Below are 55761 nucleotides of genomic sequence, written 5' to 3' on the forward strand. Positions count from 1 at the left end.
CCGAAGTCCGAGCGCTGTGGAGTGATACGGATTGTCGTCGCCCTTTTTCCGCCAACAAGGGTAAAGCGGGGAAGGAAGGGAAAGGGAAAAGAGGAGTGACCCCCACACCGTGTGCGAGATGAAATTGGCAAAGAGAAAGAGCCCCCTCCAGTCAGAGTCGGCGATGGATACCGTCGGAACAGCCGAAAATCCGTGGTTGAGATGCAGAGAAGTGTATATAGCGGTAATTGACGATCGATAGATTGTATCTAGATCGTCTAAACTATCTGCCCAAGTTACCTAATAATAACAATTTATTTACTATATTTCTGTCTTCGACTTACAGTACGGCTATGGTTGCATACACTTATTAATAAGTCTTTCTCATATAATAGCTTATCTTCTATTTTGTCTTATTAGACCTTCTCTCTGCTGAAAACGCTAATATCTGGTGTTTTCCGTCTCAACTCGCCCGCTCTCGCTAACACCCCACCCCACTCTCTCACCGATTTCATATCGCACACGGGGTGAGGGGGTCACTCACCCTTACCCACTCATCCACTCACTCGCGCTTCTCCTCATACTGCCGGCTGTCACTTCGTGAGGATCTTCGCCACCCGGGGTGGCGAAATCGATCACAGATGTACAGCCGGTAGTATCACCACAGCACCGACCGAACAACTCGCCCTCTGTATTTTGTTGTCTCTTTCCTCTCGCTACCCTCTCTCGTTCTCCTGTTACGCTCTCTCCCGACGTTCTTTTGTCTTCTTTTCGTGTTGCTCTCTCCCATGTCTTCCTTTCGTGCCGTTACCGTCCATTCCCTTCCACTTCGAGTGGTCCAAATGATCGACGGCTACGGAAACGGTCGACGGCTACAGGTCTTCACACGCTTCCTGTAGAGCGTCCCGAAGGTAGAGAATGTCGTCGTACCGCTGGGTCTTCGATTTGGACAGTGCCGTCAACAGGATCGTCGACGCGCGGTGGGACCGCTGCGATCTCGCTGGGCGGCGTCGGCTCACTCTCCAGGATCTGGTACATCGCCTTCGATGGATTCCCGTCGAACGGTGGCTGTCCAGTGAACAGCTCGTAGAAGACCGCCGAAGCGATAGATGTCCGTGCTGTGATCGCTGGTCCCGTAGTCGTCGTCGAACTGCTCCGGTGCGGCGTACTGCGGCGTGAGTCCCTGGACGCTCTGGGAGTGTTCGAGCAACTGCTTCGAGAGTCCCCAGTCCGCTACTTTCGGCACGTCCCAGGCGTCTTCGACCGTCCGAAAGAGGACGTTCTCGGGCTTGAGATCGAGGTGAGCGACGCCGTGTTTGTGGGCGTGGCGAACGCCTTTCGTGACTACGAGCGCGGTCCAGAGCTTCTGGGCCAGACTCATCTCCCCGGCCCGTTCGCCGAGGTGTCCGCCGTCCATGAACTCCATTCCGATCCACGGGACCGGGCTCGCCCCAGTCGACGACGCCGACGATGTGGTCGTGTCCGTCCAGCCTCTCCCACCGCTCGGCTTCGTCGAGCATCCGCTCGATCGTCTCGCCGTGAATCGTCCCCGACATCCGCGGTCTCTTGATCGCGATCGACGTGTCTACCGTCCCCGGAACCGACGCTTCCACCACGTCGGCGTTGCCTCCCTGTCCGATCGTCCGTTCCTCTTCGATCTCGTCGAGGGCGATCTCCGCTTCTGGCGCACCTGGGATGTCTGCCGGTCGCCGTTTGTCGACGTGTCCGTCGACGTGGCTCGACTCTGCGATGTCGTCTTCGCCGTCTTGTGTCGACTCTGCGATGTCGTCCTCGTCGTCTTGTGACGTGTTTGCAGCCAGAATTGCTGCTACTCGCTCGACCGCCGCCTCTCCGAACTGCTTCGACTCGGAAGAGCGGATCAGGTCTCGCAACGGTTCGGGATCGTGTCTGGCGACCTGGGCGAAGCAGGATCCTGCGTAGTCCTCGACGGTGTCGTTCCCGTCTGCCAGCAGTGGGACGATCGACGGGAGGTAGTCGACGACCTGTGACGGATCTTCTTCGGATACGGTTGCGAACGTGGAGGCGGCGAATTCTCGTGTCGATCGCTTCGGATCGTCGAGTCGCGGTTCGATCGCGTCCAGATAGTCGATCACCTGCCGGGGCTCTTCTTTGGCCACTTCGGTGAACACGTAGGTCGCGAGATTCCGCGTGTTCTCACTCTCGTCGTCGAGCCGTGGTTCGAGCGCGTCCAGATAGTCACTCACTCGCTGGGGGGCGACCTCGACGCCCTCACTGAATGGCGTGGTCGCGAAGTTACGCGTCGGTCGTTTGGGGTCGTCGAGCCGTGGTACGAGTGCGTCTAAGTAGACGATTGTCTGCCGGGGCTCTTCCTTGGAGACCTCTCCGAAGACGTAGGCCGCGAGGTTTCGCGTATTCTCGCTCTCGTCGTCGAGCCGTGGTTCGAGTGCGTCTATATGACCACTCACTCGCTGGGGCAACCTCGACGGCTTCGCCGAATGCGGTGGTCGCGAAGTTCCGCGTATTCCCACTCGCATCGTCGAGGCGGTCCTCGAGCGCGTCGAGATAGTCGAGAACCCGGTTCGGTTTCTCGTCGGCGACTTGCTTGAAGACGTAGGTTGCGAAGTTTCTCGTTCCTTGGCTTTCGTCATCGAGGCGGTCTTCGAGCGCGTCGAGATAGTCGATCGTCAGTCGTGGATCTTCCTTGGAGACTTCCTTGAAGACGTAGGCTGCGAAGTTTCTCGTCTCTTGGCCCTGATCGTCGAGACGGTCTTCGAGGGCGTCGAGATAGTCATACGCGAGGCGTGGCTCCTTTTTGACGACTTGCTTGAAGACGTACGTTGCGAAGTTCCTCGTCTTCTCTTCCCGGTCGTCGAGGCAGTCTTCGAGCGCGTCGAGATAGCCGCTCATGTGCCGCGGCTTCTCCTTGGCGACCTCCTTGAAGACGTAGGCCGCGAGGTGTCTCGTGTTCTCGCTCTCGTCGTCGAGTCGTGGTTCGAGCGCGCCCAGATAACGACTCACTGGTCGGGGGGCGACTTCGACGACTTCGCTGAACGCGGTGGTCGCGAAGTTCCGGGTGGATCGTTTGGCATCGTCGAGTCGTGGTTCGACTGCGCCAAGCGAGTCGATCACCTGCCGGGGTCCTCCTGGGCGACCTCCTTGAAGACGTAGGTCGCGAGATTTCGCGTATTCTCGCTCTCGTCGCCGAGCCGTGGCTCGATCGCGTCCAGATAGTCGTTCACCCGCTGGGGGCGACTTCGACGACCTCGCTGAACGCGAACAGCGTGAAGTTTCGCGTCTTGCCGTTCGAATCGTCGAGACGCGGTTCGAGACTGTCGAGATAGCCGCTCACTCGCCGTGTGTCCGATTTGGCGACCTGCTTGAAGACGTAGGTCGCTGTCTGGCGGTTCTCGGGCTGGTTGCTATCGAGAAACCGACCGGCCGCGTCGAGATCTACCGGGCCGGAGCGGCATCGGCGTCACGCCGCAGACTGTCGATCTCGCGAGTCGAATCCTCGTCGGTGTCCATCACTCCTCTCGGCGTAGGACTTCCAGTTCAAATTATCTTCCCATAGACACGTCTCGAATCGGAGCGAATACGGACACTCATCGGTCACGTTCCGCTCGGTCAGTACGTTGAAGCCACTCCCAGTCCAACGACCTGCAGATGCGTGACTCACGGGAACCGGACCCCTCGACCGTCGAGAGTCCGAGTCGGCGGTCGCTGTCGCCCGACTCGTTCGATCACGAGGCGGTGATCGGCCGAACTCCACGACGGTCGTCCACCGAATCGGGGTCGGATCGGACGATCCGATCGCAGTCAAACACCCGGCGACCCACGGGACCCTGGGCGGGGACGTGTTCGATTCGTTTCGACGGGAGGGCAAGCGATGGGCCCGGCTCGCCGACCACCCTCACATCGTCGGCGTCGTCGACTGGGGCGAGAGCCCGCTGCCGTGGCTCCACCACGACGCCGACGTGCCGTGGGTCGCGATGGAGTACATGGACGGCGGGGACCTCGGAGAGTACGGAGGGGCTCTCCGTCGAGGGCAAGCTCTGGGTCGCCCAGCGACTCGCCGACGCCGTCTGGTACGCACACCACGACGGCGGCGGCCTGATCCACCACGATCTGAAGCCCGAGAACATCCTCTTCCGGGAGACGGACGGCCGGCAGTGGGACGTGCCCAAGATCGCCGACTGGGAGGCTCGCCCGGACGCTCCTGAACCACTCCGACAGCGTCGGCGTCACCACTCCACAGTACGTCGCGCCCGAACAGGCCCACAACGAGTCGACCGACCAGCTCACCGAGCCAGTTCCGGCTGGGAGTCGTCCTGTACGAACTGTTCACGGGGACCCATCCGTTCGTCGACGGTCCCGAGTCGGCACCCGAAGCGGCACTGATCACGGGCGTCCTGCAGAACGATCCCGTCCCGCCCAGCGAGCGTCGACCCGCGCTGCCGTCGGCGCTGGACGACGTTCTCCTGACGATGCTGGCAAAGGACCCCGACGATCGCTACGAGGCGATGCTCCAGGTCCGGAACGACCTGCGTTCGATCGGGCGAGGCGACGACCCGGAGCCGAACCCGACCGCCAAGACCCGTCCTGACTCCCCTTCGGAGACGACGCAGACGGCCGACTGGAACGGCGTCGGCGTCGGCACCGGCGTGGTCCTCGATACTACTGCCCGCGGGGCGGCGGCGATCAGGACCGAACTGGCTGACGACGGGACCTTCTACCTGAGCGATCTGGACCACGATCTCGAACCCACCCAACGGGTCTCGCTCTACTACGAGGGGGACGATCCGGGAGCGAGCGACATTATCGAGGTCCAGCCCGTCGGGAGCGACGCGGACCCGCCCGCCGTGGGCGACAGCGAGACGTTCGGCGAGGGCGTCGTCGTCGACACGACCGGTGACAGCAAGGCGGCCGTCGAGACCGACCTCGCCAACGACGGCGTGTTCTACCTCAGCGGTATCGAGGCGACCCTCCAGACCGGTGACGCGGTCGCACTTCGCTACGAGGGATCCGATCCGACGGCGAGTGATATCTCGCAGGTAGTGCCGGTCGACGAACTCGACCAGGCCGACGCGGCAGAGGCTGGCGAGTCCGACGCCACCCGACGCTCCGACGCCCAGGCTGCGTCCGAATCGTCGTCGGCGACCGCCAGCGACCGATCGATACGCGGCAGCTGGCCGCGATTTGGCTACGATCGAGGACGGACGTTCCACACGCCGGACCAGCAGGGCCCGACGACTCGCCGGACGTGGTCTGGGAGTCGGAGATCGGGAGCGGGCTCGAAGCGTCGCCGGTCGTCGCGAGCGGTGTCGTCTACGCCGGCACCACGAACGGGCTGGTGTTCGCACTCGACGCGCGAACCGGGGAGAAACGGTGGCACTTCGAGACGGAGAACGCCGTCGTCGCCGCGCCAGCGGTGGCTGGAGACACGCTCTACGTGGCCAGCAAGGACGCGCACGTGTACGCGATCGACCGCGAAGACGGCACCGAGCGCTGGGCCTCCGACACCGAGAGCGGGATCTACGCGCCGCCCCTGGTGACGAACGACCGCGTCGTCGTCACGTCTCGCTCTGGCGCTGTCAGAGCGATCCACACCGAGACCGGCAACGAGATGTGGACCGTGGAGACGACGCCGGGCATCCGCGTGCCGGTGACCCAGTACGGCCGGCGGCGCTTGCTGGTGGGCGACGACAACGGCGTCGTCCACGTCCTCACCAAAGGGGGCTCCGAGCAAGCCACCGTCGACCTGAGCGGACGAGGACGCATCCGAACGCCGATCGTCGCACCACAACTCCGGGACGGTCCTGATCGGCGACACGCTGGTCGATCTCCGGCGGGAGACGGTCTCGGACACGCTCGCCCGTGGGGTCCGGTCGCTGCCAGCCGTCGTCGAGGGGACGGCCTACTACGTGACGGACGCCGAGGTCAGAGGCATCGAGATCTACAGCCGCGAACAGGTCGTTTCCTACGGGTTCGACGGATCGACGAGCCGCCTCGGAACCGACACGACCCCGGCGATCGCGGACGGGACCGTGTACACGGGCCTCGGTGACGGTACGGTCGTCGCGTTCGACGGCGCGACTTGTGGCCGAGAACGGTGGCGACAGTCCGTCGACGCGCCGGTCGCCTGTTCGCCCGTCCTCGTCGACGGGCACCTCTTCGCCGCGACGCGTGAGGGGACTCTCTACGCACTCGCCGAACAGTCTTGACTTCGCGTCGGGACCGCACGGTCCCTCCCGGATAGTGTCACGATCACACCCCCGGAACCAAAGCATTTAGTAGTCGAACCGGAACGTGGCACCCAACGTGGTCTTTTCAGCAACGCCGTCCGTCCCGTCGCACGCTCGCAACACGACCGCCGCGTCCGAGAGGGGAGTCGCTCGGCGTCTATGAGCCCGGAGACGACGGCCGGGTCGGACGCCGACGGTCGTACCGTCGGCTCCCGGACGGACGAGACCTTCAGCGAACTCTCGGTGCTCGAAGACGTCGGCCACGAGAAGGTGCCGGGCGTTGGGCGAGACGACTACCACCACCGCCAGATCGAGGGCGATCGGACCGACGTCGAGATCGTCACGCGGGCGCTGGAACTGGGGATGAACGTCGTCCTCAAGGGCCCGCCCGGCGTCGGCAAGAGCTTTCTCACGCGGTACGTCTGTGCGATGACCAACCGCCCGCTGTACCGCGTGACGCTGTCGGAGACGACGTACCGAGAGGACCTGCTTGGCCACCTCCACCTCGTGAGCGGCGACGGCGGCGAGACGGTCACGGAGTGGATCGACGGGCCACTCACTCGCGCGGTCAGGGAGGGCGCGGTCCTCTTGCTCGACGAGATCAACGCCGCCGACGCCAACACCGTCGCCGCTCTCAACGCCGTGATGGAACAGCGCGCGACCCGGTCGCTGACGATCCCACAGACCGGCGAGCAGATCGTCCCACACGAGGAGTTTCGCGTCGTCGCGACCTCGAACCCCGGCTATCAGGGGACCTACGAGCTGAACGACGCCTTCGAGGACCGGTTTCGCCACGTCAAACTCTCGTATCTCCCGGAATCGGTCGAGGTCGAACTCGTCTTCGACCGGACGGACCTCGACAGGGGGAAAGCCCCACAGATCCGGGACCTGGTGTCGTTCGCGAGCCGACTCCGGGAGGCGTACGTCGACGGCGAGCTGTCGACGCCGGTCACGACCGGGAACTCGTTCCGGATCGCCGGTTCGTCGAAGACGACTTCATGACCGTCGGGGAGGCGGCCAGGAGCGAACTCGTCGCGCGCGTCGACGAGTACGACGAGTCGCTGGTCCGGACGCTCATCGACAAACGACTGTAGATGCGACTGACAGCACAGACCGAGGCGGCGGATCTGGCCGCGCTCTCGACGCCCGAGCGAGCGTCCAGCGAGCGCCGCCGAGAAAGCTCGAACGGCTCGCGTCGCTGTGTACGGACAGGGAGACGACGATCTCGATCGCCTTCGACGAGGAGCGAGCGTTCGCTCGGCCGGCCGAGGGCAGTCCGGACGCCTACGAGATCGTGCTGCCGACGGAGAAATACGAGCAGCCCGGCACGGCGCTGCCGCCGGGGCTGTGGGATCGCTCGATCCAGGTCGCCTTCCTCTTTCACGAACTGGGCCACGTCTACTACTCCGATTTCGACCGGTTCGGCGACTGTTTAGAGCGTGTCGACGGGCGCTGGCGCGACCTGTTTCGGATGGTGTACAACACCGCCGAGGACGGCGTCGTCGAGACCCAGATCGCCAACGAGTTCACCGTCAGCGACGACTTTCTCGTCCTCAACGACGTGCTCGTCTCGCGGGCCGACGAGCGACACCGTGCGTACGTCGAGCTGTTCGACCTCGCGACCGCCGACGGCGAGCCGGTCCAGTCCTACACCGTCTTCGAAGCCCTGGCTGTGGGACTGCTGGACCGTGGCTTCGTCGATAGCGGTCGCTTCGCCGCCATCGTCGACCCGGACGACGACCGGCGTGTCGTCTACGACGGCCAGCGGGAGGCGGTCCGCGAGCTCGTCCCGGCGATGGACGAGTTCGTCGCGGACGTGCTTTCCGAGCCCGACGGCACCCGACGGGTCGAGCGGACCTCCGAGTTCTTCGAGACCGCCAGAGACACCCTCGCGGGGCTCCCGCCGCGACAGAACGGCCGGCTTCAGACCGCGCCGGTCCGGCCCAGCGACGCGCGGGCCCGCGCCGGGTGGACCGCCGACGCGGCCGACCAGCTGCCAGACGACGGTGCAGCCAGCGCCCACGTCGCCGGAGACAGCTCTGCCGACGGGCGTGCTGCCTCTGGGGCCAACGATGCGGGACGCGTCGCTGATCGAGACGGGGACCGTCGGCCGCCGGGCCGCGTCGAGGCCGACACAGTCAGACGGATCCGACGACAGCGCGTGCGCGCCCAGTCGAACCGGGCGGGCTCGGGCCGGTCGCCCCCCTCGAACGCGAGGCTCGCGAACTGCTCGCCGTCGTCGACGACGAGTCGACGGCCCTCGAAGAAGTGATCGTCGTCGACCCCGCCGAGGACGGTGGCGACCGCGACCGCTGGGACGACGCTGTCGGGCGTTCGAAGCAACTCCAGCGAGACCTCTCGACGCAGCTGCGTCGAGAGCGCCATCAAGAACGCGCCCGGCCATCGCACCGGTCGACTCGACGGGCGGCGACTCGTCGACGCGAGCCACGGGACCCAGCGGGTCTTCACTCGCCGTGAGTCCGGGACTGCCAAAGACTACTCCTGTCTGGTCGTGCTGGACCGGTCGGGATCGATGGACGGCGAACCGATCCGGACGGCCGAGACCGCGACGGCCCAGCTCGTCCACGCGCTGTTCGCAGTCGGGGTCGACGTGTCCGTGCTGTCGATCTGGGAGGGGTACCCGTGCCTGGAACTCCCTTCGGGGTCGCCCGTCCGAGCACGTCGACCGCCTGATGACCGAACGCGCAGACTGGGGACGCCGCTCTCGACAGCCGTCGCCGTCGCCCGTGAGCGCCTCGACGACGGGCTGGGGTCTCACCCGTTCGTCGTCGTCGTGACCGACGGCGAGCCCGACCACCCCGACCGCTACCGGTCCCAACTGGCGGCCTGTACCGTCCCGGTGTTCGGCGTCTACATCGGGTCGGAACCGGGAACCCACACGGAGTACTTCGACCGCATCGTCCACGCGGAGACGGACACCCTCGCACGAACGATCCAGCGCCTCGTCAGGGCGCTGTTCTCGACGGAGGCCTGACCGTGTTCGACCGGACGCCGCGGGCGCTCCGCGTCGGGTTCGAGACCGGGCGCGTCTCTGGCGAGACCGTGATCGACCGCGCACTCCCGGCGCTGGACGCGGCGACGATCGGGCGGCGACGCGCCACACTCGCGGCACTCACGGCGGCCGCCGACTCGCAGCCCGAGCGGGCGACCGAGATCTTCGACGCGGTCGAGTCCTCGATCGGGCCGGGAGCGATCCCGACGCGGGCCGAACTGGCGGCGCTTGGCGACCTCGGCTGTGACCGACCGCGCGCGTTCACGCCGCTGGTCGAGACGTTCCGGCGACCGCTCGCACACCCCGACGACTCCGCTATCGACCACGCCGCGCTCGCGGCGCTGCTGGGCGACATCGGGACGGCGGCTCCCGGCGTGGTGAAGCCACTGCTGGGGCCGCTGGCCGAGCTGACCGCCAACGACTACTCGGAACACCGGGTCGAGGCCGCCTGGGCGGTCGTGCGGATCGCGGCGAGCGAACCGGCCATGCTCCGCCCGCTCGTCGCCGGCCTCGTCTGGGATCTGGACAGCGAGGACCCGGCCACCGTCTGTGAGGCCCTCGCGACGCTCGGCCGGATCGGGCAGTTCCTGCCCGACCACCTCGCGGGACTGGACACGGTCGCGTCGCTGCTCGATCACCCGTCTCCCGAGGTTCGGGCCGCCGCCGTCGAGACGCTCGGCGACACCGCGGGCCGCGGGGCGAAGTTCGACACCGGCGTCGCAGCGCCGGCCCGCGTCGAGCCGTTGCTGGACCGCGTCGCCGCCCGTGGGACCGACTCGGACCCGGCGGTCCGAGCGGCGGCCGTCGAGACGCTGGGGCAGGTGGCGCGACACGAGCCTCGCTTCGCGGAGACGTACTCGGCACTGTTCCTGACCGCGACGGCGGACGACGACCGGCGGGTCCGGATCGCGGCCCTCGACGCGATCGCGGACACGTTCGAGCCGTCGGCGTTCGACCGCGACCGGTTCCTGCGCTACGCCGTGGGGCGATTGACTGACGGGGACGACGACGTCGCCGGGGCCGCCGTCGACGCGCTCCTGGCGGCCGCCCGCGCACTGCGTTCGGACCACCCGGAGACGGCGCGGTATCTCGTCGACGTGCTCGTGTGGTTCCAGCTCTCGCCCCACGGCGGGCTGGGCGTTCCCGACCCGATCGAGGAACTGGGATCCGCACTCGTCGGCGTCGTCGACCGCGACCGGTACCTCCAGGTCGCACGCACTCTGCGGGACGCCGAGGACAGCGGGCTCCGACACGCCGGCCTCTCGATCTGCGAGACGATCGTCTGTCGCGCCGACGGCCATCGACTCCCCGGCCGTCGGCATCCTGCAGTCGATGCTCGCCGACGAGGACGAGCACGTCCGGCGGCGCGTGCTGTCGGTGTTCGAGCGACTCGCCGAGGACACCCCGGCTCTGTCTCCGGTCCTCGGCCAAATTGCCTGGCCCGTCGCCGCCTACGATCCCGCGGTGCGGCCGCGGGCCGTGGCGGTGCTCGTCGCGACCGGGCAGACGGACGCTCGGGATCGTCTGGGACCGGTCGCCGTGCAGTGTCGCGTCCTCCGCGAGCGTCGTGACGCCGAGGACGACGGCGACGGCCTCGACATCGTCGACTCGGAGCCCGAGTCCAGCCCGCTCCAGCGACTGGCCGAGGCCACGCCACGGGCCGTCACCGACGCCGCCCCCACGCTAGTCGAGTTCCTCTCCGAGGAGGGTGACGTGAGCGTCGCGACCGCGCTCGCGACCGCCGTCGCCGAGGGCGGGCGACTCGCCCCGGAGACGGTTCGCCGTATCGAGGCTGTCGTTCGATCGGCGTCGGTCTCCCGCCGCTGCTCGCGTGGCTCTCGACGGCGCTCTTTCTCGGCGGCGACGAAGCGGTGCAGCGACGGGCGCGCGACCGCCTGCACTCGCTGGCCGAGCGTCGCGAGGAGACGCCGCTGCTCGCGTGTCTCTCCTGCTGGTCGATCACGACCCGGTCGTCGTCGCCGAGATCCTCTGCTCGTATCCGCCCGCAGAGTCCCTCTCGACTCCGCGGGCCGAACGGCTGGCGGCTCTCGTCACGGCTCACCCGCGGCTCTCGCTTCGGTGTCGAACCGGGTGGTCGCCGTTCCCCGACGGCGCTCGCTCTCGTGAACGGGCCAGCCGGACGGCGTGGCCGGCGGCGCTGGCCGAGCACGCTCCCCAGACCGTCCCGGCCCGGGACTGGCTCGCCGACCGCTTCTGGACCGACGACGGCGAGCTGACGGCGTCGCTGCTGGACACGATGGGTCGCGCCGACACACTCCTGGCACCGACGCCTGGCGTCGCCATCCCCACCCGCGGTCAGGGACGCCGCTCGTGGGCTGCTGGACGGCGAGGCGGCCGCCGCACGACCGGACCCAATCGATCCGGGCGCGGCGACGACGGACACGGTCGCCGAGGTCGCGTCCCGTCTCGCCTCGACAGATCCCACCCGCTGTCGGCGCGCGTGTGAGCGGCTGGTCTCGATCGCCGCACGCGACCCGTCGCTGCGCCCGGCCGTCCGACAGCACCTCCTCGCGAGCACCGTCGCCCTCTCCGAGACGGCCGCGCCGACCGCCGTTCTGGGCGCGCTGTCGACGCTCGCGCCCCGTCCAGACCAGCCGGGCGGGCGAGCCGCTCGTCGGTACCGCCGGCCGAGCGCGTCGCCCCGCTGCTCTGTCAGTACGCCGCCGCGCCGTCGCCGGGCGTCCGAGACGTTGCGCTGTCCGCGTTGCGTGTCCGCGACGGGGACGAGCCGGCAGCGCTCGCGGCCGTGGTGATCGAGCGACTGCGAGATCCGTCCGGTGCCGTTCGCGCCCAGGCCGCCCACACGGCCGCCGCGCTGGTCGGGGACGCTCTCGCCGTCACGCCGTCGCTCGTCGACGCCCTCGTCGACGCGGTCGACGGACCGCGGTACGTCGCGGTCGCGGCCTGTCACGCGCTGGGCCGCTGTGGCGCGACCGAGCCGTCGGTCACCGATCGCGTGGTCGCGGAACTGACGACCCACCTGCGGGCACGCGAACGCGGCGTCAGGCGCTCCGCGGCCGGCGGACTCGCCCGCATCGGACACGCCGATCCCGAGGCTCTCGCTCCCGTCGCCGACACGCTGTGTGATCGCATCGGGGCCGATCGCGTGACCTGGCCCGCACTCTTCCCCGTGGTGTCGATGCTCCGGACCCACGACGCGGTGACGCTCGACTCCCTCGCGCGCGCTCGCGAAGACGAACCGGACGGGTCGCGGTGCTTGCCACTCACCGCGCTCGTCGCCGAGACGCCGCCGTGTGTCACCCGGGCGGCCGGTCGCCTGCTCGTCGCCGCCGCCGAGGACACGCCCGGCACCGTCCACGGACAGCTAAACGCCGTCGGCGAGCGCCTCCACGAGGAGTACGACGACGAGATCGTCACCAACTTCCAGGATATCACGACCAGCCCGCTGTCGACGTACTGGCTCTTTCGCGTCGTCGCCACCTGTGCGCGGGCCAACCACACGGTGACAGCGCCGTTCGGGTGGGCGCTGGCCGAGACCGTCGACTTTCTCACCTCGCCCGCGGCGGCGTCACCGCACTACGATCTCCCGCGGGACAGCCTCACCACGGACGGACTGGCGACGGTGACCGCGCGAGCGGCGGGGCTCGGCGGCGACTCGTCCTTCGAGACGATCCTCGAATCGTGGCCGGACGAGCCGACGAAACCGGCCCTCGACCCGACGGTGATCGCCACGTTTCTCGTCCTCGCCGACGAGCCTACCCGGACGCGTTCGTTCGAGCACGTCGCGACGACTCTCTCGCCCGCCGACCGCGACGACGTTCTGGCGGCACTGCTCTCCCAGTCGGTGAACCTCCACCGCTACGAGACCGTCTTCGCGTCGCTCACCCGGCTCCTCCCGCTGAGCGACGACGAGCGACTGCACCGCCGCGGCGTCGCGACGCTGCTCGACGCCTGCGAGGCCCACAACTGGGAGGTGCGGGTCAACGCGATCGAGGCGCTCGCGACGCTGGGAACCACCGCGGTGCTCCCGGCCGACGAGGCGATCGGTCACCTGCTGGGACAGCCCGGGCGGGAACCGAAAACGCAGGCGGCGATCGCCGACGCAGTCCTCGACCTGCTGGGCCACGCCGAACGCACGCCCGAGACGGTAGCCACCGCGATGGCCGTCCGGTACGAACGCGGCGGCCCAGCGCGTCGTCGACTCGCCGTCTGGCTGCTCGGGCGACTGGCGACGCGGCACGCGACGGTCCGCTCGCGAGCGGTGGCGACCCTGCTCGCGGCGCTGTCGGACTCGGACCGCTGGGCGAGAGAACGGGCCGGCGAGGACCTCGCCGCGCTCGCGGCGATCGATCCAGAGCCACTCACTGCCCACCGCGAGCGACTCGAGCGTCGGGCAGCGCGGGCCGACGGCGAGGTGGCCGACGACCTCCGGACGTGTCTCTCCGAGGCTCGGACGACCGGGGAGTAATCTCCCGTCCTGGAATCTCACCGCTGCGTACCGGTCACAGCAGGAACGCGAAGACCGGATACGAGGCGGCGATCGCCAGCGACGGCGTCAACAGCCACATCGTCACGATCCGCTTCGCCGCCCCCGGATCGAAGAGGCTCCGCTCGTCGAGATCCGCCGGCCCCTCCGCGCCCACGTCCGGCACGTCCGGCATGTCTGTGGGCTTCTCCCCGGGCTTTTCCTCGCGGGCGATATCTCCGATGGTCGGACCGGCGGGTGCCTCCTCGACGCGTGAGGTGACCAGCGCGCCCGTCGCGACATCCAGATCCGGACGCTCGGGGGTCGGCGTCGCCAACTCCGTCAGCGTCGCGGCTCGACTCGCCCGGCCCCAGCCCAGTCCGATGATCGTCGAGGTCGTGCTGACCGCGAGACTCGCGGGAATCCCGAAGTAAGACAGCACCGTGATCACCGAGGCACCGACCACGGAGACGATCAGCGACGCGAGAATCGGCAGCTCCGTGATGTCGTCGCCGACCGTCTCCAGGGTCCGCCGAGCGATGGTGAAACTGCCCAGCCCGAAGGCCGCCACCGCGAGCAAGACGCCCTGGTTGACGGTGAGCGAGCCACCTTCCCCGACCAGCGGGGCCACGGCGTTGGCCGCGTTCGACGCCCCCGCCGAGAACGCCATGTAGCAGGCGATCACGATCACCAGCAGCGAGCCGACGATGTCCTGTAGCGACGCGTTCACGTTCAGATACGGACGCGGGATCGTCCCCGATCGGTCGAGCTGGACGAAGTGGAGGTCGAACTTCGTGAACGCGATGTAGCGGTCGAGATACGGGTAGACGTACCGTCCGACGACGACGCCGATGACGAAGCACAAAAGCGGCGCGACGATCCATGCCGAGACGATCACGAACATGAGCGCCTGGTTGAGGGTGCCAGAGGCCAGCCCCAGCCCGACGATCGCGCCGACGGCCGTCATCGAGGTCGAGGCCGGGACGCCGTAGAGATTCGAGATCAACAGCGACGCGCCCGTGAAGAACAGCACTGCGACGCTCGCGACGGGCGTGAACTGGGCTGCCGGGACGATACTGCTGCTCATCGTCGCGATGACGTTTCGCCCGACCGTCCAGGCACCCAGGAAGCCAAACGCGACGAACAGGGCTCCCGCTGTCGTCTTCCGGACGAGGCGTGAGCCGACCGCCGGGCCGAACGCCACCCCGGTCGACGAGCCGCCGATGTTGAACCCCACGAACACGGCGACGCCGATACCGACGACGGTCAGGATTCCGAGCATCGTGTTCCTCCCGATACTGGCGTCTGTCCACCTGTAAAGCGATTCGATATCACGAGAGTCGTCCCGCTCGAAACGAGTATAGCCAACGGTATGGATCACCGTCGCCCGGAACGCATATAACTCCTGCCGACCGCTCCGAGTCGATGCCGCCCGAGCGTCGCCGCTCTCAGATCACTCTGTTCTGGAGCCGGTCTCTGTGCTTGACGTTGTACAGGAGCTTGACGTGGTCCGACGCGGGCGTCCCGATGCAGGTCAGGACCATGTCCTCCTGTTCGACCTCCTCGTCGGCGAGGATCTGCTGCATCTCCATGTCGATCTCGCCTTCGACGACGACGGCCGCGCAGTTCGTACACGCCCCGGCACGACAGGAGAAGGGCCAATCGAGCCCCGCCGCCTCGGCGGCTTCGAGGACGTACTCGTCACGCTCGACCTCGATCGTCCCGTAGTCCTCCGGCGGGAGGTCGCTCGCGGCCGCCCGCGTGAACGCCCGTTCACTCTGTGGGTCCCACCCCCGATCTGCGACGACTTCGTCGTTCAGGTACTCGACGGTCGCCGTCCGCGAGGACGACACCGTCGAACCCCGGTCGCTCGATCGCTCCACCGAACTCCGCGAGCCCGTGCGGTGGTAGCCGCCGTTAGGGTCCGAACGATACGCCACACGGCCGTCGTCTTTCAGATCGTCGAGCGCGTCGAGGACGGCCCCGCGGCTCGCGTCGAGATCCCGGCTCAAGCTCGACGCTCGAAACTGGCGTGGTTCCACGCCGCGATCGCTCCTGATTGCCTCGTAGACGGCTTCGACACCGACGCTCGACGCTCTGTGCTGAGACCCGCCGGTCTCACGACCGTCGCTCTCGCCACTCTGGTCCGTCCTCGACACGTCGACTTCGATCGTCTTCGCGCGCTCGACCCCGCGCCGCGTCGGCCGGTAGCCGGAGGGGCCGTCGGAGGTGTACTCGACCAGGTTCGCCTGCTTGAGTTCGTCGAGCCGATCCAGCACCGACTGTCGTCCGCCCTCGACGTGCTCTGCTACCGTCTCGCTGGACACCGTCCGCTCCCCGCTGTCGGTGAGTTCGTCGACGATTGCGAGCACCGTCGTCGTGTACCGCTGTGCCGTCGTGTCTGATTCCTCGTGGTGGTCACGATCCGATTCGCTCGTCTGTTCGTCCCGGTCGTTCTCGGAGTCGCCGGACTGATCTGCCCGTCTCCTTTCCCTATCGGGGGCTCTACCAGAGTCCTCGACCCGTTCTGCGATGATCGTCGGCAGCCGCCCACCGCTCCGGACGGCGTGTAGCGCCCGCTCGAACAACTGGACGCTCTCGTATCGCGACCGCTTCTCGGTCTCCAGCGCCGTCAGCACGACCGCGTCGATGGCCTCGGTCACGTCGTCACGGTACTCGCTGGGCGGCGTCGGCGGATCTCCGTAGACGATGTCGTGCATGATCCCGGTCTGACTCCCGGTGTAAGGCGGTTCGCCGGTGAGCAGCGCGTAGACGATCGCACCGGCCTGATACACGTCCGTCAGCGTGTCGGGATCGCCGAACTCGTCGGACTCGAACTGTTCGGGCGCGGCGTAGGCCACCGACAGTCCGTCCATCGTTCCGGTCTGCTCTGAGAGGACCCGAGACAGCCCCCAGTCGCCGATCTTGGGGAGGTCCCACGTCCCGGCGGCCGTCTCGCGAAAGAGGACGTTCGCCGGTTTGAGATCGAGGTGGACGATCCCGTAGGCGTGGGCGACGGCCAGGCCCCGGCAGAGACATTCGCCGATCCAGAGCGCGTGGGGCAGTCCCAGTCCGCCGTCGCTCGCGTCGAGGCGATCGGCGAGCGTGCCACCGCCCATGTACTCGATGGCGATCCACGGCAGCCGGTCGCCGGTGTCGACGACGCCGACGATGTGTTCCGACTCCGTCCAGCGCTGCTTGTTCCGTTCCCGACCGTCGACCGTCTCCCAGCGCTGGGCTTCGCTGAGAAACCGTTCGATCGCGTCGCCGGTGAGCGTCCCGGCTCGGGGTGGCTCCTTGAGTGCGATTTTGTCCGGTGGCTCCTCGTCGGTGACTCGTCCCTCGTACACGACGGCCTGTCCCCCTCGCCCGATCGGCTCGTCGCTGGTCTCGATGTGCTCGTATCGCAACGACCGACGCGGCGGACTGGTGACCGCTTCGACATCGGGTGGCTTCCGATCGCTCATCGTCTCTGCTGTCTGGCTGGCTCTCATTAATCTTTTTCTGGTGTCTTCGGGGCTGATTCGTCGGTCAGCGATCGACTCGTAAGATTGAATTGACCGGTTGCTAACTACCTGGTATGCGTGCAACGATCCGTGCGGCCGATCCCGAGTCGACGGCGTCTCTCTCCGTCACCGACGAGTCGGCTGTACGCGTCTACCGCGTTCCCGAGCGCGGGGAAGCGGTCGTCGCCGACAAGGACGGGTCCGTCACCTCGCTGGGCGTCCACGACATCTCCGTGTCCCGCGAGTTCGACGACGACGGCGAGCCCGGATACATCGAGTTCTACAAGGAAGACAGCCAGCTGTACGTCCGGGACGCGGGGTCGAGCAGCGAGACGGTACAGCAAAACGCCTTCGGCGAGATCGACCTCTCCGACGGCGACCCCTCGCTGATCACCGGCGACTGCACGGTACAGATCGGCTACAGTACGGCACTCGAAGTCGAGGTCGAGCAGGCCCGTGGTGACGATCGTCCGATCCCGTACAAGGCCGACCTCGTGCTCAAGATCTGCGACGTTCGGTCGACCAACGAGGTCAAGAGCGAACTGCGCGAACTGAAAGCGATGATGCACGAGGCCTCGATCTCCGACGAGCGGTACCGCAACATCCTCGCCGACGTGGAGACGGCCTTCGAAAACGTCGAGAACACGAGAAGCGACGAGCTACCGACCGAGGCCGTCCAGAAAGTCTCCAGTGCAACCAAACGGGCTCGCAACTACTTCCTCAGCTCGTAACGCCCATCTCGGTGTCGTCGCCCTCCCGCTTCCGGACCGCTCTCGATAGCGGGCGGCGTCCGCGGATCACGCCACTGTCCTCTCACGCGCCGGAGCCAAACTCTCGGTCCCACTCGTCGAAGCGCCGCACGCTCTCCTCGGAGAGCGAGGCCGAGAATGCGTTCGAACGCCTCTCGCACGTCCTGTGGCCGGACGGCGTCGACCGAGAGGTCGTACTCCCCTGACGGCGTCGAAGCCGCGGTCGGCGACGGACGCCAGCCCCGTGTTCGACCGGTTGATCATGGCGTTGACGGCGGCCCGACACACCGCCTCCACGTCACTGCCGGTGAAATCGCGGTGGATACACTCGCTGGCGATCGCCTCGACTGGTGTGTCGACGCGTCGCCCGGTGTCTGACAGCTGGAACGCAGAGGGATCTCCCTCGAAGGTAATCCCGCCCTCGACGGTGTTGATCGCGACGATCTCCTCGGCCGCGCCCACGTCGGGCAGCGGGATCAGCACCCGCCGCGGGAAGCGACGACGGATCGCCTGATCGAGGTCCCAAGGGGTGTTTGTTGAGCCCAAAACCATCACGAAACTATCGTCGTTCTTGTCGATCCCGTCCAGCTCCGACAGCAGCGTGTTCAACACGCGCCGAGACGTTTCGTCCAGGTCGGACTCGCGGGACTGTGTCAGCGCGTCGATCTCGTCGAGGAAGACGATGCTCGGACTCATCTCCTCGGCGAGATCGAACAGTGCGGTGATCTGCTTGCTCGTCTCGCCGAAGTACTTCGAGAGCAGCCCGCCGAGCTTGACGTCGAAGAACGTCGCGTCGAGCGAGCCAGCGACCGCAGACGCCAGCAGCGTCTTCCCGGTTCCCGGCGGGCCGAACAGGAGGACGCGGTCGGTCGCGGCGACGGCGTCGGGCTTGTCGTCGATGCCCCCCAGCGTGATCGTCCGCTTCAACTCGCCTTTGACCTCGTCGAGGCCCCCGATGTCGTCCCACGTGACCTCCGTCTGGGAGATGAACGATTCGACTTGCTCACGAAAGTCCGACTCCGGCTGTTCGGCGTCCTCGGCCTCGCCGCCGTGGTCCTCGCCGATGTCCTCTTCGGAGAGGGACTCGCCGCTCTTTAGCTTCGAGATCGACGACTCCAGTTGCTCTTTGCGATCCGGATACGTCGTCTCCCGGATCGTTTCGAGCTCTTCCAACCGATCGAGAGACTGTGAGAACGCTTTCGCGGCCTTCTCGTGGTTCTCCTGATCGAGGTGTGACTTCCCCTTCTTGAGGTACTCCTCGTACTGTTCCTGTAGGATGTCCTCTTTGTACTGTCCGAGATCCATAGTTACAAAATTAGTGTGACGGGAACGCGGCGAGCGCGTTAGCGACCCAGCTCCTCGTTGAAGATGTCCTCACTCTCGTCTTCTTCCTTCGTGAGCTCGCTCAGCGAGACCGGGTCTTCGTTGGTGTCCTGGAACAGCGTGTCGATCTCCGACTCCTCCATCGTCGCCCCGAAGTCCTGCGAGACGCTGGTGAGGGTCCGGTTGAGCTGGTCTCCCTTGCGCTGGATCCACTCCGTGTCCTTGTTGCGCTTCTCGATCTCGCGGACGATGTCCTTCATGAACGCCTGTACGTCCTCCTCGCTCATATCTCGGAGCGACGACTGGGGCTGCTCTTCGAGCCGTTCTTTGGCGTTTTTGGCAGCCAGCAGGGTGGTGTACTCTTCCAGCATCTCCTGCCACGCGGCTTCCTTGTTCTCGTAGTCCCGCTTGAGCTGCTTGGCCTTTCGCTTCAGTCGCTCTTTTTTAGGTCCGGCGACCTTCCGCCCCTTCTCGACCAGTTGCTCGAACTGGTGATCCAGCCGTTCGAGCTCCTGTTCTTTCAGCTCGATCTGAGTTTCGAAGGTCCGCGCTTCGAGATCGAGTTCGTCGGCGTCTTTCTCCATGAGCTCGTTCGAACTTCCGCCCCAGCTACCTGGTATCCAGTCTCTGAACTGAACCATATACGAGTACATGGTAGGCACCATAATAAAACTTTGGCACTAAACCCACTCTACTGGATCTCCATATCGGAGAAAACCGCTACGAAAACTCGACGGTCTCGTCGTCGCCGTCTTCGCTCAGTGTGTCCGATTCCGTTTCGATGTCCCCCACTGCTGTGGGCTCTTCGCTCACTTCTTCGTCGGTCTCGGGGGTGTCGTCGCTCCACTCTTCTTCGAGTTCAGAGCCAGTGTGGAGCTGGCTCGCGCCCTCACTGAACGAGTCCAGGGTGTTCGAAGAGAGCGTATCTGTCTGACCGAGCACGTCGTGTAGCTCCTCGTTTTTCATCTCCTCTCGCTGGAACAGCCGGACCAGTTCGCTCTGTTCCATCTCCCGGAGCTGGCTCCAGTAGTCGTCGCCCCGGCTCTCGCCGATCTCCTTGATGTTCGCCAGGTTCGAGGCCAGATTCCGCTGTTTGCTCGTCTCGTCGATACGCCCTCTTACGGTTTCGAGCTCCTCTTTGATCTCTTCTGCGTCGCGAAGGAAGTCCTGTGCTTGCTCTTCGTTACCGGCTTCCTTCGCCGACTCGTACTTCGAGCGCTTGTCCTCGAGCGCTTCTTTCAGCTCTTCTCGGCGACTCTTGAGCTCGTCGAGCTTCCGTTCGGCCTCCTGACGTTTGACCTGATGGTCCTCTTTCGGACGATCGAGCAGGTGGCCGTCGTCACTGTCGCCAAACAGTGAGCCGAACCACGACTTCACGGTAGCAAACATAGTTGCTATCTTTGGTCACAGATGCATAAATATGCGTGCAAGTGGCTATCACACGAGAACGGTCGTATCAGCGACGGCGGCCCGGAGTTCTTTGCACGGCGCGCGAACTGGTCGACTCGTGGACCGACCCTGCGAGGGACGCCGTCGTCCGTCGCGGAGGGTGACATCGACGGTGCGCTACTGGCGGATCACCGTGTGAGGACTTCGATCGTTCGCTCGATCACCGCCCGGTAGAACGGCCCCGGATCGTTCTCCCGGAGTCGCGCTGCGAACGGTTCGATCCACGTGCGCGGGTGTTCGTCGAGGAACTGCTCCAGCGTGTCGTCGTCCTCGGTGGCGGCGAGGTAGGCGGCGAATTCGAGTTCCGTCGCGATGTGGTCTGGGGGTTCCGATCTCGAGTCCCGCAACTCCAGTCCGTACTCGGCGTACCAGCGCGCAACCGCCTGTGTCGCCGGCCCGTACACCGGACCGACGTTCTGTTCGTCGCCGTCGTGGTCGCCGTCCCGATAGACGCTCTCGTAGGGCGGACACTGTTCGGGACCGGGACCGATGAACAGTCGCGTGTACTCGACACGCAGGTCGTCCAGATCGACGGCCGCCTCGCTCTCGTCGAGCCACGCGATCGCATCCGACTCGACGGCGGTACGCAGTTCCTCTGACGGCTCGCGCCAGCACACCGCCAGGGTGCCCAGCGTGTCGGCCGTCGGCAGTCTCGTCTCTCCCGTCGGGTCGTCGACCGCCGTCGCGGTGTCGTCAGTCACACCCGCCACCTCCGCCGTCTGGGGCGTATCTCTCCTGCTCGGTCTGTCGCTGGAGCGGGACGTATCGGAGCCCGACGGTGACGATCAGTGCGCCGAATGCGACGATACCTGCGGTCACCACCAGCTCGATCACCGTCGGCGTGTACGCCCCCGTCGTGGCCCAGATATCCGTCGTGACACCCGCGTACTCACCGCCCAGCGAGATGCCCGGCGCGGCGTCGATGTTCACGCTCTCGTAGCCGGTGAACACCAGCCGAACCCCTTCGAACAGGGTGCCGAACACGGCGAGTACGCCCGCGACGAATATCACGGACAGTCGCTTCCTGAGTTGCGGTGTCGCCAACAGCACCAGCGGTAGCGCCCCGCCGACGCCGGTCCAGAGCCAGAAGTAGACCGAGTCTCCGATGAGGAACTCGCTGGTGATCGCCCAGAAGCCGAAGTGGTCTGCCCACGCGTGTGGCAGGCGCTCGGCAGCCAGGAGGTAGACGACGTGAAACGCCAGGAAGATACCCAGCATCTTCCCCAGACTCGTCAGCTCGTCCCGATCGGCGTCGAAGCCCGTGTAGCGGTCTGCCAGTATCGAGACCACGAGCAGGAGCCCCAGTCCGGAGACGAGCGCCTTGGCGATGAACACCGGTGCGACCAGCGGGCTGAACCAATCACCGCGGCCGACCTGCGTCGCGAAGATCCAGCCGGTCACGGAGTGGAGCATCACTGCCGTCGGCAACGCGACCGCGGCGGTCCAGAACAGCAGCTTCCGGTCCCGATCCCGGCCGGCCTGCGTGTCCTCGGCCCCGAAGGCCAGTCGCGATCCGCGGGCGGCGAGGTCTCGCCGGGTGAGCAACCAGAGGTACCAGACGTTCAACACGCCGTACAGGACGACGATCCCGAAGTCCCAGACCATCGGCGAACGAAAGTCCGGCGACGTGAAGAACTGATACAGCCGCTCTGGGCGGCCGATGTCGGGCAGGATGAGCAGTCCCGCGACGATGATACAGGCCAGACTCACGAGCACACCGAGCCGCGCGAACCCCTCGTATCGGTCCGAGTGGAAGAACTTCGGCGCGCTCGAGATGATGAGCCCGCCCGCCGACAGCCCGACGAACATCACGAACAGCATGATGTACAGCCCCCAAGAGAACACGTTCCGCATCCCGGTCACGACCAGCCCCTGCTGAGGCTGGTACGCCCACGCTCCGAGTCCGGCGACCAGGAGCACGCCCAGGAGGCCGAGCCAGACCTTCGAAACGACCCCGAACGAGGACAACACGGGGCTGCGGGCCGTCGACGTCGCCGATCTCTCGGTCACTTCACCACTCATCAGTCGTCACCCCACACTGGGTCGGCAGTGGCTCCTTGCATCGACTGCTCGCTGTCGGGGTCGCCGGCCTCCTCGGGCGTCGGCTGTTCGTCGAGTTCCGATTCGAGTTTGTCGCTCGTCCACGTCCGACCCGGCGTCATCTCGCCTTGCACGTAGTAGGTGTTGGGATCGGTCCCCTTCTCGTCGAGCAACTGCTCGGTGTTGTACTCGTTCACGTACTTCGATACCGTGCTGGTTTCGTCGTCGAGATCGCCGAAGATCCGGGCGTCTGCGGGACAGTTCACCGCGCACGCGGGATCGAGCCCTCCCTCGACGCGGTGGCTACAGAAGGTGCACTTTTCGACGACGCCCTGGGGCCGTTCTTCCACGTCCCCAGTTCCCTCTTCTGGGAGGTGCTGTGGCTCGTCCCAGTTGAATACCGAGCGTTGTAGGGACACGCAGCCATGCAGTACCGGCACCCGATGCACTTGTCGTAGTCGATCTCCACGATCCCGTCGTCGCGCTTGTACGTCGCGTTGACCGGACAGACCTTCACGCAAGGTGCGTTCTCGCAGTGCTGACAGGCCGTTGGCTGGTACTGCATGTCGAGGTCCCCGCTCTCGCCGTCCTCGGGGTACGACCCCTCTGGCGTGTCGATGTGGTCGCCGCCGACAGTCAACACTCTGTTCCAGAACTGTCCCATCGGGACGTTGTTCTCTTGCTTACACGTCACGGCGCACGTCTGGCACCCGATACACCGCTCTTGATCGATGACGAGTCCGTAGTTGGTCATGGTCAGTCACCCCCTGCGGCGTCGGCGTTCGAGCCGCGGGGATTGTTTGCAGTGTACTTGCTCGTGTCGAGGTCCTCCGGAGCCGGTTCGACCTCCACGCGCGTGTCGTAGAACGCGAAGTTCCCCGTCGCGTCGCTGATGTCCATGTGGGTCAGGTCGTTGTGGTGGCCCCGCACGAAGTCCCGGACCCACCACCCCTGATCGGTGTTGACCATCTCCGGGCGAATCCCGTTGTTGTACTTTGCCTTGACGACCATCTCGCCACGGTCGTTGTACACTCGAACGTAGTCCCCGTCCTCGATGCCGCGTTGCTTCGCGGTCTTCGGGTTGATGTCGAGCTGGGGCTGGTCGTTGATCTCCCGCACCCAGGGCTGATACTCGTACTGCGAGTGAATCCGCCACTTGGAGTGTTTTTGCATGAACGTGAGCGGATACTCGTCGGCGTTCTCCCAGTCGTCGTCGGTGCGGCTCTCGAGTGGGACGGGGACTTCCAGCGAGACCGGTTCTCCTACATCTGCTCCACTCTCGGTCGGTGCGTCCTCGTCGTATATTTCGAGCCGACCGGACGGCGTGTTGAACGCTCCCTTGTAGAGGACGGGGTCGTCGTCGATGTGTACGGAACCCTGTTCGACGAGCCTGTCGTAGTCGATTCGGTCGTCGTTGGCGATAATCTGCTCGATCGCCTCGCTCTTGTCCGAGACGAACTCGTCACCGTAGCCGAGCCGATCGGCCAACTGGTTGATGATCCACCAGTCGTCTTTCGCCTCCCACAGCGGATCGTGGGCCGGTTCGCGGTAGTTCACGTGGGGGTGAGTCCCGGCACTAATTATGTCCTCGCGGGTAAACCAGTGTGAGGCCGGGAGGACGATGTCGGCGTGCTGTACCGACGGCGTGTGGTGCATGTCGGCAACCGCGATGAGGTCGAGGTTCTCTGCGGCGTCGAGCCACCGCTGGCGGTTGGGCAGCTGGTTCGCGAGGAAGTTCGACGCCTGGCTGTACATCATCTTGATCTGGTACGGGTCACCGCTCTCCATCGCGGTAATGATCTTCGACTGAGGGAGCGGCGACGTTCCCGGGGCGTCCTCACCCGCAGCAAAGAAGCCACCGCTGTCGTAGCCACTGCCGCTGGGATGTGAGGCGTGAATGTTCCCGTGGCGGCCGAAATCACCCGTCAGGCTCAGGAGGGTGGCGTAGGCCTGCCCGAAGACGTGTCCGTACTTGTAGCGGTCGACGCCGTAGCCAGAGGCGATACCACCGGGACCGCGAGTTGCGAGCCAGCGCACTGCCGTTCTGATGTCCTCGGCCTGCAGGCCCGCCGTATCGGCTACCACTTCGGGCTCGTACTTCGACGCTTCGCGTTCGAGCGCCGTCAGGCCGGTGTGTGTCTCGACGCCGTCGACGGTGTACTCTCCGAACAGCTTGTACTCGCCGTAGGTCTCCGGTTCGAGGGCCACCGGTTCGTCGGTCGCTGCATCGAGTGCGACCGGCGTCTCTTCGTCACCGTCTTCGAAGACGTCTGCCGTCTTCAGCAGCTTCCCGTCGTCTTCGCGGACCAACGCCGGTGCGAGCGTCCGCTTCCGGAGGAACTCGGCGTCGTACAGTTCCTCGTCGAGGACCGTCTGGATCATCGCCATCGCGACGTGTGGATCTTTCCCCGGCCGGACCGGTAGCCAGAGATCAGCTTTCGACGCCGTGCCGGTGTACACTGGATCGACGACGACGAGCTTGGCTCCGCTCTCGATGGCGTCCAAGAGGATCGAGGCGTCTTGTTGGAGGTTACTAGCGAAGATGTCGGAGCCCCAGACGATCACGGTGTTGGCGTTCTCCCAGTCCTCCCCGAAGTTCGTATTCGCGTTGAACCAGCCAGCCCCGGTTACCCGCCTGAAACCTCGCCCGGTGTTGATGTCGATCGACCAGGACATCTGGGTGCCGCCAAAGAGGGCGGACAACTGCCCCTGCATCGACCCACTGAGTCCGTAATCGCCCGATCCGGTCTCGAAGTAGACGCTTTCTGGCTGGTACTCTTCCCGGACTCTCTCCATCTGGTCGGCGATGTAATCCAGCGCCTCTTCCCAGCTGATCCGTTCGAACTGCGCTTCCTCGCCGCGCCCAGCGGGTTGCGGATCGTCTGGTGACCAGTTCACGCGCTTCATGGGGTACTTCAAGCGCGTCGCGTTGTAGACGCGCTGCGTGTGGGTGAGCCCCAGCATGCAGCCGCGCTTGTACCGCTCGTCTTCGGGAACGTTGGGCTGGACTTTCTTTATCCGTCCATCCCGAACGAACGCTCGCAGGGAACACTTCCCCCGACAGTTCGGGGAACACGCGGTGTTGAAGACCTTGTCCTCACCGAGGAAACTGGTGACCTGGTTGGCGGCTTCTCCCGAGTCGTCGGCGGGTTGGAGCGTCGAGAGCACGCTGTCCGCGCCGCCGAGCCCGACCGCGGCGACGGCACCGCTCTTCAGAACGTCCCGGCGAGAGGCCGTGAACTCGTCGTCAGTCATCGAATCCCTCCGGTTTCGTGGGTCGCTCGTCTGTTCCGAACTCTGCTTTGACCTCCTCGTGATACTTCTCGTGGAACTCCTCCTCGGTTAGCTCACCGTTCGTGATCTTGATGGCGTCTTCGGCCATCCGCTTCCCGAGATCCGGGTCGTATCCACACCCGTCGAGGATCTCGTCGGCAACCTCGTCCCACTCTGGTATCGGCTCGTGGGCTGGTTGCGATTCTTTTGTCATACGTTTCAATATCGCCCGCTCCCGTCGATATCCCTTCTTGTGGATTATGAAGTGGTTTAAATGGGGGTGGATGTCGACATCGTCGTCGAGAGGCGCGTGTCGCGTCTCGTCGGTCGCCGAGATCACTCTCGCCGTTTGACAGAACTCGTCGCCTCGGACTGCCGAAATACGTCACAAACGAAGGCTTGGCGGTGTTGGTCGTCGTCGCTCGACCGGTGCAATCCTTATACTGCCGGCTGTAACTTCGTGAGGATCTTCGCCACCCCGGGGTGGCGAAATCGTTCACAGACGTACAGCCGGCCGTATTAGTTGGTGGTCGCGTTCGCAAATGCCCCGACGGTAAGCGTCGACTCTACGGCGTTCAAACGCTGCGAGCACGCCGACTTCGAGATGTCGAGATCGTCGGCCAGCTCTTCCAGCGACGTTTCGCGTGGCGTCGCGTAGTAGCCGGCGGCGACGGCCCGCGTAACGGCCTCACGCTGTTTTTCCGTAACGTCGTCGAGAGCGAGTGTGACGGTCTGTCCGCTCGTCTCGTCCGTCCCCGTGTCGATTCGTTTCGAGCTTGTCGCAGATGCAACTCACTCGTTACGTCCCTCAACGACTCGACCAACTCGGTGAGCCGGTTCCTGTCGGGCAGATACGTCTCGACGCGGACCGACTCCTCGGTGACGTCGACGATCTCCGGGATACAGTCGAACGTACCGAAGACAGCACAGAAACAGGCTCCGTCGACCTCACTCGCCGAGTGAACGATGTCTGCCTCCTCGCAACCCGGAGACGCGGGAGCTTCCTCCGACTGAATCGCCATCTCGGTCTGACACTGGTCGTGTAGTAACTGCTGTCGTACCTCGACGACGTCGCCGTCGGCGTCTTCGAACTCGTCGAGTGGACAGTCACTGTCGAGTACGGGTTTGATATCGAAAGCGACATAGAGATCCCGTCCGTCGTCTCGCTGTTTTGTCGTAGTACCTTGCATATCCAATAGGTGTATCTACAGCCAGCGCAGGTATACGAACCCGGCTGGTTCTCACTCACTGAGAACGAACGGGTGACGTTGACGTGTCTGATACCGTCGCCGTCTGTCGGTGTCGCAGCTCGCGACCTCGGTGCTCTAAATTTTCGAAACAGTGGCGGCCGACAGTATCAATCTGAGGAGCCGATTGCAGCAGTCGTCTCGACGTACTTTTCGTTGCGCACCCAGTCGCCATCTTCCTCGACGAGGTACTCTCCGTAGTACGGGACGCGGTTGCTCACCGTTTCGACGAACGCCTCGCGGATCTCGGCCCGAGACATGCCCCGGATCGATTCGTGATCGTCACGTCGGTTGAGACAGCCTCGCAGCCGACCGTCATGGGTCACGCGGATGCGATGACAGTTCGCACAGAACTGCGGGTTCTCTACGGGATCGACGATCTCGACCACACCCGTGCTCTCGGAGTCCGGTGACTGCACGTGGTACCGCCGCCGATCGTGCATCTCGCGGGTCTCGACGCAGTCGGCGCGGTCCTCCAACCAGCCGTGGACGCGGTCGATGTCGATCGCCCACTCTGGGTGGCCGGCGAGCTCGGGCATGTACTCGACGAGCTGGAGCCGGAGCCCGTCGCGCTCGGCGACGTGGTCGACCATCTCTGGGACGTAGCCAGCGGTCGGCTCGAAGACGACCATGTTCAGCTTCACCGGCGATAGTCCGGCATCAAGTGCGGCCTCGACGCCTTCGAGAACTGTCTCGTAGGCACCACTCTGAGTGAGATCGGCAAACGCCTCTCGGTCCATCGCGTCTTGCGAGACGTTGACGCGGTCGAGACCGGCGTCCACGAGGGCCTGCGCGCGGCCCGGGAGGAAGGTCCCGTTGGTCGTCATCGAGACCTCCATCTCGTCCGGGGCCTGGCGGACGATCGCCTCCAGATCCGAGCGCAACATCGGCTCCCCGCCGGTGAGCTTCACGGCGTCGACGCCGAACTCGCGGACGACGCCGAGGAACCGACGGATCTCCTCGGCCGAAAGCTCGTCCTCGCGTGGTGTTGCCGGTCCTCGCGTCTCTCCCAGTCCCTCGTTGTGACAGTACACACAGTCGAAGTTACAGCGGTCCGTGAGCGAGACACGAACCTCCGTCACTGCCCGCCCAAAGTCGTCCTGAAGGACCATACTGCCGCTTTCTCACACGGCCTGAAAACACCCCGTTCAGTTCTCACGCATCGATAACGGGACGGCGGGACAACAGAAGTGGACTGTGTCACAGATGAATGTGCTCTCGTTCGTGGATGTTGCCGGCAGCGGCAGTGCGCGGTCGGAGAGCGTCTCGATCACGTCCTGCTCGGAGACGCCGGGTTCGTTCTGCAGCCGGATCGCTTCGATCATGAGTGCCTTTGACTCGGCGTCGGTGCTGTGGCCGGCCTGTCGCCACGTCGAGAGCATCATGTCGACGACCGCGGCGAAGTCCTTGTGTCGGAGTGCGTCGGTGACCAGTCGCTCGATCGCCTCTTTGTCGCGGATGTCGTCTTTCCGACTTCATCGCCTGGGCGTCGGAGTACAGCTCGTCGGTACGCTCCTCGGAGATGTGGTTGATGTGCTGCCAGTGATCCAGCAGGATCTCGACGACGCTGAGGAAGCGGTCGCGTGACACGTCGCCGATCCGGACGCCCGTCGACTCGCCGCCGGAGATCGGCCTCAAAATCAGCAGTTATTCAGAGGTCGTGTCGTCGGCCTCGTCGCGACGGCGAGATGCCGTCAGGACACTCGATCACCGCTGACGGTTCTGCACGCGAACCGGAGCCGATACCACAGTCGCGCAAGAGTTCGTGGATGAGTCCTGTCTGCGTCGACCAGCGGGCGGTGTCGACGTAGCCCCAGCGGACATCGCCGTGGGAGGCGATCTGCCTGGCCATGTAGCGCGCCAGTGTCGTCTTGCCCGTTCCCGACGGGCCGAAGATACAGATCGTCTCCGCCGGGCCGCCACTAGCCAGCGGTTCCAGCACTGACGCGAGCTGGTCGGCTACGCGGAGGTGGCTTAGATGAGTAGTACATATCATGTTCTTAGAGCATGGAACAGATATCATAGAAAAGGTAAGAACGATGCAGATCATCGGAATTGCGATGATATTGATCGGGCTCTTACAGGCAGTACTGGGGATAATGGACGAGGGTCTCGTGTTCGCGGGGCCCGGAATACTGTACGCTCTCCTTGAAGTCGCTCATCTCCGGTTCGAAACTTAGATGATCGGTCAGTCGACGCGGCTACCGAACAGCAGGAGGCGGATCGAGATGACTGAGACCGACCGCGAGAACGCCCACGTCCCGTGGCTGTGCGAACACGAGCTGCCCGGCGACGACCTCGTCGTGTCGAGCCACTGGGGCCACGGGACGAAGGCCGCGACGACCGCGACCCGCTGGCCGACCGCGGCGTCTTCGACGCGCTCCGTGCGCCTGCTGGGCTGTCGGTGACGTTCCCCTACCAGGACACCGAGCAGGCCCAGGGCGGCATGATCCAGCAGATTGACTGGATGGGCGACGCCGCCGACGGAGCGGGCGAGGCCGTGACCGACGGTGGCCAGTCGGTCGATCCGGGGTCGGACGATGACTGACGCCGGAACACACTCTTTGATCGCTCAGCGCTGCCAGATGACGGTCGATCCGTCGTCGGCTTCCGCCACGCCGACGCCTGGGTCTGCGTTCGACCAGTCGATGTCTGGTGAGTCGCCCGATTCTGGCTCCGAGTCTGAAAAGCGGATCTTCAAGAGTGCAATGACTGCCGAAACGTCGAACACTGACACGTCGAATACAACCTCGAGCATACACAATACATGGGCGAGGGCGAAGAAGGCACCTAGTCTACCGCGAACTTCGTGGGCAGTGGCGGGGTATATTGCCTCCAAGTGGTGCCGGAGAGCAACCGCCGGAATGGCGGTTGCTACAAGCCTGATTCCGCGCCTCTCGGTAGCTAAGCCGACTTCTGGGCCAATCCCGATTTGGCGACACTTTGGAGGGCTGCCGACCGAAACGGCCCGGCTACGGACTTCGTCTTATAAGGGTTCCATCCGGGGGTGCCTGCGATGAGCGACGCTGGCGATCCGATGCCGGGCACTGGCGTCCCGGCGTCGGAGACGAAGTACGGCGAGCAACTCTCCGAGGACGGCACCGACGCGCTGCCAGACGAACCCACTACCGACGACGACCCGGAGCCACGCACGGAGGTCACCGATCACGAGATTGACCTGATCTACCACACCGATCCGGGTGAGAGGCTGTGTTGAACCATAGATGGCGTCGGGATAGGACGCTAAACCGAAGGAGTTGAAGCGAGAGACTTCAGTTGTTCATGACACTGATGCACTACAGAATCCACTAAACAGCCGTATTTGGAGTGTCAGCGACGGGTTTTATTGTGTGGGACAGGGCGCAAACGGGGTCTGGTTCATGATTCTTGTCGTTGCGAACAAACATCCAGAACATCCTCTCTACAGTGCGACCGTGTTGACGGAGCTCCGTGGGAATTGGAACGGAGGAAGCGGTGCTGAAAATGAACTGCAAGATCCGAACGGCAAAGATGCAAGCGAGTACAATTGCTAACATGTCCAAAGACAACTCTCAGTCTATAGAGTGTACAGCTGACGATCTTTGTAACGAGGGGGAAGTTGCGAGTGCAGGCTTTCACTATGCCTTCGCTGCATACCGGGAACTGGGAGAGTCTGTACCGAACTACGTAGATCAAGTGTCATCCGGTCTCTCGCTGTTATTGAAATCCACATTCTGTTTCCGAATGGCCGGTCGCGATAAGATGCACTCCACAAAAGCTAGACAGGGAGTATTGATGGCTGATGAGTTTCAAGAGCAGTTGGCGACGACCGTTGTCGAGGAGGGAGCATTCCACGAGTATTGTGGTGACTTCCAGATTCTCGGCGAACTTGATGATAACACGTCGCGATACGATGATGCGCTTCAGGCGTATCGAGATTACGAGCGGGAAACGACTGTCAGCCAGCGGATTGGCCAACTCTCGGAGCCGATTTTCAAAGAAAACACAAAACTTCTTCGTAACCTTCATTCTATGGCTGGAGTTGCGCTTGAGGACGACCTACTGACAAAAATAGAGTTTCAGTCTCCAGTAGAGCGTGTCGAATACAAGCGGAAGCAACTCCCCCATCTCATCAAAGACGCGATAGAATCATCGGCATAGTAAGTCGACATCCTATTAACAAAGCAAATCTTCGGCCTCAGCGGCACTGTCTAGTTCTGGATTTCCTCGGCTGGCGTTCGTCCGTCGAGCGCTTGATTCGGTCGTTCGTGGTTGTAGTGGTGTCTGAAGCGTCGTAACCACTGTCTGGCGCTCGATTGACTGCCCCGCCAGTACGTGTGAAAGCGGTCAATTCGCATGGTGGCGGTCTGGAACCATTTTTCGATGTGGTTCCGGGTTCGATAGTCGAGCCGACCGCTCAATTCGTGACGGGCGAGGGCAGTCAGATAGCCACCAGCATCAACGAGAAACTCTGTGTCGCCGAGATCGTGTTTCTCAGTGAGTCGGTGCAGAAACGCCGCTGCGGGATCAGTCCCACGGCGGCTGAATACGTCGACTTCGAGCAGTAACTTTGAGTCAGTGTCGATCGCGGCGTACAACCACTTTTTCTCACCGTCAACTTCGATCTGTTTCTCATCGACCGCGACCCGCGACGGCGCTGCCGTCCTCAGATCGCTTGCGATCTGATGGGCTGCACGAGAGTTTGCTCTCGTGAACGTCGGCGGGTCGCTCTGTGCTTCAGACAGCGTATGCACCCAATTCCAGACCGCACCATGGGAATGATCGACACCCAGCAACTCTAAGATCGCCACCGTCTCCCTGATCGACAGTCCCGACGTGTGGAGACGCACTCCAAATCGCCGGACGGATGTCGGAGTGCGCTCGTTCTCCCAAACGTCTTGATCGTCCGTTTCTAACGTTTTGCTGAGCAGGTCTGCGAGTTCCATGGACAGTTCTCGCTACGGCCTGCTCGTTCCTCAATCCCTCAACTAGACCGTGCCTAATATACGGCAGACCCGATGATGTTCACGCCAACGTATTTTTAGCCCCACCTAAAACACGCCCGTACACAGAACCGGAGCGGTCCTCTCGGACACGCCGGTGCGTCCCTCGATTCCACCATGCCCTACGCAGAACTCACGATCACGGTTCCGAAGTCGGTCTGGATCAGCGAACTGTCCCGTGCGTATCCCGAAACGCGGTTTCGCGTGCTCGCGGCGACGGCCAACACCGCCAGCGGCGTCGCCAGAATCGAAATTCTCGGCGACGACGCCGACACGATCTGTGCGGAGTTCCGGGAGTACGACTCCGTGACCGACCTGACGGTCTTCGACACCGAGGCCGGGACGACCCGCGTGCAAGTCGAGACGACGGTCCCGTTGTTGCTGACCTCGCTGCAAGACTCCGGGGTACCGCTGGAGATGCCGTTCGAAGTCGTGGACGGACAGATGACGCTCGAAGCGACACTCCCACAGGAGACGCTCTCGGAACTCGGCGAGACGCTCGACGACTTCGGCATCCAGTACACCGTTGAGCGAATCCGACAGGAGCCCGAATCGGATTCGCTCTTGACCGAACGCCAGGAGTGGGTGCTCGACGAGGCGATCGAACGGGGCTACTACGACACGCCCCGACGTACCACGCTCGTCGACCTCGCCGACGAGCTGGGCGTCGCGAAGTCGACCTGTAGCGAGATCCTTCACCGCGCCGAAGGACGGGTGCTGAAAGAGTACCGGGACGACGACGCTCCTTCCGAGGTCGTGGCGTCGTCCAGCTGACTACACTCGGCCGGCGCTGGATCGTCGGGTCGCCGGCTACCGACCTCACCGACAGATGTCACAGCCGATCGACCAGAGCGCGATCAGCGCGACGACGACCGGGACGTGAGCGACGACCAGCAGTGGGGTCGTCAGCCACCCGAGTTCGAGAGCCCGACCGACCGCCCGAACCGCCGTGCCGAGCAAGGGCAGCGACAGGAGCGCAAGCACCGTGATCCCGACCCGCGTGGGAATCGACCGCCGATCCACCGCCGTCCTGATGTGTGTGACGTGTTCTCGAATCATTTTAGGTTTACCTAAACTATTGCGTCTTCGGATGGCGACGGATCGAACGTGAATTCTTTCCCGAACTGATTCGGACGTGCGATCGGCCGAAGTCGGCCGTCGATCGGTCGGAACTGTTCGGGTGAATCCTCAAGAACGCTCTCGACGACGTTTCAGACGAATCCATGACTGACGCGATCGATCCGACGCGATCACTCGGCGCGCTCGTTCGAGACAACCTGGCCTACGCGGCGGTCTTCGAATCGGTGGGGCTCGACTACTGCTGTGGCGGAGACACGACCCTCGAAGCCGCCTGCGAGGCCGAGGGGATCGACCTCGACGACCTCCGCGAGCGGCTGGCGGGCGTCGAAGAAGCACCGGACGGCGACGACTGGGAGACCCACGCGGAACTGATCGCCGACATCGTCTCGACGCACCACCAGTACCTCCGCGAAGAGCTTCCCTCGCTGGAAGGACTCGTTCGCAAAGTCGCGCGGGTCCACGACGAGAACCATCCGGAGCTACGGGAACTTCGGTCGGAGTACCTCGCACTCGCCGAGGAGATGAAACGCCACATCGACGAGGAGGAAACCGACCTCTTCCCGATCGTCGAGACACTCGACCGCGGAGAGTCGCTGACCGACGCCCAGCGAGCGACACTCGGAAACGAGATCGCCGAGCTGGAGGCGGACCACGCGGAAACTGCGAACCGGCTCGAACGGCTCGCGGCGCTCACCGACGGCTACGCCGTCCCCGACGACGCCTGTGCCAGCTACGAGGCGATGCTCGAACGGCTCGAACGACTCGAAACCGACACCCACCGCCACGTCCACAAGGAGAACAACGTGCTGTTCGCCGAGGTCGAACGACAGCTGCCGGCCAGCGCATAGCCGGTCGCGCACGACTGACTCGACGGCCCGCGAGCCTCGCAGGCGGGGCGAGCCGTTGACGCACCGTCTCGCGACCGACGGCGCTCCCGCTCCGGGGCCGTCAATCAACCACTTCTGTGGCTCGCCGACGCTCTCAGGCCACACACTGCGCGTCGCCGTCCGAATCCGGACAGAGCCCGAGACAGGCCGAATCGGCGAGCGCACGCAGGCGGAAGAGGCCGGTCTCCGGCAGCACGAACCCGATGTCGAACGCCGTCTCTTCGTCGAGTGTCACGTCCAGTACCGAATCGAAGAAGGTCGCGACGACGCAGAGTCGCCAGCCGGCCTGCGTCGCGACCTGTTCTCCCCGCTCTGTCAGCGCCACGCCCTGATACTTCTCGTGTTCGACCAGTCCTCGGCCGTCGAGCTTCGTCACCATCTCCGTGACGCTCGCGGCGGTCACGCCCATGTACTTCCGTAGCTCGCCGGTCGCAACTCGATCGGTCCGTGACTCGGCGAGGACGGAGATCGCGAAGAGGTAGCGTGCCCCACTCCGCTCCGTCTCCGACGGCCCGAACGACGAGGGGTCCATTTGGGACTCCGAAGCCATACCGTACGATTCCTCGGACACGTGTGAAAGCGTAGTGCCGAACCGATTCGTCCCGTCTCGGATACTCTGTCGGCCGAACGACGCTACTCGCCGGGAGTGAGCGACGCAGCCGGTTTCGCGAAGTTCGCCGAGGGAGCGAAGCGAGGGGCGGACTGAACTCGGGGGGCACGTTCGGTCGAATCCCGTCCGACCGCGCGAGCCGCGTCGAGAATACGCCGGCCTGATCACCCCCGGAAGGCGAGGCGCCAACCGCTTCACGTCGGTCGAGCCGAACATCTCCCGACGTACTGTTTAGTTTAGGACGCCCTAGATAGGTGGTATGGAGGCGAGCGAAAACGAGCGCGACGGACCGACGGTACTGGGAAAGGCCGTTCCGATGCGGACCCTCCGACCACGGCTCGTCCTCGGCTTGCTACTCGGCGGTTCCTTCGCTGGCGTCTGGCTCACGCACGCGGGCGGTCCTTTCTGGGTTCGGATACTGTTCTGGCTGCTCGTCGTCACCGCGGGGCTGCTCGGCGGCGGCCTCTACTGGCGACTCGTCATCTTCGACGAGAGCGGCTTCGAGGAGTGTGGCGATCGTCGGCACGTTCGCCGCCGGTGGCGACGGTTGGAGGCGGTCGCAGTCGTGGGCTCTGCGCTCGCTGGCACCACCGCAGTCGTCACCGGGACGGCTGGTCCGTCGTTTGGAGCCCGGGTGCTCGGTGTCGGTCTCGTCGCCGGACTCCTCCCGTGGTTCGGTGTTCGGTACGCCGGAGCGGACTCGGCTCTGACGGGGCCACTTCGATCGGTGCTTCTCGGTACCGTTCTCGTCTCCCTCGGTAGCTTCGCCTGGATCGAGACGAACACGACGGTTCTTGACTGGGCGATCAGGGCGGGACATCTCGGGGCCGTCTCCCTGTGGATCGGTGGGGCCGGCTGGCACAACTTCGTCGTCCTCCCGACGGTGCGATCCCGTCCCGACGCCGGGGACGCGCTGCGGTCTCAGGCGCGAGCGTTTCGCCGCCACCTGCCGGTCGTGATCGCGCTGGTGGTCCTAACCGGACTCTATCAGACCGATCGCCTCCTCGGGCTCGCACCGTCTGCGGTGCTGGGTTCACGCCTCGGCCACCTCGTCGGCCTCAAACTCCTCGTTCTGACGACCCTGACAGCGATGGTCGCGGCGACGTACAGACGGACGGGGTGACCACTCGCGACTCACGGCGTGGGACTGTGGCCGGCGTCGCGTCGTTCGCCGGTTTCGAGGACGATCTGCCCGGTCGCGAGCTGCGTCAGATCGGGCGTCGCGTCGGCGTGTGGATCGAACGCGGTGTAGGCAAACGCCTGCCAGAGGGCGCGCTCGGGGTACGGTCGCCGTGACAGGTCGACGCCGAGCGCCGTCGCGAGCGCCAGATCGTCGAGTTCGCCGGTCGCCGTGGGGACCGAGAGCGGATTCGGGAGCTCTTCGAGGTCCAGACCGAAAGCCGGGAACAGTCGGTACGTCGTTCCCGGTGCGGGGTGGTGGAGTTCGCGCCGGCCGGGGAAGCGGACGACGAGCTCCGGAGTGATCGTCTTCGGGCGACCGTCCGCCCCGACGGGCTCGACGCGCTGCTCGGCGAGGCGTATCCGACGCCGTTGCCCCAGCGACAGGTCGTGTCGAGTCCCGTCGACCTTCAGTTCGACCGCCGACCCGACGTGTCGCTCGATCGAGACGGCCGGGGCTGCGTAGGCCCCGACGTGGCTCGTCGTCACGTCCCCGCCGATGGTGCCATCGACGACGACCGTCGTCCCGCTCGCGCCCTCCGTGACGAGCGGTGGCCCCTCCGCTGGCAACGAGTCGAACCCGACGAGCTCGTGCGTGGTTCCACAGGCCAGTTCCCAGTCCCGCGGTTCCGCAGTCGATGACGCTAACGCGGGTCGCCAGTAGAAGACTCGCGACGTTGCGCCGAGTTCGTACGGCACCGCGTCCGGAAAGAACCGGTCACCGATCTCGGTCGGCTCGAGCCCGGGATGTTCGAGTTTCAGTTCCAGATACGGGCGCTCTCGGACGATGGGGGGTGACACCTCGTCTGGCGGGACCTGCCGCCACTCGACTGGGACTGCGTCGTCGGCCGTGTTTGCTTCGTCCATTGGTGGTGTGTTGCGGGCCGGCAGCTGTTCGTGGTTTCGTGGTCTACACACGCGACTGCTCTCGTCGGTGTCGTACTCTCGACCGACGGCTACCGTCTCCGTGTCCCCGAGTTTCGAGCGAGACGGTCGAGTGTGTTCGGCCGAATATCTCCGCCCGCGGGTCGCTCTCGACTGTCGGGTCCTCGATCACGGTCCCGAAAGGATTCGCCACGGAGGTAATGGGATCGGGGCGAAAACGGACCGTAGAGATGGCAACGGAACTCGACCTGCGAGAGCACTCGGAAGACGAGCACCGCCGGACGCTGTTCGACACGCTGTCGGAGACCGAGACCGGGGACACCGTCGAGATCGTGGCGGATCGCGACCTCGATCACCACCTGGTCCGCTACCAGATCGAACACGACCGGGAGATCGAGTGGATGTACGCGGATCCCGACGAGGAGCCGCGGGAACTCAGCGTGACCAAGCGCGATCCGCTGGCGGGCGACCTGGGAACGATCGACGTTCGCGACCTGAAGCCCCAGCGCCGCCACGAGGCACTGCTCGCGATCTTCGACGAACTGGGGGCCGACGAGGGGTTCGTCCTGCTCAACGACCACGATCCCAAACCGCTGTATCACGAACTCAGGTCGATGCACGGCGACGTGGTCGACTGGGAGTACAGCAGTCGCGGCGACGACGGCTGGCACGTCGAGGTCGTCAAGACCGGCGAGTCCGACGCCGACGACGAGGGCGTCGTCACCCGCTACGACGTTCGCGACATCCCCAAAGAAGAGCGCCACCCGACGATTCACCACCGCTACGGGATGATCCCCGAGGGCGGGACGATGGAGCTGATCGCCCCCCACGAGCCGCGACCGCTCCGCGGGGAGTTCCAGGAACGGTACGGAAACGCCTTCTCCTGGGAGATTGTCGAGAACGAGCCCGGTCGTTGTCGCGTCCAAATCACGAAAGCGGCCGGCGGCGACGCCGACGGTTCCGGGGACACGAACGAGACGGAGGCCGACGACGAGGCGGTCGAGGTCCTCGAAGAGCTGGACGTGCGCGATCTACCGCCGGCCCAGCGCCACGAGCAGATCTTCGCCGCGTACGACGACCTGACGGCGGGAACGGGGTTCGTGCTGGTCAACGACCACGACCCCAAACCGCTGTACCACCAGTTCGAGGCCGAGACTGGACCGGCGTTCCGCTGGGAGTATCGACAGAAAGAGCCCGGTGAGTTCAGAGTGCTGATCGGGAAGACGAAAGTGGCCGGCAGCGAACCGTCCGGCCGGAAAGAAACGGTCGGCGACGCGTCGAACGCACCGTTCTGACGATGGCCGACGCCGACAGCGCGAACGGCACCGATCCCGACACCGAGACAGTCGCAATCACGTTCCATCCCCAGGAGTGGGTCGACTCGCCGGGCGAGTCCCACGACTGGGACCGGCGACAGCTAATCCCCACCCGCGAGCGAGACGGGGCTACCTACCGCGTCCCGCGGATGGACGCGACCGACGATGCGGACGACCCGTACCCGGACGAGTCCTACGAGGCTAACCTGCTGGCGGACCACCCGAGAGCCCCCGAGTGGGTGCGTGACTGGGACGGGCCGTACTACGTGACGATCGAGGACTGATCGTCGTGGGAGTCCACACGACCCACGTTCCATCGCAGCTGTGACTCTCCGGGAGGGACGACCGGCGGACGCGCTCACTCCCGACGTATCTCCAGGTAGGTCGTGTACTCCTTGCGGAGGAGGCGTCCGCGCTCGCTCTCGATGGCGAGCAGTTCGTGTGGCGTCTGCGCTGCGAGCTGTGGATACTCGCGTTTGGCTCGGCTGTCGGTGCTCCGGATGACCAGTACGGCACCGTCCGGCAAGTCTTCGAGCGCTCGCTGTACCCGAGCGATCCCACTCGCACAGCCACGACCCCGGTTGTCGACGGTCATCTCCGGCTCGACATCGGGCGCGGTGTCGGGAATCGTCGGGTCAGTCATCGCTCGTCACCTCCGTGAGCGGGTCGTCGTCCGCCGGTTCGTTCTCTCCGGGGTCGCTCTCGCCGACCTCGTCGAGCTCACACACACCTTCGATCGGCGAACAGGCCCGCCACATGGGGCAGAGCTTGAAGATAACGACCAGCAGACCGACGAACCCCACCTTCGCGAGGACGGCCACGCCGACGCCGCTCCCGAGATACGACGCGACGGCCCTCCCCAGACTGTCCACGGCCTGGAAGAGACCAGTCACGAGCAGCGTCGGGATGATGAACCGAACCGCCCACCGAAAGCGCTCGAGCTGTTGGCCCGCCGCTCGGACGACGCCGATCGTCGGCCGCTTCTGTCCGGTCGGAACGGCGACGAAGATGTTCCACACTGCGCCGCCGATCCACACCGCAAACGCCGTGAGGTGGAGTATCCGGACGCCTACGGCGATCGGATCGAGACTGCGCATCGCGACGTCTGCGGTGGCCGTCGCGACGACGACCGCCAGTGCGAGGGCGAGCCCGGCCAGCCCGATCGGACTCCGGAACTGGCGCTCGACGGACCCACTCCGACGTGTCGTCACGACTGCCAACGCGAGCCACGCGCCGACCAGCGCTGCGTATCCGAGAACGCCTGCCGTCCGTCCGAACGCGCTCAGATACTCCCAGAGGACGACTGCTCCCCCGACGACGAAAACGGCGATGGAACCGAGAGCGATACGGTCGAACCGGTCGTACATCTCCGCGCAGTAGCCGGCGGCCTCGTCACCGAGGTCGGACGGGCGCACGAAGAGGTGCTTCCAGACGAGCCCTCCCGTGAGGACGCCAAGTGCGACGAAGTACGCCCACTTGGCCACGGGGACGATCGGCGCTGTCGTTCCGCTGAGTCTCGTCGAGACCCACGTGCCGACCAGCGCGGCCAGCAAAATGACGGTCAGAGCGACCTTCGGGAGCGTGTATCTGTCGAAGAGCGCGTCCGTCTGTTCGGCAGTGGTCTGCGTTCGTGAGTCCGGCATAGCGTGTGGGTTCTCCTCACCGGAAGATTCGGCCGCCCGAAGCTAACTCTCGTGGCGGAGATATTCGGCCGAGGTTACACGGAAGCCCCTTGCTCGGGTCGCCGGGACGGAGTCTCTCTCGATACATGTACGCTTCCGAGTACCGCGTGCGCTCGGTGCGTGAGGCGTCACCGACCGGAGATCAGCGACGTGAATGGGACGCCGAACGGTTCCATCCGTCGACGACGGTGTCCCCGACCGGGTGGCACGACGATTCCCTTGAGTAACATCTAATCCGATGGGCTAACAACGAGCATCATGGGTGATCCTGCGTGTTATCGGGATTACTGTCCGGCGTGTGACCGCCAGCTGACGATCACGGACGAGCGTTGTCCGGAGTGTGGCCGACGTCTCCCGAAAGACGAGGAACCAACCGGATAGGTACCGTCTGCTCCCGGAGACGACTTTAGAATGGGGCATCCGACGAGCCACGGCTGGAACCTTCGCTTTGCATGCTTCGCTCCATCGGGTTCGAGCCGACCGCATCGCTGTCCTCCGGGACGACGGTCTCGTCGTCGGTTTCGAGGTACTTTCGTTCGAGTTCCGCGAGCTGGTCGCTGATCTCCTCGCTCTGGTGGTGCATCGGTGCTGGTCGGACCCGCACGAGGTCGTACTCGTGGCGAGCAGCGAGCCCGTTCCACGCCCGGAACGAGCCGATCGTGAGCGTGTGGGTCTGTGGGCAGAACGGCGTCGTTGGCGTAAACTCTGCGCGGAGGACGCGATCGACGCGCTCGTCGTCGACGGCGTCGTCGGGGTCGTCGCGTTCGACGGCGTACCGATAGCCGGCGTTCTTGTGCCGGGTATCGAGATTCAGACGCGCGAGATTGTAGTTGAAGGTCATGTCGTACACCTTTCGGTCCTCGAACAGCTCCCGGGCCAACCGGTGGAACGCGACGTGGTCGCTCCCCGCCAGCACGTCGTGACCTTCGAGAAATCTGTCGGGCATCGGGTTGTGGTCCGGATCGAACTCGTCGTAGCTTCCGAACAGTGAGTCGTCGTCCTCGCCGAACAGTGACGGGATACTAGGCATACGCGTCACTTCTCCGTCGCCGACCGTCCCTCTGTTGCCGGAGATATTCGCGCGACAGAGTCCTGTCTGGTAGAGAAACCGAGGAACGCTAGCCGGGCGAACGCCACCGTGTACCTTCCCACCAAAAACCGACCAGTCCGCTGGCCGGATCGAGAGCGAACGTCGGTCAGGCCACCAGCTTCTGTCGCAGTTCCCGTTCGTCGACGCGGAACTTGAACGCCGGCCGGCCGTCGACGAGCACGTAGGGGACGCGGTCGCCGTACTCCTCGCCCAGCGACGCCTCGTCGACGTCGACGACTTCGATGTCGACCGACCGAGCCACCGACTGTGTCACCGTCCGTATCGTCTGGAGTGCGTCCTCACAGAGGTGACACTCCTCCCGGGTGTACACCGTCACTGTCGTGTCCGCCATCGTCTCGGTGTTGGTCCAGCAGCGTGAAAACCGATGCGATGGCCCGGCCACCGAACCGTCGTCCCCTCGCCCGGCAGTACAGTTATCTGCGACGCGTGATAACCGATCGGTCACGATCCGTTCGTCGCAGCTCAACTATGATCTCTTACTGTCACAGCAACGTCGGCCAGCAGCGTTCCGAAAACGAGGATGCGGCTCGCTGTGCGTCGCTCGACGACGGGCGCGAACTCGTCGTCGTCGCCGACGGCATGGGAGGCCACTCGAAGGGTGCCGAAGCGAGTGCAACGGCCGTCGAGCGACTGTTCGAAACCGTCACGTCGGAGACGCCAGAGGCCGCCGACCGGCCGGAGGACTTGCTCGAACGCGGCTTCCGGGCCGCACACGACGCCGTGACCGACCTCGCGGCGGGCGAGCGCAAGACGCCGGGGACGACGCTCGTCGCTGCACTCGTCGCGGACGACACCGCGACGATCGCCAACGTCGGGGACAGTCGCGCCTACTACGTCGACGAGGAACTCCGGCAGGTAACCACCGACCAATCGCAGGTCCAGGAACTCGTCGAGGCGGGCGAGATCACGCCAGAAGAGGCCTCGAACCACCCGATGAGTCACGTGCTGTCCCAGGCGATCGGGACTGCCGACGACCTCGACGTCGACCTGTACACACAGTCGATCTCGGAGGGGTGGCTCCTGCTCTGTACGGACGGGCTCACCGACCCCGTTCCGGAGGACGCCATCGAGGCGACCTGTCTCGACGCCACGTCGCTCGAAGCCGCGGGGACAGATCTGATCCGGGAAGCCAACGATCGAGGCGGACCGGACAACGTCACGGTCGGTCTCTGTCGGACCGAAACGGCGTAATACTGCCGGCTGTTCGTCTCTGACACACGTCGCGACCATGTCGAAACAGTAACTCCAGACAGTGTAAGCCGGCAGTATCACTTCGTCAGCGGGCCGTCGGGCATGCTGAGTGGTTCGCTCTCTTCTTCGTCGTCCAGTTCCTCGTCGAGGTCGAACTCCAGCGTCGCAGAGGCCTCAGAGATTTCCTTCATCCGCTCGCCGTGCTTGTCCGTCTCGAGAGCGGTCGATCCGCCGACCGACGCCTCCATCTCGGCGGAGAAGTCCAACTCCGTGAGAATCTGGTCGATCTGCTCGTCCTCGAAGCGCTTGGCGCGAAGCTTGTCGCGGATGGCCGACTGGATCGCCTGTGCGTCGGTGTCTTCGAGGACCGCATCGATCGTCAGGTCCGTGGCCGCGTCCAGTAGCAGGTCGCGGGTCCCCTGGATCGCGTACAGGAGCCCGAGCTTCTTCGTAAGCTGCTGGTACTTTTTCGCGGCGAACTTGTACTGGCGTTCGATATTATCGGCCTTCATCTTCAGTGGTTCGCGCTCGATCGACGACGCCTCTGCGCCGGCCTCGATGATCTCCTGATACTTGCTGTTGAACTGCTTGAGCTGTGCGCGCTTCTGCTTGAGTTCGAACTGCACGTCGTGAATGTCGCCGCGCAGTTCCTTTTCGGGATACTTTCGTGGGTCGAGCATGTGTCGGTTGCTGCCGATTCCCGTGGCGTCGCGGATCCAGTTTCGTAGTTTCATGTTTTCATATCACTCCAGTGCTCCATCTGCTTCCCTTTCCAACTACACCTATCAGTATACTCTATTACTACTTAACTCTTACTCCCTATTTTATTTTGAATTTTCTCTCCATTTTGGAGACTCTCACTGAGCTGCATAGCCACACGAGATACACCGCAAACGCCGCCGTTCTGGCGCTTCGCTGCCAGCCCATTCGGAAAGTGTCGCGACGCTCGATGTCCGATCGCAGTTCCGTGCTGAACTGGTGCCTGGACTGATCGACAAAAACAGCGGAAACGGTGCTTTGGACTGTCTGACGGCGATTCAGCTGACGACGAAACAGAGCCCGTCGGCGGTGTTGGGGTAGCCAGTCTCGCCGTAGCCGTCGTCGGCCAGTCGTTCGAAAGCGGCCCGCACGATGTGTGGGCCGAAGTCGTGTTCGTCGACGACTGCGTGGTGCTGGACGACTTCGGTCATCGGGTCGTCGACGTAGTCGTTTCGCAGGACCTCGATGCAGTCGGCGACGCGCTCGCTGTCCACCGCACGCGTGAACAGATCGACGTTCTCGGAGACGAGGCGGTCGTTCCGGTCGTAGAGCAGCTCGTTGGACTGGATGTCGACCAGACAGACGCTCACCTGCTGGTCGAACCGAGACCGGGCGGCGTCCTCGTTCTGGACGAACGCTTCCACGTCGTCGGTCCAGCCGGTGGGTGAGGCGATGCCGATCAGGTGGGTCGTGTCGTTCGACTCGGCGCGGGCGACCGTCTCGTTGACGACATCGATGAGATCGTCGAGGCCGGCGGGCCGCGCGTCGAAGCCGTTCGCGGCGAAGGCTTCGAGGTTGGCGGCGACGACGGCCTCGACGACCAGCTTCGTCTCCGAGAACGCGACGAACTTGTTCGTCCGCACGCGGTAGGTCGAGAACCGTCCGACCGGGTACCGGTCGACCGTGGTCTCGTCGTCCAGTACGTCTGCGACGATCGATCGATGGTCACCGGTGAAGTGTCGCCGTCGGTCCTCCCAGAACCCTTCCGGGATCTCGAAGCGCTCGCCACCGGGGAGCGTCAGGTGGGTCGCCTCCTCGACGGAGGTCTCGAACCGCGTGACGTAGTCCATCTCGTACAGCCGCGCCACTTCCGCGCGGATCGCCTTCCCGTCGGGCTCCTCGTGCTGGCTCCGGACGGATTCGGCGATCTCACTGACTCGGTCGTCCAGTTCGTCGACCTGGTCGACCCGCTGTTCGGCCGTCGCGACTCGCTCTTCGAGGTCGCCAAACTCCTGGTCCAGTCGATCCCCGGTCGTCTCCAGGCGCTCGCGCTCGTTCCGTAGCCGCTGGATCTCGGCGCTGAGATCGCCTTTCCGCTCCGAGAGGCGTTCGAGTTCGTCTTCGAGCAGCGACGCGGCTTTCGACGCGGCCTCGTCCTGTAGTTCCTGGCGGGTCTCCTCGCGGGCCGCCTCTAGCTGGTCGATCTGGGCTTCGAGATCGTCTTCCAGCGTCGAGATCGTGTCGAGCTTCTCCGAGATCTCTCGTCTGTCCGCGGAGCGTTGTTCCGAGAGGGTCGCGATCTGGTCTTTGATCTCGTCGAGTTCGCCTTCGACGGCGTTTGCGTCGACGCCGCCGGTCGCCATCTCCGACTGGAGGCGGCTCATCTCGGTCCGGAGGGCTCGCTCTTGATCCCGGAGGCTGTGGTGGATCGTCTCCGAGAGCGACTCCAGTTCGTCCCGGACCGTCGCTTCGACGGCCTCTCGCTCGGATTTCGCGTCCCGGGCCGCTTTCGCGGCACTGACGATCCCTTCGATGGTGTTCGGGAGCCCGTGGTGTTTGATGTAGAGGAAGACGGCCTCGTCGGCGAGTTCGAAGAACTCCTCGAACTCCTGCTGGAAGTACGAGATCGTCGCCCCGCGGATCTCGTTCGACGACGTGTCCAGCAGCGACTCTCTGAGGTCGGCCTGGGCCTCGAGTTCCTCGCTGACGAACTCGTGGACCTTCCCGTCCTTGTTCTTGATGTTGGTCTCCAGGTTCTCTTCGTCGATCTGTTTGAACTTCCGGCGGAAATCGTCGAACTGCCTGACGAACTCGCGTTCTCCCGCCTCGAACTGGTCGACGAACCCCTTCGACTCGGGGTCCGCCTCGGCGGCCTCTTCGATCGCCGTCGCCAGGAGCAACTTCGCGGCCTCGAAGGAGGCCAGTTCGTTTTCCTTCGTCGCCTCGGGGATCGACTCCCGGTGTTCGGGGTAGAAGTCCCACTCGTACTCCTCTTTGTTCTGTTCGAGCTGGTTGTACAGGTCTCGTCGGCGCTGTGCCGAGTAGTTCGCTAGTTCGACCAGGTCCTTCTGCAAGACCTGGTGGGCTGGATACGTCAGCTCCTCGCGCTTGTCTTTGATCGTTCCCATTGTTAGGCAATCATGTACCCGATCTCTTCTTCGATGAATTCACGGAGAAACTCCGGTGCCTCTCCGAAACCGTCGATGACGACGTGGAGTCGGACCGCGTTCTGTTCTCGTTCTCGGATGTCGTACTGGATCTCGGCTCGCCCCTTCTTCGTGTAGACTGCCCAGAGGCTCTCTCCTTCGGCGGTCGACCCCTGATCGACCGCCTTTCGCTTTTTCATGATGGACTCCATCGCCCACTCGACGCGTTCGGCATCGACGTCGTCGAACGTCTCGTCGATCGTCGCCTGGACCTGCGTCGCCTCGGTGTCGACGCGGTTCAGTTCGTACGCCGACAGCTCCTCTTCTGGCACTTTCGCCGCCAGCTGGTCGTACAGCTCGTCGATGTCGACGTCTCGCACGACGCGGGACATGCCGTCGAGGGACTCGATCGTCCCGTCCTCCCAGTTGTCGAGCAGGTACTCCGCGCGCTTTCGCTCGCGCTCGTCTTCGTAGTCGACGACGACGAGGTACGCACCGTCCTCGCTCATCTCGGTGCTGCCCTCCACTGATCCGGGTGCTCCGTCGAGACGCCGGCTGGCGTCGACCGACTCATACACCCATTCGTCGCGTCTCTCATCTCTCTGGCACAACGTTCCGTCTCCAACTATAAACAATTTCTCCACATTGGACACAACTGTCCGTCGGCCGGAAATCTGGGCGCGACGCGTCGGCTCCGACACCTTCGCGCTCACCCCGCTTCGCAGGCCGCTCGGTGGGTGTCACGTCACTCGCACAGGTCGATCACGTCGTCCAGCGTCCACTCGTCGTCGGCCACCTCGAAATCGAGCGACCAGTCGGGGAGGTACCGATCGTCGATTGCCAGTGCGTCTGCGACGGCGGCGAGATACTCGTCGCCCGGCGCAAGTCGCTCGACACGGCTGCTACGGCGTGTCGTCGACGAGATCGTCCAGCGCGTCGGCGAGGTAGATCGCCCGACCGTACCGCTCCGAGGGGGCCGGTGCGAGCGCGGTCTGGACGACCTCGTCGACCGACGACGGCAGTTCGGGGCGCAGTTCCGACGGCGGCGTCGGGAGCGACCGCTCGGCGACCGACTCTCCCTCGGCTCCCGTCGCCGTCGGCACCGCTCCGGTCAGCAGTTCGTAGAGCACCGCCCCGAGCTGATAGATGTCTGTCCGGTGGTCGAGTTCCCGGTCGGACTCGAACTGCTCGGGGGCGGCGTAGCGGGGATCGAGCGCCGTCGGATCGTCGCCGCTGCGCTGTGTCTTCGCGACGCCCCAGTCGCCGATCTTGGGGAGGTCCCACGCTTCGTCGGACGTCGAGGCGAAGAGGACGTTTCGGGCCCGGAGATCGAAGTGCCGGACGCCGAGGTGGTGTACGTCGGCGAGGGTCTCGGCCAGCACGCTCGCGATCCACAGTCCCTCGTCGATCGCGAGCCCGTCGTCGGCGTCGCGGAGGCGCTGGCGCAGGTCGCCGCCGGTCAGACGCTCCATCGCGATCCAGGGCCGCGGTACCTTCCCCCAGTCGACGACGCTGACGACGTGGGGGTGGTCGTCACACTGGCCCCACAGCTTCGCCGCTTCGACGAACTGGTCGATCGTCGCTCTGGCCAGCGTCCCCTCGTCGGACAGGCGCTTGACCGCGAGCTCCGCGTCCGGGGACGATTCGACCGTCGCCGCCCTGACCTCTGCGAAGCCGCCGTCGCCGACGCGCTCGCCGATCGTCAGCTCGCTGTAGGCGACCGACTCGGGCAGCGGCGGCTCGACTGGCTCGGGCACTCTCTCGGCGGGTCTGGCGACCGTCGTCGCGGCGTCGGGCTCGTCGTTCGCTGCGGTGTCTGGGCTCTGTGGCTCGGCTGTCTGGTCAGCTGTCGTTGCTCCCTCGTCGGTCACGCGCAGGTCGGTCTCGTCCGTGATCGTCGCGACCTCGCTGGTGGCTACATCCGGTTCGACGGAGCGGACTTCGGCAACGACGGCGTCGTCTGGTGCCTGCACGTCGGGAGGGTAATCTTCGTCCCCCACAGGTTCGATGTCGAGTCCCTCGGTCGACACTTCTATTCGGTCGCCCTCCTGGACCGGACGCCCGGCCAGTTGTCTCGCCAGCGGATCATCCACTCCACGAAGACGGCCGTGGACAGACAGATCGACAGTGTCTGCCGCCACCGTGAGCGCCGGAGACACAGTGACGGTCTCGCCCAGCGCCGCGTCCGCATTTTTTCGCTGGAGTGCGTTACAGCGGACGATTCCGAGGCCCCTGTCAGCCGTCTCGGCGTCGGTGACGACACACGGCGTCCGCTCGTCGCCGGCCAACCAGATCACGTCCCCGCTTTCGATTTCGAGTTCTCGTTTCGCGGTCGCGTCGAGTGCGACTCCCGATTCCCCAAGATCGGTTCCGGGCGGGACTTGACCGACCCGGAGGTCCACGACGCGTGGCGACCGGGGCTCGTCGATCCCGACCGCCAGGTGACACTCGCCCTCGTGGATCTCGGTCGAGTAGACCCCGACGACCGCCTGGCCGCCTTCGCCCGCCAGGCTGTGGACGAGCACCGGCTCGGACTCGACCGTCGTCGTCCCGAAGTCCGTCGAGAACTGCTCTGTCGTCGTCACGAACCGCGGCGGCTCGTCGTCCGTCATCGCGCGCTCCGCTGGAAGCTGGCGGTTCCGACGAGGCCTGTTCTGCACGACGTTGCGACCATTCTGTCGTCGCCACTGTTTCCGTGCCACCGTCTCAACTCTTGTGCTTCGCGGAGAGTTCTGGTTTTAACATCCGTCCACTGGTCACTCCGACCATGGCTGCTGACTTCGAAGCTATCGACGCCGGGTGGCGCGTCGGGATCTCGGTCCTCACCGTCGATGGGGTGACCGATGTCACCGAGGAGTGATACGACCGGCTGTCCATCTGTGACCGATTTCGCCACCCCGGGGTGGCGAAGCTCTTCACGAAGTGACAGCCGGCAGTATGAGCCGTTCGGCGACTGTCGAACGGCCCCTGGCGAGCGGAGGGGCGACTCGTGAGCGACACCGACGAGGGCGAGGCCCACCTCGACGAGCTGTAGCTCAGAGCTGTGCCCGGAGCTGGGACTGGAGGCGCTCGACGGTACTGAACCGCTCCGCTGGCTCCTTTCGCAGCGCCTTCATCACGGCGTCGCTGACGGCCTGCGGGACGCGATCGTCGACCGCCGCCGGTGGCTCGGGCTCTTCGGTGAGGATCGCGTTCATCAGCGCGACGCTGTTGCCCTCGAAGGGCGGCCGGCCGGTCAGCACCTCGTACATGAGGACGCCGAGCTGGTAGATGTCCGTCTTGCTGCTGGGGTCGCCGAACTCCTCGGCGTCGAACTGCTCGGGGGCGGCGTAGGTCGGCGACATGCCCTCGACGGTCGGCTGGTGTTCTTTGAGCGTGCGTGCCAGCCCCCAGTCGGCGACCTTCGGCACGTCCCAGCTTCCCTCGCCGGTCCGGCGAAACAGGACGTTCTCGGGCTTGAGATCCAGGTGGAGGACGCCCGTCTGGTCGTGGCGAACTCCCTGCGCGATCCGTTCGCACGTCCAGACGGCCTGCTCGATGGAAAACTCCGAGAGCCGCTCGCGCAGCGTGCCGCCGTCCATGTACTCTATGGCGATCCAGGGCTTGGGCTGTGTCCCGCTGTCGACGACGCCGACGACGTGGTCCCGGGGCGACAGCAACGACCACGTCTCCGCCTCCTGCTCGAAGTCCTCGATCACCGACGACGTGATCGTCCCCTCGAAGTTCGGTACCTTCAGCGCGACCGTCGTCGGCTCACCGTCGACGCGGTACTGTGCCTCGTGAACGACGCCGCTGCCCCCGTGTCCGAGCTGCTCCTCGATCTCGAAATCGGCGTACGCCAGCTCCTCTCGGGCTGGACTCTGCACGCTCGCCACGTCGGGCACTTTCGAGGCCGTCTCGACCGTCGTCGCAGTAGACGACTGCGTGTCGGCCGACGCCTCGGTGGCTGCCGTCGATTCGGTCTCCTCGGTGTTCTCGGCCGCCGATTCCGTCTCGGTCGCAGACGCCGCCTCGGCCGTCGACGCCGATTCGTCGCTCGCTTCGTCCGGCGACGCGTCGGTCGTTTGCTGTCCTTCCGTCTGCTCTGTGTCCTGGCCTGCTGTCGCTTCCGTCCGTCTCTCTCCTTCGAGGGCATCCGCTTCCGTCGCCTCGCTCGACTGTCCCTCGTCCGAGCCGAAGGCGGCTGCACACGTCCGGAGTCCGGACTGAAGCTCCGCCAGCCCGGCGTTTGCCGCTTCGATCGTCTCGACGACGTCACCGGTCGTCACCGCGCCCTCTGCCGTCGGCTCGATGAGGTTCTCCTCTTCCAGCACTCGCAGCGAGTATCGGAGCTCGTGGTGGGGGTGGTCAAGCACTTCGGCGAGATCGGTGATCCCCGCGGGCTCCTGTTCGAGGACGGTTCGGAGCACGGTCAGATTCCGCCCGGTGAGCTCGGCCTCGCTCTCGACCGTTTCGAATATCTCCGTGAGCGTCGGCGTCTCCTCTTCCTCGGAATCCGTCATTATCACAGCATCCGCGTGCCAAAAGTAATAGCTTGTCCCGAGTGTTCGGGATCGCTCCGGCGTTTCGACGCGCGTTTTCCAACGGTGGTCCGTCGCGTTCCCGATCTCATTTGTCTCCATTCTGGAGATTCAATATTGAATCTTTCAAAGCCAAATCTTTATGTGTCTGGTGTGCATCGGACGACGTACTGGGAGCGATCCAACATGGCACTATCACTGTGGACGCTGGCGCTGGCACTGCTCGTCAATCTCGTACTCGGTGCGGTCCTCGTACTGGGCGTGTTCACGCTGATGGAGCAGCGCATCTTGCTCGGGGCCATCGCGGGGCTGGTCATCGGCGGCATCGTCGTCTACGCAGAGGCGACTATCGGCGCACAGCTGTTCTCGCTGACGTTCGAAGAGAAGCGACTGATCGTCGTCCTGGCGGGCATCGGAGCGGCGCTGGGAATCTCGGGGACGATGCTGACGATCGAACCGGAGATCAACTGACGCCGTCGGCCGTCACTCTCTCACGAAAACGTTCAACACCTGTTCCGACGTACGATCTGAGAGATGAGGGTTCGGTGAGAGAATGAGTGTCGATGCACTGCAGCGGGTGTCTCGTCTCCGATCTAAAGCCGACTCCGAGCGCCACACTGTCACTGCAGACGAGATCGAGGAACTCACTGAACTGCTGGAGTATCGCCAACCGACGGCTCCAGCGTCGTCCGCGGAATCGGCCGAGACCCCTCTGGACGGCGGGGACGTTCGCGCTGGGGCGGCTCTGGCACTTGCGGCCGTCGCTCGGGACCGACCAGACGCCGTCGTTCCTGCCGTGGATGGTCTCAGACAGTGCCTCACTGACACCCATCCGGGTTTACGTGGGAACGCCGCCCTCGCACTCGCTGCGGTCGCGGAGGGACACCCCGAGGAGGTCCGACCGGCGGTTCCCGACCTCCGGACGCTCCTTTATGAGGCGCGCAGCGCGACACGCGCCACTGTGACGCCAGCGGAGTATCCCGAATCGATCCAGCCGCTGGTCGCGGAGCTCCGGTCGCTGCGAAACGACGAGCGTGACACGGCGCGTGCTGCCGGTGCCATCGCGCTCAAAAACGTCGCGAGCGCCTATCCCAGATCCGTCGTCCCCGTCGTCGACTCGCTTCTGACACTCCTCGACGAGGAGAAAGCCGCGACACGCACTGCGGCCGTCGAGGCGTTGCAAAACGTCGCCAGCGAACGACCGACTGCGATCGAACCGGCCATCGACGATCTGCAGGACACACTCGACGACGACGACCAGCGCGTACGCGAAGCCGCCGAACGGGCGCTTGCGGTGCTCGACGGTGACTCTGTCGAGAGTGCAGCCGCCGAAGAGACCGCTCAGGCTGCGTCGAACCGCCAGCAACACCAACGAACCACGACCATGGACTCTGCTCACGAACCAGATCTCGACGAGGGAGGAGAGACGCCGTCGGTGTCGCTCGACCCGTCCGCACTGCGCCACGACGACGTCATCGGCCGCACCGCGACGACGGTCGTGCATCGGGTCCGTCGCCCCGGCGAGGACGGGCCGGCCGACATCGCCGTGAAACACCCCGCTCGACACGGGACGCTGACCGAGGAGACGATCGACGGGTTCGATCACGAGGCCCGCCAGTGGGCCGGCCTCGACGACCACCCGAACGTCGTCTCGGTGATCGACTGGGGGTACGACCCACTCCCCTGGCTCCGCGGCGATGCGCCGGTGCCCTGGATCGCCACGGAGGTCGTCGACGGACCGGACCTTCGCGCCGTCGCCGAGGACGCGACGGTCGAGCAGTCGCTCTGGACCGCACAGCGACTCGTCGACGCGGTCTGGCACGCCCACCACCGCGGCGTCGTCCACCTCGATCTGAAGCCGTCGAACGTGCTGTTTACCCCCGGCGAGCCCGACCGGTGGCCGATTCCGAAGGTCGCCGACTGGGAGCTCTCCCGGTCGCTGCTGGGCCAGGGGGCCGCCGTCGGCATCTCGACGCCCGGCTATTGCGCCCCCGAACAGGACGGCCAGGGCACGACGGACCAGCGGACCGACCAGTTCCAGCTCGGGATCGTCCTCTACGAGCTGTTCACCGGGACGCATCCGTTCGTCGACGACCTCGCGGCCACCCCGCAGCGGGAGCGCATCGAGCGCGTCCTCGACGCCGATCACAGGCCGCCCAGCGAGCGCCGTCCAGAGTTGCCGGCCGCTCTCGACGACGTGTTCGAGCGCGCACTGGCGCGGGACCCGGCCGATCGGTACGAAGCGACGATCGACCTCCGTCGCGCCCTGGAGCGGATCGCTGGGGAGTGGGAGTCGACGCCGGACGACCGGGAGCGCGCGACCGAGCCCGCGACGGCAGACCGCGACCCCACTCCGACGACCGATCCCCCCGCGCCGGAAACGACGAGCACGGACCGCTCGGGGTCGACGGCCGACGACCGCGACTGGCCGACCCTCCACGGGAGCGCGTCGCGGTCCGGCCCGCGACAGAGTGCGGTCGGTCCCACGCCACCCGTCACCGAACGCTGGACGTTTCAGGCGGGCGATTCGATCAAGGGCGGACCGACCGTCGTCGACGACACGCTGTACGTCGGGAGCGACGATATGGCCGTCTACGCACTGGCGACGGCGTCCGGCGAGACGCGGTGGAGCTACGAGACGGACAATCCGGTCCAGTCGCCGCCGACGGTCGTCGACGGGACGGTGTACGTCGGCAGCCACGACAAGCACGTGTACGCGCTCGACGCTGCGACCGGAGAGACTCGCTGGGCGGTCGAAACGGGCGGGATGGTCGACGCCGCGCCCGCAGTGGTAGAGGGCACGGTGTACGTCGGCAGCTACGACAAGCACGTGTACGCGCTCGACGCCGCGACGGGAGACGAGCGGTGGGTCGTCGAGACCGACGGCAAGATCGGCGCGGTCCCCACTGTCGCCGACGGGACGGTGTACGCCTCCTGTGGGACCGGCATCCTCGCCGCGCTGGACGCCGACTCCGGCGAGCACCTGTGGCGCTACCCCACCGGCGGACCGGCGATGTCGACGCCGGGGGTCTCGGATGGCGTCCTCTATACGGGCACCAACGACGGGTGCGTCGTGGCCCTCGACGCCGACACGGGCACCGAGCGCTGGACGTTCGACGCCGGTGGTAACGGCCGGTCGGCACCGGCGATCTGTGGGGACACCGTGTACGCGGGCAGTATCGACGGCTACGTCCTCGCGATCGACGCGGACAGTGGCACCGAACGCTGGCGCTACGACACGACGGGACAGATCAACAGTGCGCCGGTCGTCGCCGCCGACACCCTCTTCGTCGGGAGCTGGGACGAGTGTCTGTACGCGCTGGACGCCGCGACGGGGGACGAGCGGTGGCACTACCGGGCCGGCAGTCTCATCGACGGGTCGCCAGCAGTGGCAGACGGGACGGTGTACGTCGCCACGCACGACGGCGTCGTGTCCGCGCTCGGCGAGGAGTAGACCACGGTCGCTGTCGTCGCCAAGCTTGATGTCGCTCTCTGCCCAACACCTGGCCAATGACTGATCCTCGGATTCCCGACCGCTCGGCGGTCGCGAGTCCGCCGCGTCGGGACCTCGATTACCGGACGATCGACGCTGCGAAGTCCCCGCTCGACGCCGGTGGACAGGCACTCGTCTACGAGGCGGCCGTCCCGGACGACGAGCCGCCCGATCGGATCGCTCTCAAGGAGCCCGCAGACCCCGGAACGCTGACCGGTGACGTGGTCGAGACGTTCCTGGAAGAGGCCCGCACCTGGGAGCTGGTCGACCGCCGCGAGCGCGAGAAGCGCCGGTGGGCCGACTCCGAGCACGTCGTCGGCGTGATCGACACCGGCGAGCGCCTGCCCTGGATCGCGATGGAGTTCATGGACGGCGGCGACCTCGCTCAGCGCCTCGACGGCACCGACGGGCTGGCACTGGACGAAGCCCTGTGGATCGGCGAGTGTGTCTGTCGCGGGATCGAACTCGCCCACAACTACGGGGTCGCCCACCTCGACGTCAAACCGTCGAACGTGCTGTTTCGAACCACGGCGGGCGACGCCTGGGACGTGCCGAAGCTCGCCGACTGGGGGCTCGCCCGCTCGCTCTCGGAACACACCCGCACGATGGAAGGGCTCTCGGTCACCTACGCCGCACCCGAGCAGTTCGAACCCGACGAGTTCGGCGACCCGGACATGCTGACCGACGTGTACCAGGTCGGAGCGCTGGTCTACGCGCTGCTCACCGGTCGCCCGCCCTACGTCGGCAACCGGATGAGCGTCATGCACGACGTCGTGTACGGTGATCCGCCAGCACCGCCGAGCGCGCACCGCGACGACGTGTCTCCGGCACTCGACGCCATCGTCTCGACCGCCCTCGAAACGAGCAAGCGCGACCGCTACGACGCCATCCAGATCTTCAGACAGGCACTCCAGGCGGCCCGGACGGATCGCGCGCTCCCTCCCATCGTCGCCGACCGCCTCTCGGCAGACGACCGCTCGCCCCGCGTCGACGCCGCAGAGAGCGCATCCACGGACGCCGATTCGACCGAAGTTGCCTCTAGCGAGGACGACGCGACGGACACGGACACCGACGACCCCGACGAGGACCTGACCTTCAGAGAGCGCGTCGAGCAGATCAGAGAGGAACGCTCCGAGGACGGCGAGTCTTCGGCGGACGACAGCCCCGAGACGGACGGCGATACGTCCGAGGACGACGCTGGAGGGAGCGGCGACCTGCGGACCGACGGCTGGTTCGACCCGGCTGCGTTCCCCGAGGGCAGCGAGCGAGACCTCGCGGCGGCAATCGACGGAATCGACTCCGGAACCGACGAGCTGTCACTCGCCGACGCGATCGCCAGGTGCGACGATCGCTCTCTCGCGGCGGTGCTCGCCGCGATGGACGCCCCCGATCACTGATCTCGCTCGGCGAGGACCGCCTCGATCCGTAACATTCGGGCCTCGCTTCGCTCGACGCTGACGATCAGGGACGTGCCGACCAGTGCGTCGACCACGTAGCGGAGGACGTAGTTCTTCGTCTGGGTCTCCTCGGTCTCTCGCATCGCTTCGATCGTCCCCCGATCGGAGAAGCCACGTACGAACGGCTCGCTGGCGGTCTCGTATCGAGATCGCAGATCGACGGCTCCGTCGATCGGGTCGACTCCTTTCTCGCTGGCGTGGAACCGGACGAGGTCGAACAGCGCGTCGGAGGCGGCCTCGACGACGAGTTGCTGGCGGCCCGCGACGCTGTGAGCGAAGTCGGCCACCCGCTGGCTGAGCACCATCGCCGTGGCACCGTTGCCCGGCACCCGGCCGTCGTCGTCGACCTGCTCCGCGATGTCTGCGAGCTGATCGACGATCTCGCCTTCCACCACGTCGAGCCCATCCGTGATCTCCTGGCGCGTCACGCCATCGGCCCAGAGCTCGGCGCAGTTGTGCAGGAGTCGCTGGGCCAGGACTCTCGTCTCGCGCGTGTCGAGGAACGCCGCCACCAGGTCGGGGTACTCGTCGGCGAGCGCCTCCGGCCGCTGGTCCGCGATCGCCAGTATCGTCCGCTGCACGTCGTCTCTGACCATCATCTCGTCGCGGCTGTAGCCCGCGGCTTCCAGGAGCTTTCGCAGCCGTGGCAGGTACGTGGCGACGACCGCCGGGTCGGACTGGGCCCGCGTCTTGAACTGGTCGGCTTCGGCCTGTAACTCAGATATCGACTTGTCGAAACGGCGCTCCATCTCCGAGTCGAGTCCTGCCATGTGGCCACGACGGCACGCCAGCGCCAAAACTGTTGAGTCTGCGCGCCCCCGCCGTGTTACCGACGGGTCTCGACGGTGACGCCGGGGCAACTAAGCACCAGCGCGTCGAACGGGCACTCGATGCCCAGTGCAGCGGACCCTCACGACCTACAGCGCTTCGTCGAGGCACAGGAGTCGGTCATCGGGACGGTCAAGCGGGAACTCCGGTCGGGCCAGAAACGCA

The 55761-nt window shown here is 65.1% G+C and carries 56 protein-coding genes and 3 pseudogenes (1 of these 59 only partly in view); 24 read left to right on the top strand and 35 right to left on the bottom strand.

Translation table 11 applies throughout. From position 1 onward, the window contains the following. Nucleotides 1-994: 994 nt before the first annotated feature. From AC5FRZ_RS16545 to AC5FRZ_RS16555, 3 genes are all read right to left on the bottom strand, one after another. Nucleotides 995-1405, bottom strand: a complete 411-nt coding sequence (locus AC5FRZ_RS16545; protein ID WP_493565149.1) for a protein kinase domain-containing protein — start codon at nt 1403-1405, stop codon at nt 995-997. Nucleotides 1406-2253: 848 nt separating this feature from the next. Further along, the gene (locus AC5FRZ_RS16550) at nt 2254-3090 is read right to left on the bottom strand and encodes a hypothetical protein (RefSeq protein ID WP_493565150.1); all 837 of its coding nucleotides are present in this window, start codon (nt 3088-3090) and stop codon (nt 2254-2256) included. A 1169-nt stretch (nt 3091-4259) separates the two neighbouring features. Continuing rightward, the gene (locus AC5FRZ_RS16555; protein WP_493565151.1) at nt 4260-4712 is read right to left on the bottom strand and encodes a hypothetical protein; all 453 of its coding nucleotides are present in this window, start codon (nt 4710-4712) and stop codon (nt 4260-4262) included. A 509-nt stretch (nt 4713-5221) separates the two neighbouring features. Between AC5FRZ_RS16555 and AC5FRZ_RS16560 the strand changes: the two are divergent. The 8 genes and pseudogenes from AC5FRZ_RS16560 to AC5FRZ_RS16595 form a co-directional block, all read left to right on the top strand. After that, nucleotides 5222-5668: pseudogene (locus AC5FRZ_RS16560) on the top strand (outer membrane protein assembly factor BamB family protein); the annotation flags it as partial. Nucleotides 5669-5882: 214 nt separating this feature from the next. Then, nucleotides 5883-6182, top strand: coding sequence for an outer membrane protein assembly factor BamB family protein (locus tag AC5FRZ_RS16565; RefSeq protein WP_493565152.1), 300 nt, complete (start codon nt 5883-5885; stop codon nt 6180-6182). A 180-nt stretch (nt 6183-6362) separates the two neighbouring features. Beyond that, a complete protein-coding gene (locus tag AC5FRZ_RS16570) occupies nt 6363-7205 on the top strand; it encodes an ATP-binding protein (protein WP_493565153.1) in 843 nt (280 codons plus the stop codon). 292 nt (nt 7206-7497) lie between these two features. Then, complete coding sequence (locus AC5FRZ_RS16575; RefSeq protein WP_493565154.1) at nt 7498-8475, top strand: hypothetical protein; 978 nt, start codon at nt 7498-7500, stop codon at nt 8473-8475. Nucleotides 8476-8499: 24 nt separating this feature from the next. Further along, nucleotides 8500-9198, top strand: coding sequence for a vWA domain-containing protein (locus tag AC5FRZ_RS16580; RefSeq protein WP_493565155.1), 699 nt, complete (start codon nt 8500-8502; stop codon nt 9196-9198). A 2-nt stretch (nt 9199-9200) separates the two neighbouring features. Continuing rightward, complete coding sequence (locus tag AC5FRZ_RS16585) at nt 9201-10787, top strand: sister chromatid cohesion protein PDS5 (RefSeq protein ID WP_493565156.1); 1587 nt, start codon at nt 9201-9203, stop codon at nt 10785-10787. A 368-nt stretch (nt 10788-11155) separates the two neighbouring features. Further along, nucleotides 11156-11683 carry a hypothetical protein gene (locus tag AC5FRZ_RS16590; protein ID WP_493565157.1) on the top strand — a complete coding sequence of 176 codons (528 nt, stop codon included), beginning with the start codon at nt 11156-11158 and terminating at the stop codon, nt 11681-11683. 258 nt (nt 11684-11941) lie between these two features. After that, a complete protein-coding gene (locus AC5FRZ_RS16595; RefSeq protein ID WP_493565158.1) occupies nt 11942-13666 on the top strand; it encodes a hypothetical protein in 1725 nt (574 codons plus the stop codon). A gap of 34 nt (nt 13667-13700) precedes the next feature. Here AC5FRZ_RS16595 and AC5FRZ_RS16600 read toward each other — a convergent pair whose 3' ends face one another. The 3 genes and pseudogenes from AC5FRZ_RS16600 to AC5FRZ_RS16610 all read right to left on the bottom strand — a co-directional run. Beyond that, entirely contained in the window at nt 13701-14945 is a 1245-nt protein-coding gene (locus AC5FRZ_RS16600; RefSeq protein WP_170095266.1) for an inorganic phosphate transporter, read from the bottom strand. A 166-nt stretch (nt 14946-15111) separates the two neighbouring features. Then, complete coding sequence (fer, locus tag AC5FRZ_RS16605; protein WP_346775278.1) at nt 15112-15516, bottom strand: ferredoxin Fer; 405 nt, start codon at nt 15514-15516, stop codon at nt 15112-15114. Between the two features lie 759 nt (nt 15517-16275). After that, a pseudogene (locus AC5FRZ_RS16610) lies at nt 16276-17157 on the bottom strand (serine/threonine-protein kinase); the annotation flags it as partial. A gap of 86 nt (nt 17158-17243) precedes the next feature. Between AC5FRZ_RS16610 and AC5FRZ_RS16615 the strand changes: the two are divergent. After that, on the top strand, nt 17244-17900 hold the full coding sequence (locus AC5FRZ_RS16615; RefSeq protein ID WP_170095264.1) for a hypothetical protein: 657 nt from the start codon (nt 17244-17246) through the stop codon (nt 17898-17900). 66 nt (nt 17901-17966) lie between these two features. On the opposite strand, the gene AC5FRZ_RS16620 is transcribed toward AC5FRZ_RS16615, so the two are convergent. From AC5FRZ_RS16620 to AC5FRZ_RS16685, 14 genes and pseudogenes are all read right to left on the bottom strand, one after another. Beyond that, a complete protein-coding gene (locus tag AC5FRZ_RS16620) occupies nt 17967-19223 on the bottom strand; it encodes an ATP-binding protein (RefSeq protein ID WP_493565159.1) in 1257 nt (418 codons plus the stop codon). Between the two features lie 38 nt (nt 19224-19261). Then, nucleotides 19262-19882: an Atg14 domain-containing protein gene (locus AC5FRZ_RS16625; protein WP_255318056.1), complete on the bottom strand. Its 621-nt coding sequence runs from the start codon at nt 19880-19882 to the stop codon at nt 19262-19264. A gap of 79 nt (nt 19883-19961) precedes the next feature. After that, complete coding sequence (locus AC5FRZ_RS16630; RefSeq protein WP_170095261.1) at nt 19962-20630, bottom strand: hypothetical protein; 669 nt, start codon at nt 20628-20630, stop codon at nt 19962-19964. A gap of 188 nt (nt 20631-20818) precedes the next feature. Continuing rightward, nucleotides 20819-21391 carry a TorD/DmsD family molecular chaperone gene (locus AC5FRZ_RS16635; protein WP_493565160.1) on the bottom strand — a complete coding sequence of 191 codons (573 nt, stop codon included), beginning with the start codon at nt 21389-21391 and terminating at the stop codon, nt 20819-20821. After that, on the bottom strand, nt 21384-22712 hold the full coding sequence (nrfD, locus tag AC5FRZ_RS16640; RefSeq protein ID WP_493565161.1) for an NrfD/PsrC family molybdoenzyme membrane anchor subunit: 1329 nt from the start codon (nt 22710-22712) through the stop codon (nt 21384-21386). Before nrfD ends, AC5FRZ_RS16635 begins: the two co-directional genes overlap by 8 nt. Further along, complete coding sequence (locus tag AC5FRZ_RS16645) at nt 22712-23080, bottom strand: 4Fe-4S dicluster domain-containing protein (protein ID WP_493565162.1); 369 nt, start codon at nt 23078-23080, stop codon at nt 22712-22714. Before AC5FRZ_RS16645 ends, nrfD begins: the two co-directional genes overlap by 1 nt. Continuing rightward, on the bottom strand, nt 22993-23484 hold the full coding sequence (locus AC5FRZ_RS16650) for a 4Fe-4S dicluster domain-containing protein (RefSeq protein WP_493565163.1): 492 nt from the start codon (nt 23482-23484) through the stop codon (nt 22993-22995). Before AC5FRZ_RS16650 ends, AC5FRZ_RS16645 begins: the two co-directional genes overlap by 88 nt. A 2-nt stretch (nt 23485-23486) precedes the next feature. After that, on the bottom strand, nt 23487-25985 hold the full coding sequence (locus AC5FRZ_RS16655; RefSeq protein ID WP_372480824.1) for a molybdopterin-dependent oxidoreductase: 2499 nt from the start codon (nt 25983-25985) through the stop codon (nt 23487-23489). Continuing rightward, nucleotides 25978-26217 carry a 4Fe-4S ferredoxin N-terminal domain-containing protein gene (locus AC5FRZ_RS16660; protein WP_153555106.1) on the bottom strand — a complete coding sequence of 80 codons (240 nt, stop codon included), beginning with the start codon at nt 26215-26217 and terminating at the stop codon, nt 25978-25980. The genes AC5FRZ_RS16655 and AC5FRZ_RS16660 overlap by 8 nt, the downstream gene beginning before the upstream one ends. Before the next feature lie 305 nt (nt 26218-26522). Next, nucleotides 26523-26768, bottom strand: a complete 246-nt coding sequence (locus tag AC5FRZ_RS16665) for a helix-turn-helix domain-containing protein (RefSeq protein WP_493565294.1) — start codon at nt 26766-26768, stop codon at nt 26523-26525. Between the two features lie 71 nt (nt 26769-26839). Next, nucleotides 26840-27193: pseudogene (locus tag AC5FRZ_RS16670) on the bottom strand (helix-turn-helix domain-containing protein); the annotation flags it as partial. A gap of 167 nt (nt 27194-27360) precedes the next feature. After that, nucleotides 27361-28362 carry a GTP 3',8-cyclase MoaA gene (gene moaA / locus AC5FRZ_RS16675; RefSeq protein WP_493565164.1) on the bottom strand — a complete coding sequence of 334 codons (1002 nt, stop codon included), beginning with the start codon at nt 28360-28362 and terminating at the stop codon, nt 27361-27363. Nucleotides 28363-28398: 36 nt separating this feature from the next. Next, nucleotides 28399-28635, bottom strand: a complete 237-nt coding sequence (locus tag AC5FRZ_RS16680; RefSeq protein WP_493565165.1) for a hypothetical protein — start codon at nt 28633-28635, stop codon at nt 28399-28401. 266 nt (nt 28636-28901) lie between these two features. Continuing rightward, complete coding sequence (locus AC5FRZ_RS16685) at nt 28902-29246, bottom strand: AAA family ATPase (RefSeq protein ID WP_493565166.1); 345 nt, start codon at nt 29244-29246, stop codon at nt 28902-28904. On the opposite strand from AC5FRZ_RS16685, the gene AC5FRZ_RS16690 reads away from it, so the two are divergent. From AC5FRZ_RS16690 to AC5FRZ_RS16700, 3 genes are read left to right on the top strand one after another with little or no spacing between them, the layout of a single operon-like run. Beyond that, entirely contained in the window at nt 29245-29430 is a 186-nt protein-coding gene (locus AC5FRZ_RS16690) for a hypothetical protein (RefSeq protein WP_493565167.1), read from the top strand. The two genes, AC5FRZ_RS16685 and AC5FRZ_RS16690, sit on opposite strands and share 2 nt — an antisense overlap. 48 nt (nt 29431-29478) lie before the next feature. After that, a complete protein-coding gene (locus AC5FRZ_RS16695) occupies nt 29479-29658 on the top strand; it encodes a hypothetical protein (RefSeq protein ID WP_493565168.1) in 180 nt (59 codons plus the stop codon). Next, on the top strand, nt 29655-29798 hold the full coding sequence (locus tag AC5FRZ_RS16700) for a hypothetical protein (RefSeq protein ID WP_493565169.1): 144 nt from the start codon (nt 29655-29657) through the stop codon (nt 29796-29798). Before AC5FRZ_RS16695 ends, AC5FRZ_RS16700 begins: the two co-directional genes overlap by 4 nt. Before the next feature lie 24 nt (nt 29799-29822). Here AC5FRZ_RS16700 and AC5FRZ_RS16705 read toward each other — a convergent pair whose 3' ends face one another. Continuing rightward, nucleotides 29823-30089, bottom strand: coding sequence for a hypothetical protein (locus AC5FRZ_RS16705; RefSeq protein ID WP_493565170.1), 267 nt, complete (start codon nt 30087-30089; stop codon nt 29823-29825). A gap of 177 nt (nt 30090-30266) precedes the next feature. Here AC5FRZ_RS16705 and AC5FRZ_RS16710 point away from each other — a divergent pair, with 177 nt between their 5' ends. Both AC5FRZ_RS16710 and AC5FRZ_RS16715 read left to right on the top strand, forming a co-directional pair. After that, nucleotides 30267-30467 (top strand): hypothetical protein, encoded by a 201-nt coding sequence (locus AC5FRZ_RS16710; RefSeq protein WP_493565171.1) that lies wholly within the window; start codon nt 30267-30269, stop codon nt 30465-30467. Nucleotides 30468-30784: 317 nt separating this feature from the next. Next, the gene (locus AC5FRZ_RS16715) at nt 30785-31390 is read left to right on the top strand and encodes a hypothetical protein (protein WP_493565172.1); all 606 of its coding nucleotides are present in this window, start codon (nt 30785-30787) and stop codon (nt 31388-31390) included. Nucleotides 31391-31440: 50 nt separating this feature from the next. On the opposite strand, the gene AC5FRZ_RS16720 is transcribed toward AC5FRZ_RS16715, so the two are convergent. Next, complete coding sequence (locus AC5FRZ_RS16720) at nt 31441-32175, bottom strand: IS6 family transposase (protein ID WP_493565173.1); 735 nt, start codon at nt 32173-32175, stop codon at nt 31441-31443. A gap of 174 nt (nt 32176-32349) precedes the next feature. Here AC5FRZ_RS16720 and AC5FRZ_RS16725 point away from each other — a divergent pair, with 174 nt between their 5' ends. Further along, a complete protein-coding gene (locus tag AC5FRZ_RS16725) occupies nt 32350-33006 on the top strand; it encodes a helix-turn-helix domain-containing protein (RefSeq protein WP_170095423.1) in 657 nt (218 codons plus the stop codon). A gap of 45 nt (nt 33007-33051) precedes the next feature. On the opposite strand, the gene AC5FRZ_RS16730 is transcribed toward AC5FRZ_RS16725, so the two are convergent. Continuing rightward, a complete protein-coding gene (locus tag AC5FRZ_RS16730; RefSeq protein ID WP_012807445.1) occupies nt 33052-33291 on the bottom strand; it encodes a hypothetical protein in 240 nt (79 codons plus the stop codon). Nucleotides 33292-33455: 164 nt separating this feature from the next. Here AC5FRZ_RS16730 and ric point away from each other — a divergent pair, with 164 nt between their 5' ends. After that, nucleotides 33456-34160, top strand: a complete 705-nt coding sequence (gene ric / locus AC5FRZ_RS16735; protein ID WP_493565174.1) for an iron-sulfur cluster repair di-iron protein — start codon at nt 33456-33458, stop codon at nt 34158-34160. Nucleotides 34161-34293: 133 nt separating this feature from the next. Here ric and AC5FRZ_RS16740 read toward each other — a convergent pair whose 3' ends face one another. Beyond that, nucleotides 34294-34749, bottom strand: coding sequence for a metal-dependent transcriptional regulator (locus AC5FRZ_RS16740; RefSeq protein WP_493565175.1), 456 nt, complete (start codon nt 34747-34749; stop codon nt 34294-34296). Between the two features lie 319 nt (nt 34750-35068). Here AC5FRZ_RS16740 and AC5FRZ_RS16745 point away from each other — a divergent pair, with 319 nt between their 5' ends. Next, complete coding sequence (locus tag AC5FRZ_RS16745; protein WP_493565176.1) at nt 35069-35932, top strand: hypothetical protein; 864 nt, start codon at nt 35069-35071, stop codon at nt 35930-35932. 11 nt (nt 35933-35943) lie between these two features. Here the strand turns inward: AC5FRZ_RS16745 and AC5FRZ_RS16750 are convergent, their stop codons facing one another. Next, entirely contained in the window at nt 35944-36855 is a 912-nt protein-coding gene (locus tag AC5FRZ_RS16750) for a hypothetical protein (RefSeq protein WP_493565177.1), read from the bottom strand. Nucleotides 36856-37103: 248 nt separating this feature from the next. Between AC5FRZ_RS16750 and AC5FRZ_RS16755 the strand changes: the two genes are divergently transcribed. Both AC5FRZ_RS16755 and AC5FRZ_RS16760 read left to right on the top strand, forming a co-directional pair. Continuing rightward, a complete protein-coding gene (locus AC5FRZ_RS16755) occupies nt 37104-38168 on the top strand; it encodes a DUF2249 domain-containing protein (protein ID WP_493565178.1) in 1065 nt (354 codons plus the stop codon). Between the two features lie 2 nt (nt 38169-38170). Then, nucleotides 38171-38473 (top strand): hypothetical protein, encoded by a 303-nt coding sequence (locus AC5FRZ_RS16760; RefSeq protein WP_493565179.1) that lies wholly within the window; start codon nt 38171-38173, stop codon nt 38471-38473. Nucleotides 38474-38547: 74 nt separating this feature from the next. Here the strand turns inward: AC5FRZ_RS16760 and AC5FRZ_RS16765 are convergent, their stop codons facing one another. From AC5FRZ_RS16765 to AC5FRZ_RS16780, 4 genes are all read right to left on the bottom strand, one after another. Further along, nucleotides 38548-38832 carry a sulfurtransferase TusA family protein gene (locus AC5FRZ_RS16765; protein ID WP_170095418.1) on the bottom strand — a complete coding sequence of 95 codons (285 nt, stop codon included), beginning with the start codon at nt 38830-38832 and terminating at the stop codon, nt 38548-38550. Then, complete coding sequence (locus AC5FRZ_RS16770; RefSeq protein WP_493565180.1) at nt 38825-39832, bottom strand: hypothetical protein; 1008 nt, start codon at nt 39830-39832, stop codon at nt 38825-38827. The genes AC5FRZ_RS16765 and AC5FRZ_RS16770 overlap by 8 nt, the downstream gene beginning before the upstream one ends. A gap of 445 nt (nt 39833-40277) precedes the next feature. Beyond that, complete coding sequence (locus tag AC5FRZ_RS16775; RefSeq protein WP_493565181.1) at nt 40278-40901, bottom strand: DUF7998 family protein; 624 nt, start codon at nt 40899-40901, stop codon at nt 40278-40280. Nucleotides 40902-41067: 166 nt separating this feature from the next. Then, on the bottom strand, nt 41068-41313 hold the full coding sequence (locus AC5FRZ_RS16780; RefSeq protein ID WP_170095415.1) for a glutaredoxin family protein: 246 nt from the start codon (nt 41311-41313) through the stop codon (nt 41068-41070). Between the two features lie 137 nt (nt 41314-41450). On the opposite strand from AC5FRZ_RS16780, the gene AC5FRZ_RS16785 reads away from it, so the two are divergent. Beyond that, nucleotides 41451-42173: a PP2C family protein-serine/threonine phosphatase gene (locus AC5FRZ_RS16785; RefSeq protein ID WP_493565182.1), complete on the top strand. Its 723-nt coding sequence runs from the start codon at nt 41451-41453 to the stop codon at nt 42171-42173. Nucleotides 42174-42250: 77 nt separating this feature from the next. Here AC5FRZ_RS16785 and AC5FRZ_RS16790 read toward each other — a convergent pair whose 3' ends face one another. From AC5FRZ_RS16790 to AC5FRZ_RS16810, 5 genes are all read right to left on the bottom strand, one after another. Beyond that, nucleotides 42251-42907 carry a hypothetical protein gene (locus AC5FRZ_RS16790; RefSeq protein ID WP_170095413.1) on the bottom strand — a complete coding sequence of 219 codons (657 nt, stop codon included), beginning with the start codon at nt 42905-42907 and terminating at the stop codon, nt 42251-42253. 303 nt (nt 42908-43210) lie between these two features. Continuing rightward, entirely contained in the window at nt 43211-45280 is a 2070-nt protein-coding gene (locus tag AC5FRZ_RS16795) for a hypothetical protein (protein ID WP_493565183.1), read from the bottom strand. 2 nt (nt 45281-45282) lie between these two features. Next, nucleotides 45283-45825 carry a hypothetical protein gene (locus AC5FRZ_RS16800; protein WP_493565184.1) on the bottom strand — a complete coding sequence of 181 codons (543 nt, stop codon included), beginning with the start codon at nt 45823-45825 and terminating at the stop codon, nt 45283-45285. Nucleotides 45826-46200: 375 nt separating this feature from the next. After that, entirely contained in the window at nt 46201-47910 is a 1710-nt protein-coding gene (locus AC5FRZ_RS16805; protein ID WP_493565185.1) for a protein kinase domain-containing protein, read from the bottom strand. Between the two features lie 423 nt (nt 47911-48333). Next, nucleotides 48334-49800: a protein kinase domain-containing protein gene (locus tag AC5FRZ_RS16810; protein ID WP_493565186.1), complete on the bottom strand. Its 1467-nt coding sequence runs from the start codon at nt 49798-49800 to the stop codon at nt 48334-48336. Nucleotides 49801-50004: 204 nt separating this feature from the next. On the opposite strand from AC5FRZ_RS16810, the gene AC5FRZ_RS16815 reads away from it, so the two are divergent. The 3 genes from AC5FRZ_RS16815 to AC5FRZ_RS16825 all read left to right on the top strand — a co-directional run bounded on the left by AC5FRZ_RS16815 (nt 50005) and on the right by AC5FRZ_RS16825 (nt 54708). After that, the gene (locus tag AC5FRZ_RS16815) at nt 50005-50289 is read left to right on the top strand and encodes a hypothetical protein (RefSeq protein ID WP_170095406.1); all 285 of its coding nucleotides are present in this window, start codon (nt 50005-50007) and stop codon (nt 50287-50289) included. 82 nt (nt 50290-50371) lie between these two features. Next, nucleotides 50372-53272: an outer membrane protein assembly factor BamB family protein gene (locus AC5FRZ_RS16820; RefSeq protein WP_493565187.1), complete on the top strand. Its 2901-nt coding sequence runs from the start codon at nt 50372-50374 to the stop codon at nt 53270-53272. Nucleotides 53273-53328: 56 nt separating this feature from the next. Next, nucleotides 53329-54708 carry a serine/threonine-protein kinase gene (locus AC5FRZ_RS16825; RefSeq protein WP_493565188.1) on the top strand — a complete coding sequence of 460 codons (1380 nt, stop codon included), beginning with the start codon at nt 53329-53331 and terminating at the stop codon, nt 54706-54708. On the opposite strand, the gene AC5FRZ_RS16830 is transcribed toward AC5FRZ_RS16825, so the two are convergent. Then, nucleotides 54702-55538 carry a TCP-1/cpn60 chaperonin family protein gene (locus AC5FRZ_RS16830; RefSeq protein ID WP_153554979.1) on the bottom strand — a complete coding sequence of 279 codons (837 nt, stop codon included), beginning with the start codon at nt 55536-55538 and terminating at the stop codon, nt 54702-54704. The two genes, AC5FRZ_RS16825 and AC5FRZ_RS16830, sit on opposite strands and share 7 nt — an antisense overlap. 120 nt (nt 55539-55658) lie before the next feature. Here AC5FRZ_RS16830 and AC5FRZ_RS16835 point away from each other — a divergent pair, with 120 nt between their 5' ends. Beyond that, nucleotides 55659-55761, top strand: partial view of a DUF1810 domain-containing protein gene (locus tag AC5FRZ_RS16835; protein WP_372480946.1) — the beginning only. The gene runs 335 nt beyond the window's last position; 103 of the gene's 438 nt are visible here — the first part of the coding sequence; it begins with the start codon at nt 55659-55661; the stop codon falls past the right edge of the window.

It is taken from the genome of Halomicrobium sp. HArcht1-1, assembly GCF_058933285.1.

Excerpts from the sequence above, each read along its gene's own strand:
- AC5FRZ_RS16615 (WP_170095264.1), top strand. The coding sequence starts at position 17,244 with ATGCGTGCAACGATCCGTGCGGCCGATCCCGAGTCGACGGCGTCTCTC.
- AC5FRZ_RS16780 (WP_170095415.1), bottom strand. The coding sequence starts at position 41,313 with ATGGCGGACACGACAGTGACGGTGTACACCCGGGAGGAGTGTCACCTC.
- AC5FRZ_RS16655 (WP_372480824.1), bottom strand. The coding sequence starts at position 25,985 with ATGACTGACGACGAGTTCACGGCCTCTCGCCGGGACGTTCTGAAGAGC.
- AC5FRZ_RS16820 (WP_493565187.1), top strand. The coding sequence starts at position 50,372 with ATGAGTGTCGATGCACTGCAGCGGGTGTCTCGTCTCCGATCTAAAGCC.
- AC5FRZ_RS16755 (WP_493565178.1), top strand. The coding sequence starts at position 37,104 with ATGGCAACGGAACTCGACCTGCGAGAGCACTCGGAAGACGAGCACCGC.
- AC5FRZ_RS16630 (WP_170095261.1), bottom strand. The coding sequence starts at position 20,630 with ATGTTTGCTACCGTGAAGTCGTGGTTCGGCTCACTGTTTGGCGACAGT.
- ric (WP_493565174.1), top strand. The coding sequence starts at position 33,456 with ATGACTGACGCGATCGATCCGACGCGATCACTCGGCGCGCTCGTTCGA.
- AC5FRZ_RS16660 (WP_153555106.1), bottom strand. The coding sequence starts at position 26,217 with ATGACAAAAGAATCGCAACCAGCCCACGAGCCGATACCAGAGTGGGAC.
- AC5FRZ_RS16725 (WP_170095423.1), top strand. The coding sequence starts at position 32,350 with ATGCCCTACGCAGAACTCACGATCACGGTTCCGAAGTCGGTCTGGATC.
- AC5FRZ_RS16715 (WP_493565172.1), top strand. The coding sequence starts at position 30,785 with ATGTCCAAAGACAACTCTCAGTCTATAGAGTGTACAGCTGACGATCTT.
- AC5FRZ_RS16805 (WP_493565185.1), bottom strand. The coding sequence starts at position 47,910 with ATGACGGACGACGAGCCGCCGCGGTTCGTGACGACGACAGAGCAGTTC.
- AC5FRZ_RS16760 (WP_493565179.1), top strand. The coding sequence starts at position 38,171 with ATGGCCGACGCCGACAGCGCGAACGGCACCGATCCCGACACCGAGACA.
- AC5FRZ_RS16545 (WP_493565149.1), bottom strand. The coding sequence starts at position 1,405 with ATGGAGTTCATGGACGGCGGACACCTCGGCGAACGGGCCGGGGAGATG.
- AC5FRZ_RS16775 (WP_493565181.1), bottom strand. The coding sequence starts at position 40,901 with ATGCCTAGTATCCCGTCACTGTTCGGCGAGGACGACGACTCACTGTTC.
- AC5FRZ_RS16740 (WP_493565175.1), bottom strand. The coding sequence starts at position 34,749 with ATGGCTTCGGAGTCCCAAATGGACCCCTCGTCGTTCGGGCCGTCGGAG.
- AC5FRZ_RS16825 (WP_493565188.1), top strand. The coding sequence starts at position 53,329 with ATGACTGATCCTCGGATTCCCGACCGCTCGGCGGTCGCGAGTCCGCCG.
- AC5FRZ_RS16570 (WP_493565153.1), top strand. The coding sequence starts at position 6,363 with ATGAGCCCGGAGACGACGGCCGGGTCGGACGCCGACGGTCGTACCGTC.
- AC5FRZ_RS16685 (WP_493565166.1), bottom strand. The coding sequence starts at position 29,246 with ATGATATGTACTACTCATCTAAGCCACCTCCGCGTAGCCGACCAGCTC.
- moaA (WP_493565164.1), bottom strand. The coding sequence starts at position 28,362 with ATGGTCCTTCAGGACGACTTTGGGCGGGCAGTGACGGAGGTTCGTGTC.
- AC5FRZ_RS16750 (WP_493565177.1), bottom strand. The coding sequence starts at position 36,855 with ATGGACGAAGCAAACACGGCCGACGACGCAGTCCCAGTCGAGTGGCGG.
- AC5FRZ_RS16620 (WP_493565159.1), bottom strand. The coding sequence starts at position 19,223 with ATGGATCTCGGACAGTACAAAGAGGACATCCTACAGGAACAGTACGAG.
- AC5FRZ_RS16785 (WP_493565182.1), top strand. The coding sequence starts at position 41,451 with ATGATCTCTTACTGTCACAGCAACGTCGGCCAGCAGCGTTCCGAAAAC.
- AC5FRZ_RS16680 (WP_493565165.1), bottom strand. The coding sequence starts at position 28,635 with ATGATGCTCTCGACGTGGCGACAGGCCGGCCACAGCACCGACGCCGAG.
- AC5FRZ_RS16600 (WP_170095266.1), bottom strand. The coding sequence starts at position 14,945 with ATGCTCGGAATCCTGACCGTCGTCGGTATCGGCGTCGCCGTGTTCGTG.
- AC5FRZ_RS16690 (WP_493565167.1), top strand. The coding sequence starts at position 29,245 with ATGTTCTTAGAGCATGGAACAGATATCATAGAAAAGGTAAGAACGATG.
- AC5FRZ_RS16765 (WP_170095418.1), bottom strand. The coding sequence starts at position 38,832 with ATGACTGACCCGACGATTCCCGACACCGCGCCCGATGTCGAGCCGGAG.
- AC5FRZ_RS16790 (WP_170095413.1), bottom strand. The coding sequence starts at position 42,907 with ATGAAACTACGAAACTGGATCCGCGACGCCACGGGAATCGGCAGCAAC.
- nrfD (WP_493565161.1), bottom strand. The coding sequence starts at position 22,712 with ATGAGTGGTGAAGTGACCGAGAGATCGGCGACGTCGACGGCCCGCAGC.
- AC5FRZ_RS16730 (WP_012807445.1), bottom strand. The coding sequence starts at position 33,291 with ATGATTCGAGAACACGTCACACACATCAGGACGGCGGTGGATCGGCGG.
- AC5FRZ_RS16625 (WP_255318056.1), bottom strand. The coding sequence starts at position 19,882 with ATGGTTCAGTTCAGAGACTGGATACCAGGTAGCTGGGGCGGAAGTTCG.
- AC5FRZ_RS16795 (WP_493565183.1), bottom strand. The coding sequence starts at position 45,280 with ATGGGAACGATCAAAGACAAGCGCGAGGAGCTGACGTATCCAGCCCAC.
- AC5FRZ_RS16770 (WP_493565180.1), bottom strand. The coding sequence starts at position 39,832 with ATGCCGGACTCACGAACGCAGACCACTGCCGAACAGACGGACGCGCTC.
- AC5FRZ_RS16810 (WP_493565186.1), bottom strand. The coding sequence starts at position 49,800 with ATGACGGATTCCGAGGAAGAGGAGACGCCGACGCTCACGGAGATATTC.
- AC5FRZ_RS16650 (WP_493565163.1), bottom strand. The coding sequence starts at position 23,484 with ATGACCAACTACGGACTCGTCATCGATCAAGAGCGGTGTATCGGGTGC.
- AC5FRZ_RS16720 (WP_493565173.1), bottom strand. The coding sequence starts at position 32,175 with ATGGAACTCGCAGACCTGCTCAGCAAAACGTTAGAAACGGACGATCAA.
- AC5FRZ_RS16745 (WP_493565176.1), top strand. The coding sequence starts at position 35,069 with ATGGAGGCGAGCGAAAACGAGCGCGACGGACCGACGGTACTGGGAAAG.
- AC5FRZ_RS16695 (WP_493565168.1), top strand. The coding sequence starts at position 29,479 with ATGACTGAGACCGACCGCGAGAACGCCCACGTCCCGTGGCTGTGCGAA.
- AC5FRZ_RS16830 (WP_153554979.1), bottom strand. The coding sequence starts at position 55,538 with ATGGCAGGACTCGACTCGGAGATGGAGCGCCGTTTCGACAAGTCGATA.
- AC5FRZ_RS16815 (WP_170095406.1), top strand. The coding sequence starts at position 50,005 with ATGGCACTATCACTGTGGACGCTGGCGCTGGCACTGCTCGTCAATCTC.
- AC5FRZ_RS16710 (WP_493565171.1), top strand. The coding sequence starts at position 30,267 with ATGAGCGACGCTGGCGATCCGATGCCGGGCACTGGCGTCCCGGCGTCG.